This window comes from Neisseria benedictiae (genome assembly GCF_958267435.1).
Taxonomy (GTDB): Bacteria; Pseudomonadota; Gammaproteobacteria; order Burkholderiales; family Neisseriaceae; genus Neisseria; species Neisseria bergeri.
In genome coordinates this window covers 1-57,338 of sequence record NZ_CATQFV010000052.1, presented here as the reverse complement: position 1 = coordinate 57,338, position 57,338 = coordinate 1, and the positions used below count along the sequence as shown (strand labels likewise).

At 53.1% G+C, this 57,338-nt stretch carries 51 protein-coding genes, 7 tRNA genes and 3 pseudogenes; 28 read left to right on the top strand and 33 right to left on the bottom strand.

The genetic code is table 11. The features are described 5' to 3' along the window. Window positions 1-11: 11 nt before the first annotated feature. The 9 genes from Q3O12_RS05420 to Q3O12_RS05380 form a co-directional block, all read right to left on the bottom strand. The gene (locus Q3O12_RS05420; protein WP_301669664.1) at window positions 12-785 is read right to left on the bottom strand and encodes a DeoR/GlpR family DNA-binding transcription regulator; all 774 of its coding nucleotides are present in this window, start codon (window positions 783-785) and stop codon (window positions 12-14) included. Between the two features lie 42 nt (window positions 786-827). Further along, window positions 828-1,730: a LysO family transporter gene (locus tag Q3O12_RS05415; RefSeq protein WP_301669663.1), complete on the bottom strand. Its 903-nt coding sequence runs from the start codon at window positions 1,728-1,730 to the stop codon at window positions 828-830. A gap of 155 nt (window positions 1,731-1,885) precedes the next feature. Beyond that, entirely contained in the window at window positions 1,886-2,602 is a 717-nt protein-coding gene (locus Q3O12_RS05410; protein WP_002212831.1) for a GntR family transcriptional regulator, read from the bottom strand. Between the two features lie 569 nt (window positions 2,603-3,171). Continuing rightward, entirely contained in the window at window positions 3,172-3,594 is a 423-nt protein-coding gene (locus tag Q3O12_RS05405; RefSeq protein WP_301669662.1) for an OsmC family protein, read from the bottom strand. Between the two features lie 117 nt (window positions 3,595-3,711). Then, window positions 3,712-4,383, bottom strand: coding sequence for a DUF3108 domain-containing protein (locus tag Q3O12_RS05400; protein WP_115437202.1), 672 nt, complete (start codon window positions 4,381-4,383; stop codon window positions 3,712-3,714). A 15-nt stretch (window positions 4,384-4,398) separates the two neighbouring features. After that, window positions 4,399-5,025, bottom strand: a complete 627-nt coding sequence (gene purN / locus Q3O12_RS05395; RefSeq protein ID WP_301669717.1) for a phosphoribosylglycinamide formyltransferase — start codon at window positions 5,023-5,025, stop codon at window positions 4,399-4,401. 106 nt (window positions 5,026-5,131) lie between these two features. Next, complete coding sequence (locus Q3O12_RS05390; protein ID WP_250314217.1) at window positions 5,132-5,953, bottom strand: FKBP-type peptidyl-prolyl cis-trans isomerase; 822 nt, start codon at window positions 5,951-5,953, stop codon at window positions 5,132-5,134. Window positions 5,954-6,212: 259 nt separating this feature from the next. Next, window positions 6,213-6,653 (bottom strand): DNA polymerase III subunit chi, encoded by a 441-nt coding sequence (locus tag Q3O12_RS05385; RefSeq protein ID WP_301669661.1) that lies wholly within the window; start codon window positions 6,651-6,653, stop codon window positions 6,213-6,215. Between the two features lie 62 nt (window positions 6,654-6,715). Then, window positions 6,716-8,122: a leucyl aminopeptidase gene (locus tag Q3O12_RS05380; protein ID WP_301669660.1), complete on the bottom strand. Its 1,407-nt coding sequence runs from the start codon at window positions 8,120-8,122 to the stop codon at window positions 6,716-6,718. 151 nt (window positions 8,123-8,273) lie between these two features. On the opposite strand from Q3O12_RS05380, the gene lptF reads away from it, so the two are divergent. The 4 genes from lptF to argF all read left to right on the top strand — a co-directional run bounded on the left by lptF (window position 8,274) and on the right by argF (window position 14,388). Next, window positions 8,274-9,389: an LPS export ABC transporter permease LptF gene (lptF, locus tag Q3O12_RS05375; protein WP_301669659.1), complete on the top strand. Its 1,116-nt coding sequence runs from the start codon at window positions 8,274-8,276 to the stop codon at window positions 9,387-9,389. Beyond that, complete coding sequence (gene lptG, locus Q3O12_RS05370; protein WP_301669658.1) at window positions 9,386-10,456, top strand: LPS export ABC transporter permease LptG; 1,071 nt, start codon at window positions 9,386-9,388, stop codon at window positions 10,454-10,456. Before lptF ends, lptG begins: the two co-directional genes overlap by 4 nt. Window positions 10,457-10,665: 209 nt before the next feature. Next, on the top strand, window positions 10,666-13,251 hold the full coding sequence (acnB, locus tag Q3O12_RS05365; protein WP_301669657.1) for a bifunctional aconitate hydratase 2/2-methylisocitrate dehydratase: 2,586 nt from the start codon (window positions 10,666-10,668) through the stop codon (window positions 13,249-13,251). Window positions 13,252-13,392: 141 nt separating this feature from the next. Continuing rightward, window positions 13,393-14,388 (top strand): ornithine carbamoyltransferase, encoded by a 996-nt coding sequence (gene argF / locus Q3O12_RS05360; protein WP_301669656.1) that lies wholly within the window; start codon window positions 13,393-13,395, stop codon window positions 14,386-14,388. Between the two features lie 118 nt (window positions 14,389-14,506). Here the strand turns inward: argF and ilvC are convergent, their stop codons facing one another. The 5 genes from ilvC to Q3O12_RS05335 form a co-directional block, all read right to left on the bottom strand. After that, complete coding sequence (ilvC, locus tag Q3O12_RS05355) at window positions 14,507-15,520, bottom strand: ketol-acid reductoisomerase (RefSeq protein WP_301669655.1); 1,014 nt, start codon at window positions 15,518-15,520, stop codon at window positions 14,507-14,509. A gap of 79 nt (window positions 15,521-15,599) precedes the next feature. Then, a complete protein-coding gene (locus tag Q3O12_RS05350; RefSeq protein ID WP_002230746.1) occupies window positions 15,600-15,893 on the bottom strand; it encodes a putative quinol monooxygenase in 294 nt (97 codons plus the stop codon). A 66-nt stretch (window positions 15,894-15,959) separates the two neighbouring features. Further along, window positions 15,960-16,451, bottom strand: coding sequence for an acetolactate synthase small subunit (ilvN, locus tag Q3O12_RS05345; protein ID WP_301669654.1), 492 nt, complete (start codon window positions 16,449-16,451; stop codon window positions 15,960-15,962). A gap of 10 nt (window positions 16,452-16,461) precedes the next feature. Next, a complete protein-coding gene (gene ilvB, locus Q3O12_RS05340) occupies window positions 16,462-18,189 on the bottom strand; it encodes a biosynthetic-type acetolactate synthase large subunit (protein WP_301669653.1) in 1,728 nt (575 codons plus the stop codon). A 596-nt stretch (window positions 18,190-18,785) separates the two neighbouring features. Continuing rightward, window positions 18,786-18,870: transfer RNA gene (locus tag Q3O12_RS05335), tRNA-Leu, on the bottom strand. Between the two features lie 276 nt (window positions 18,871-19,146). Between Q3O12_RS05335 and Q3O12_RS05330 the strand changes: the two genes are divergently transcribed. The 9 genes and pseudogenes from Q3O12_RS05330 to Q3O12_RS05290 all read left to right on the top strand — a co-directional run bounded on the left by Q3O12_RS05330 (window position 19,147) and on the right by Q3O12_RS05290 (window position 27,243). Next, a complete protein-coding gene (locus Q3O12_RS05330; protein ID WP_301669652.1) occupies window positions 19,147-19,800 on the top strand; it encodes an SCO family protein in 654 nt (217 codons plus the stop codon). Window positions 19,801-19,878: 78 nt separating this feature from the next. Then, window positions 19,879-20,532 (top strand): ATP phosphoribosyltransferase, encoded by a 654-nt coding sequence (gene hisG, locus Q3O12_RS05325; RefSeq protein WP_301669716.1) that lies wholly within the window; start codon window positions 19,879-19,881, stop codon window positions 20,530-20,532. Between the two features lie 103 nt (window positions 20,533-20,635). Then, a pseudogene (locus Q3O12_RS05320) lies at window positions 20,636-21,531 on the top strand (LEM-3-like GIY-YIG domain-containing protein). Beyond that, a complete protein-coding gene (hisD, locus tag Q3O12_RS05315) occupies window positions 21,528-22,817 on the top strand; it encodes a histidinol dehydrogenase (protein WP_301669650.1) in 1,290 nt (429 codons plus the stop codon). Before Q3O12_RS05320 ends, hisD begins: the two are co-directional and overlap by 4 nt. Window positions 22,818-22,862: 45 nt before the next feature. Next, the gene (hisC, locus tag Q3O12_RS05310) at window positions 22,863-23,960 is read left to right on the top strand and encodes a histidinol-phosphate transaminase (RefSeq protein WP_301669649.1); all 1,098 of its coding nucleotides are present in this window, start codon (window positions 22,863-22,865) and stop codon (window positions 23,958-23,960) included. Continuing rightward, window positions 23,957-24,874, top strand: a complete 918-nt coding sequence (gene hisB, locus Q3O12_RS05305) for an imidazoleglycerol-phosphate dehydratase HisB (RefSeq protein WP_301669648.1) — start codon at window positions 23,957-23,959, stop codon at window positions 24,872-24,874. Before hisC ends, hisB begins: the two co-directional genes overlap by 4 nt. Window positions 24,875-24,949: 75 nt before the next feature. Next, entirely contained in the window at window positions 24,950-25,819 is an 870-nt protein-coding gene (locus Q3O12_RS05300) for an NAD(P)-dependent oxidoreductase (RefSeq protein WP_301669647.1), read from the top strand. A 124-nt stretch (window positions 25,820-25,943) separates the two neighbouring features. Further along, window positions 25,944-26,375 carry a MarR family winged helix-turn-helix transcriptional regulator gene (locus Q3O12_RS05295; RefSeq protein WP_301669646.1) on the top strand — a complete coding sequence of 144 codons (432 nt, stop codon included), beginning with the start codon at window positions 25,944-25,946 and terminating at the stop codon, window positions 26,373-26,375. Between the two features lie 10 nt (window positions 26,376-26,385). Beyond that, a complete protein-coding gene (locus Q3O12_RS05290) occupies window positions 26,386-27,243 on the top strand; it encodes an ABC transporter six-transmembrane domain-containing protein (RefSeq protein ID WP_301669645.1) in 858 nt (285 codons plus the stop codon). A 50-nt stretch (window positions 27,244-27,293) separates the two neighbouring features. On the opposite strand, the gene sohB is transcribed toward Q3O12_RS05290, so the two are convergent. From sohB to Q3O12_RS05235, 11 genes and pseudogenes are all read right to left on the bottom strand, one after another. Continuing rightward, entirely contained in the window at window positions 27,294-28,346 is a 1,053-nt protein-coding gene (gene sohB / locus Q3O12_RS05285; RefSeq protein WP_301669644.1) for a protease SohB, read from the bottom strand. A 103-nt stretch (window positions 28,347-28,449) separates the two neighbouring features. Then, window positions 28,450-28,539: transfer RNA gene (locus Q3O12_RS05280), tRNA-Leu, on the bottom strand. 102 nt (window positions 28,540-28,641) lie between these two features. After that, window positions 28,642-28,715, bottom strand: a tRNA-Cys gene (locus Q3O12_RS05275). Window positions 28,716-28,739: 24 nt separating this feature from the next. Next, window positions 28,740-28,815 (bottom strand) — tRNA-Gly (locus Q3O12_RS05270). A gap of 23 nt (window positions 28,816-28,838) precedes the next feature. After that, a tRNA-Gly gene (locus Q3O12_RS05265) sits at window positions 28,839-28,914 on the bottom strand. A 21-nt stretch (window positions 28,915-28,935) separates the two neighbouring features. Then, window positions 28,936-29,011, bottom strand: a tRNA-Gly gene (locus tag Q3O12_RS05260). 25 nt (window positions 29,012-29,036) lie between these two features. After that, window positions 29,037-29,112 (bottom strand) — tRNA-Gly (locus tag Q3O12_RS05255). 80 nt (window positions 29,113-29,192) lie between these two features. Further along, window positions 29,193-29,756: a CDP-diacylglycerol--glycerol-3-phosphate 3-phosphatidyltransferase gene (gene pgsA, locus Q3O12_RS05250; protein WP_301669643.1), complete on the bottom strand. Its 564-nt coding sequence runs from the start codon at window positions 29,754-29,756 to the stop codon at window positions 29,193-29,195. 105 nt (window positions 29,757-29,861) lie between these two features. Beyond that, window positions 29,862-30,284, bottom strand: a complete 423-nt coding sequence (locus Q3O12_RS05245) for a hypothetical protein (protein WP_301669715.1) — start codon at window positions 30,282-30,284, stop codon at window positions 29,862-29,864. A gap of 39 nt (window positions 30,285-30,323) precedes the next feature. Next, a pseudogene (locus tag Q3O12_RS05240) lies at window positions 30,324-30,434 on the bottom strand (IS5/IS1182 family transposase); the annotation flags it as partial. A gap of 132 nt (window positions 30,435-30,566) precedes the next feature. Beyond that, entirely contained in the window at window positions 30,567-30,902 is a 336-nt protein-coding gene (locus Q3O12_RS05235; RefSeq protein WP_002212800.1) for a carboxymuconolactone decarboxylase family protein, read from the bottom strand. Between the two features lie 128 nt (window positions 30,903-31,030). Here Q3O12_RS05235 and mtrA point away from each other — a divergent pair, with 128 nt between their 5' ends. Next, window positions 31,031-31,936: an efflux transporter MtrCDE transcriptional activator MtrA gene (gene mtrA / locus Q3O12_RS05230; RefSeq protein WP_301669642.1), complete on the top strand. Its 906-nt coding sequence runs from the start codon at window positions 31,031-31,033 to the stop codon at window positions 31,934-31,936. A gap of 61 nt (window positions 31,937-31,997) precedes the next feature. Here mtrA and Q3O12_RS05225 read toward each other — a convergent pair whose 3' ends face one another. Further along, complete coding sequence (locus Q3O12_RS05225) at window positions 31,998-32,486, bottom strand: prokaryotic membrane lipolipid attachment site family protein (RefSeq protein WP_373323061.1); 489 nt, start codon at window positions 32,484-32,486, stop codon at window positions 31,998-32,000. 146 nt (window positions 32,487-32,632) lie between these two features. On the opposite strand from Q3O12_RS05225, the gene Q3O12_RS05220 reads away from it, so the two are divergent. Further along, the gene (locus Q3O12_RS05220; RefSeq protein ID WP_196428883.1) at window positions 32,633-33,535 is read left to right on the top strand and encodes a DMT family transporter; all 903 of its coding nucleotides are present in this window, start codon (window positions 32,633-32,635) and stop codon (window positions 33,533-33,535) included. A 40-nt stretch (window positions 33,536-33,575) separates the two neighbouring features. On the opposite strand, the gene Q3O12_RS05215 is transcribed toward Q3O12_RS05220, so the two are convergent. After that, window positions 33,576-34,706 (bottom strand): polyamine ABC transporter substrate-binding protein, encoded by a 1,131-nt coding sequence (locus tag Q3O12_RS05215; RefSeq protein WP_301669640.1) that lies wholly within the window; start codon window positions 34,704-34,706, stop codon window positions 33,576-33,578. A 203-nt stretch (window positions 34,707-34,909) separates the two neighbouring features. On the opposite strand from Q3O12_RS05215, the gene alaS reads away from it, so the two are divergent. The 5 genes and pseudogenes from alaS to tehA all read left to right on the top strand — a co-directional run bounded on the left by alaS (window position 34,910) and on the right by tehA (window position 42,545). Next, window positions 34,910-37,534: an alanine--tRNA ligase gene (alaS, locus tag Q3O12_RS05210; RefSeq protein WP_301669639.1), complete on the top strand. Its 2,625-nt coding sequence runs from the start codon at window positions 34,910-34,912 to the stop codon at window positions 37,532-37,534. Window positions 37,535-37,553: 19 nt separating this feature from the next. Next, on the top strand, window positions 37,554-37,970 hold the full coding sequence (locus tag Q3O12_RS05205) for a hypothetical protein (RefSeq protein ID WP_301669638.1): 417 nt from the start codon (window positions 37,554-37,556) through the stop codon (window positions 37,968-37,970). A 326-nt stretch (window positions 37,971-38,296) separates the two neighbouring features. Continuing rightward, window positions 38,297-38,404, top strand: a pseudogene (locus tag Q3O12_RS05200) (IS5/IS1182 family transposase); the annotation flags it as partial. A gap of 94 nt (window positions 38,405-38,498) precedes the next feature. Continuing rightward, a complete protein-coding gene (locus Q3O12_RS05195; RefSeq protein ID WP_301669637.1) occupies window positions 38,499-41,312 on the top strand; it encodes a class I SAM-dependent DNA methyltransferase in 2,814 nt (937 codons plus the stop codon). 288 nt (window positions 41,313-41,600) lie between these two features. Beyond that, the gene (tehA, locus tag Q3O12_RS05190; protein WP_301669636.1) at window positions 41,601-42,545 is read left to right on the top strand and encodes a dicarboxylate transporter/tellurite-resistance protein TehA; all 945 of its coding nucleotides are present in this window, start codon (window positions 41,601-41,603) and stop codon (window positions 42,543-42,545) included. Window positions 42,546-42,617: 72 nt separating this feature from the next. Here the strand turns inward: tehA and Q3O12_RS05185 are convergent, their stop codons facing one another. Continuing rightward, a complete protein-coding gene (locus Q3O12_RS05185) occupies window positions 42,618-43,301 on the bottom strand; it encodes a 2,3-diphosphoglycerate-dependent phosphoglycerate mutase (RefSeq protein WP_301669635.1) in 684 nt (227 codons plus the stop codon). Window positions 43,302-43,448: 147 nt separating this feature from the next. Here Q3O12_RS05185 and parC point away from each other — a divergent pair, with 147 nt between their 5' ends. From parC to Q3O12_RS05165, 4 genes are all read left to right on the top strand, one after another. Continuing rightward, a complete protein-coding gene (gene parC, locus Q3O12_RS05180; RefSeq protein WP_301669634.1) occupies window positions 43,449-45,752 on the top strand; it encodes a DNA topoisomerase IV subunit A in 2,304 nt (767 codons plus the stop codon). Between the two features lie 19 nt (window positions 45,753-45,771). Then, window positions 45,772-47,364: a sensor histidine kinase gene (locus Q3O12_RS05175; protein WP_301669633.1), complete on the top strand. Its 1,593-nt coding sequence runs from the start codon at window positions 45,772-45,774 to the stop codon at window positions 47,362-47,364. Continuing rightward, on the top strand, window positions 47,357-48,874 hold the full coding sequence (locus tag Q3O12_RS05170) for a sigma-54-dependent transcriptional regulator (RefSeq protein ID WP_301669632.1): 1,518 nt from the start codon (window positions 47,357-47,359) through the stop codon (window positions 48,872-48,874). Before Q3O12_RS05175 ends, Q3O12_RS05170 begins: the two co-directional genes overlap by 8 nt. A 103-nt stretch (window positions 48,875-48,977) precedes the next feature. Next, a complete protein-coding gene (locus Q3O12_RS05165; RefSeq protein WP_301669631.1) occupies window positions 48,978-49,730 on the top strand; it encodes a class I SAM-dependent methyltransferase in 753 nt (250 codons plus the stop codon). A gap of 74 nt (window positions 49,731-49,804) precedes the next feature. On the opposite strand, the gene Q3O12_RS05160 is transcribed toward Q3O12_RS05165, so the two are convergent. From Q3O12_RS05160 to Q3O12_RS05150, 3 genes are all read right to left on the bottom strand, one after another. Further along, window positions 49,805-50,011, bottom strand: coding sequence for a DUF2788 domain-containing protein (locus Q3O12_RS05160; protein ID WP_002212781.1), 207 nt, complete (start codon window positions 50,009-50,011; stop codon window positions 49,805-49,807). 85 nt (window positions 50,012-50,096) lie between these two features. Further along, window positions 50,097-51,266 carry an O-succinylhomoserine sulfhydrylase gene (gene metZ, locus Q3O12_RS05155; RefSeq protein ID WP_301669630.1) on the bottom strand — a complete coding sequence of 390 codons (1,170 nt, stop codon included), beginning with the start codon at window positions 51,264-51,266 and terminating at the stop codon, window positions 50,097-50,099. Window positions 51,267-51,411: 145 nt separating this feature from the next. Next, on the bottom strand, window positions 51,412-52,182 hold the full coding sequence (locus tag Q3O12_RS05150) for a hypothetical protein (protein WP_301669629.1): 771 nt from the start codon (window positions 52,180-52,182) through the stop codon (window positions 51,412-51,414). Between the two features lie 254 nt (window positions 52,183-52,436). On the opposite strand from Q3O12_RS05150, the gene Q3O12_RS05145 reads away from it, so the two are divergent. The 4 genes from Q3O12_RS05145 to Q3O12_RS05130 all read left to right on the top strand — a co-directional run bounded on the left by Q3O12_RS05145 (window position 52,437) and on the right by Q3O12_RS05130 (window position 54,086). Further along, window positions 52,437-52,688: an NGO1151 family protein gene (locus tag Q3O12_RS05145; protein ID WP_107819397.1), complete on the top strand. Its 252-nt coding sequence runs from the start codon at window positions 52,437-52,439 to the stop codon at window positions 52,686-52,688. Window positions 52,689-52,739: 51 nt separating this feature from the next. Beyond that, the gene (locus tag Q3O12_RS05140; RefSeq protein ID WP_301669628.1) at window positions 52,740-53,546 is read left to right on the top strand and encodes a basic amino acid ABC transporter substrate-binding protein; all 807 of its coding nucleotides are present in this window, start codon (window positions 52,740-52,742) and stop codon (window positions 53,544-53,546) included. 19 nt (window positions 53,547-53,565) lie between these two features. Then, entirely contained in the window at window positions 53,566-53,799 is a 234-nt protein-coding gene (locus tag Q3O12_RS05135) for a hypothetical protein (RefSeq protein WP_301669627.1), read from the top strand. 161 nt (window positions 53,800-53,960) lie between these two features. Next, complete coding sequence (locus Q3O12_RS05130) at window positions 53,961-54,086, top strand: hypothetical protein (RefSeq protein WP_301669626.1); 126 nt, start codon at window positions 53,961-53,963, stop codon at window positions 54,084-54,086. 90 nt (window positions 54,087-54,176) lie between these two features. On the opposite strand, the gene Q3O12_RS05125 is transcribed toward Q3O12_RS05130, so the two are convergent. Continuing rightward, complete coding sequence (locus tag Q3O12_RS05125; protein WP_301669625.1) at window positions 54,177-54,314, bottom strand: hypothetical protein; 138 nt, start codon at window positions 54,312-54,314, stop codon at window positions 54,177-54,179. 223 nt (window positions 54,315-54,537) lie between these two features. Then, window positions 54,538-57,237 (bottom strand): autotransporter outer membrane beta-barrel domain-containing protein, encoded by a 2,700-nt coding sequence (locus tag Q3O12_RS05120; protein WP_301669624.1) that lies wholly within the window; start codon window positions 57,235-57,237, stop codon window positions 54,538-54,540. Window positions 57,238-57,338: the final 101 nt, after the last annotated feature.

Genomic DNA, 57,338 nt, shown 5'->3' with positions numbered 1-57,338 from the left:
TGACATAGCGTTCAGACGGCATCGGCAATCAGGCATTCCACCCCCGCCTCTTTCAGCATCTTCTGCATCGCGGTATCGGGCAGCCGGTCGGTAAATACTTTGTCAAACGCCGTAATGTCGCCAAGCCGGACCAGCGCGTTGCTGCGGAATTTGCTGTGGTCCACGCCGAGGAAGCGGACGCGCGCGTTGGCCATCATCGCCTGCATCACGCTGACTTCTTTGTAGTCGTCGTCCAAAAGCGAACCGTCGCTTTCCACGCCGTGCGTGCTCATCACGGCATAATCGACTTTGAACTGGTTGATAAAGTCGACGGTCGCCACGCCGGTAATGCCGCCGTCTAGGGGACGGACAACGCCGGATGTGATGATGACCGTGTAATCCGTCCGTGCCGAAGCAATCGAGGCGGCGTGGATATTGTTGGTAATTACCCTCAGGCTGCCGCGCCGCCTGACCAGCTCCGACACCACAGCCTCCATCGTCGTACCGATACTGACAAACAGCGACGAACCGTCGGGGATGTATTCCGCAATCAGCTGGGCAATGGCGTTTTTCTCGTTTTGACACCGGGTTTGCCGGTCGGCGGGCAGGCCCTCCGGCAAGTTTCCGCCCGAAGATGCGCCGCCGTGATGGCGTTTCAGGCTGCCGGCCTCCTCCAACTCGCGGATGTCGCGGCGTATCGTCTGCGGGGTAACGTCCAATGCGGCGGCAAGCTCGTCCACCGACATAAACTGATGCCGGCGGACAAGGCTTAAAATCTCTCCATGCCTTTGGATTTTCGGTTTCATCGTTTTCTGCTTCCTTGTATCGGGATGCCGATTTTACCGCGTTCAGCCCAGCGTGGAAAACACCACCATCAGAAACGGGGCGGCTATATTGACCACCACGCCGAAGCTGACCGCTACCGGCACGACTTCCAAACCGCCCGCACCCTGAATCACGGGCAATGTGAAATCCATACTGGTCGCGCCGCCGACCCCCACCGCCGCATCGGGAAAACGCTTCATCAGCAGCGGAATAAATGCCAGCGCGAACAGTTCTCGTGCCAAATCGTTCAAAAGCGCGATACTGCCCCATACCGCGCCGTAAGCCTCGGTCATCACCAAACCCGAGAGGGAATACCAACCGAAGCCGGAAGCCATCGCCAAACCTTTCACCCACGACACACCGTCTGCCGATGCGGCAAACAGCAGCCCGCCTGAAAGAGATGAAAGCATAAACCAGACCGACAACCGAATACCCCTGCGGTTGACCAAAACCTGCCGCAACGATACGCCGCTGCTTTTGAGCTGTACGCCGATGAGGAACACCAGCAGCATCAGACAGTACATACCCGCGTTTTCAGACGGCATCCAAATATCGCGCATCAGTTTGCCGAATGAGAATCCGAGCAGCACGCATCCGAGCTGCCCCACACTGCCCGACACGCCGACCGAAACGCCCTTCCCTTTCCCCCTTATCCGCCACGGGAATAACTTTCCCAACACTGCCAAGGCAAGCAGGTTCGCCCCGACCGTACAAACAAACAGCCACAGAACCGTCAACGCCATATTGTCCAACCGTGAACCCAAATCCTCCACGCGCGACAACGATACGCCGATCAGCAGCAACACGGCATACACCAAAACCGACAGCATCTTGTCCAAAGCGGGCAGGTAAGGCTTGGGAACACGGATAAAAAATCCGGCAAACATCGGTACCAATACCGAAAGCAACGTCATCAGGCTGTCCATCTCCTGACCTCCTTTATTGCCGCATGATATATGCGGTTTAAAAATTGCCGTCTGAAAATTGCAGATACCCGCATCCATATTTCAGACGGCATCAGGTTCGCCATTAAAAAACCGCCTGAACATCTGATTCAGATGGTTTTCTCGCCATCAGGCATTCAATCTTCCAAAGTCTTTTCCAAACGCTCCATACAGTTACCCAAATGGCGGCGCAGGATTTTGACCACGCGGTTGCGCCTGCCTGCCAGCAGCAGGTCGAGGATTTCACGGTGTTCGGAATGCGTGTGCGTATTGATGGCGTGTTTTTCCTCGCGATGCACGCCCGCCACGGCAACAATCAGGGAAGACCGCGCGCACAGCGTGTTCATAATGTCGAACAGCACATCGTTGCCCACCAGGCGCGCCAGTTCGACGTGGAAGGCATTGGACAGGCGGTTCCAGCCGACGCGGTCTCCCCTGCCGGAAGCCTCTTCTTCGCGCCTTATCATCGCATAAAGCGGCTTGAGGCGCGTTTCCAAATCCGGCAGGTCTGCGAGGATGTTCAAAATCATCGTCTCCATTTCGATGCGCGCATTGAACACATCCTGCATTTCTTTCAAATCGGGAACGTGGACGAACGCGCCCCTGTTGGGTTGCAAATCAACAATCTTGTCGTGCGCCAAAAGCGACAGCGCACCGCGGACGGTGTTGCGCGAACACACCATCTGGCGGCAAAGTTCGGATTCGGTCAGCTTTTTGCCGGGCAGCAGCACCTGATCGGTAATGCCGTCCAAAATCAGGGCGTAAACACGGAACAGCTCAGAATCGTGCCGCTCTTCGAGAATCAGGGAAGACGTAGTCGGCGCATGGATAATGTCGTCGTTTTCAAAGTTCATGATGTTTTCCGTATTTTTACGCTTTCAAATTTTTTAAGATGTTTTAAGACGGCTGTGTTTCAAATCGTGTCGGAGAAATTAAAGTATTACACAAATTTATTTTATAGTGGATTAACAAAAATCAGGACAAGGCGACGAAGCCGCAGACAGTACAAATAGTACGGAACCGATTCACTTGGTGCTTCAGCACCTTAGAGAATCGTTCTCTTTGAGCCAAGGCGAGGCAACGCCGTACTGGTTTTTGTTAATCCACTATAATTCAATAAATTAATATATGGCTTAAAATAACGGGATTCCCGCCTTCCGCCCGCCCGCAGAAGCAGGCGGGCATCATTTTAAAACGCGGCATTTAAAATTTGACCGAAAATTGTTGACAATCCGGAATCAAGCCTGCACAATACCCCGACAAGTCCAAGTATTATAAAGGCTGAATAAAGAGGAAACAGCAGGCAGATATATTCGGGAGGTGCAGTCCGAATATATCTGCTTTTTTATGCGCCTCCGGATTGCCTGCCGCACCTTTCCCCTTCAGACGGCATCGGCCGTTTCCCCATAATGCCGTCTGATGCTTATTTCTCCGCCCCGGCAATTTCAAAACTATGGGTAATCTTTGCTGCTTTGCCCAACATAATCGAAGCCGAACAGTATTTTTCGGCAGACATCTGAACGGCGCGTTCAATGGCCGATTCTTTCAAATCATGCCCGATTACCTTGAAATGGATGTGGATTTCGGTAAACACGCGCGGCGCATCGTCCGCCCGTTTCGCCGTAACCGTCGCACGGCAGTCAGTTACTTTCTGACGCTGTTTTTCGGCAATCATCACCACATCGATGCTCGAACAGCCCGCCACGCCCAACAGCAGCATTTCCATCGGGCTGGGCCCGCGCTTGGCCGCACCTTCTGCCGCCGATCCCTCCATAACGACGCTGTGCCCGCCTTCCGTCGTGCCGACAAAGCACATTCCGTCTATCCATTTTGATGTAACCTGCATGGTGTCATTCCCGAAAATAGCGTTAAAACCGCTTTGCATATGGCGTTATTGTAAACAATTTCAAGCGGCTTATGCAGAAATATGGACAAAACGGCAAAAAAACACTTGAAAACCGATTTACGGTTTGGCTGCCTGGCCGTTGATCTGCACCGATTTGAGTTTCAGCGTATAGGTTTTGCCGTCGTCGGTATAGCCGATTTGTGCCGGAATATTGTTCAGGGACGGTGCGAAGAAATACATTACCGTATCGTCGCCGCGCCGCACCCGATATTTGACGACTTCGGTTTCCACGCCGCCTATGCTGTATTTTCCTGTACCCGCCTTATTCAAACCGCCGACGGAATAAAGTTTTTTGCCGTTGGTGATTTTCAGCCCCGGGGGGAGTTTCGCGTCATTTGCCGCCAACTGCCAGGCAAGCGTAAACAAATCCATAGCCTTGGGGCTTTGCTCGGTTTTGCTCTCGCCCGCTTTGCCGTAGGTTACGCTGCCATCGGCGAATTTGGCTTCCGCATACAGTTTGCCCCTGCGTATGTCTCTATAGTAGGTAGGGTGCAGGGTATTGCCGACAACCGTACCGCCGGACTCGAAACGGATATTGTATAGCGGCACTTTAATCGTCGAAACGATTTTGTAAGCATTGCCGCTGCGTTCAAATGTCATCGTGGCGGGAATGCCGTAGCTGCCGGAATAGTGCAGCACGGCGGATTGGGGCAGCCCTGCCGCATACGCGCACGGCAGGGCGGCGGACAAAATGGCGGCGGAAAATATATTTTTAAAAGTCTTCATCATTTGCTCCCGCCCTGTTTACGCCGTCAGGAAACGGGCGGCATCAGCGTTTTCCGAATTTCTGACGCGGTTTCCCTCGATACTCAGGCGGCCGGCGGCAAAATCGGCAACGGCTTTCGGATAAAGTTTATGCTCGACAGCTAAAACCCGTGCGGCAATATCGTCTGCCGTATCACCATCAAGTATCGGCACAATCCCTTGCGATACAATCGGGCCGCAATCCAGCTCGGCCGTAACGAAATGAATCGTACAGCCAGCAACGCGGCAACCTGCCTCCAAAGCGCGTTCGTGCGTATGAAGTCCGGTAAATGAAGGCAGGATGGATGGATGGATGTTCATCAGCCTGCCTTCGTAATGGGCGCAAAACTCGGGGGTCAGAATCCGCATAAAACCTGCCAAAACCACCAAATCGGGTTGATATGCGTCGATTTTTTCCATCATGGCCGTATCGAAGGCAAGTCGTGATTCAAAGTTTTTATGATTCAGGCTATCGGTCGGAATACCGCGTTCGGCCGCCCATTTCAGTCCTTCCGCCGTTTCGCTGTTGCTTAACACGGCAGCAATACGGACATTTGGAACGGCAGCATTGACGATAGCTTGCATGTTGCTGCCGCGTCCGGAAATCAGGATGACGATGTTTTTCATAATGGTGCGCTTTTGAAAGGGATGCCGTCTGAACCGCTGTTTGGTGGTTTCAGACGGCATTTGCCGTAAAAATGCCCGAAAACCTGTTTCGGGCAAGGGTTCGGACTTAATTTACTTTTTTGATGTCGACTTGAGCCGGCTGTTGGGCAGACGCATTTCCGGGTGCACCAACCTTAACCAGTTTCACATCAAATACCAAAGTAGAGTTCGGACCGATTTTTTCGCCCGCACCCTGTTCGCGGTAGGCAAGGTTGGACGGGATGTAGAACGTGGCTTCGCCGCCTTCTTTCAGGAGTTGGACGCCTTCGGTCCAACCCGGAATCACTTGGCTTAACGGGAAGGTTGCCGGACCGCCGTTGGCTTTACTGCTGTCGAATACGGTACCGTCAATCAGGCGGCCTTCGTATTCCACGGTAACGATGTCGTCTTTGGTCGGCTGTTTGCCTTCACCCTGTTTGGTGATTTTGTACTGCAAACCGGAAGCAGTAGTCTTCACGCCGTCTTTGGCGGCATTTTCCTTCAGGAAGGCTTCGCCTTTTTCTTTGTTGGCCTTCGCATCCGCCTTGTGTTTTTCTACGGCTTTAGCCTGCTGCTCCTGCAGGAATTTCATCATCACTTCCTGAGCCTGCTCTTCGGTCATTTTGATTTCTTTGCCGTCATACATTGCCTGCATGGCTTCGGTAAAGACTTTCAAATCGATTTCCGCACCCTGCTCCTTCATCTGTTTCAGGGAGCGTCCGATGTCCACACCCATAGCATAGCTTGCCTGCTGCATGGTGTTGCCGATTGAAGAAGTATCGCCCTGCGCGGCAGAAGCTGCGGCAGGCTCGGATGCGGATGATGCGGGTACGTTTTCTTTTTTGCCGCAGGCAGAAAGTGCCAAAGTGGCGGCAAGGGTTAATGCGCTGATTTTGAAAATTTTGTTCATAATAGCTCTTCGCTGTTAATAAGGTCGGAAAAATGGGATTATAGCCGAGTTTGAATGTTTCAACACACAGGATGACACATAAAGCGTCAATCTGTGTGTTGCCCTGTTTTGGAAGGAATTGAACCTTCCCAAATAAGGTCTGATTCTACCGCCCCGAAGGACAGATGTCCAAGTGGCGGGGTTCAACCGATCAGGAAATTTTAATCAAATAGAATCAAGCCTGTTTAAATTTTGTAAATGCGGCATTTCAGACGGCATTTCATGCCTTGCCCTCCATACTGTGATGTTCGATGGCAAAACCGCTTCGGCGGTAGGCGGCAAAGCGTTCGCGCGCGTCGGCGAGATCTTCCAGGCTGTTACCGACGATTTCCAAAACGCGCGCGGGCAAGACCGGAGCGGTGTTCCAAAAACTGTCGGATAGGTTCAAAACGGCCATGCTTTCGGGAATTCGGGGCAGATTGCCGCCGCAGGCAAGCAGGACGGATGTTTCAGACGGCATGGCTTCTTCCGTTTCCCAAATTTCGTGCGGAATGAAACTCTCGGCCTCGTATTGCCAAAGCATTTTGTCCAATTCCTGAAGCCGCCCGAACGAATCGGACCACACCAGTATCCTGCCGCCGTCCCGAATCGCACGGGCAATCAGGCGGCAGGTGAAAATCGGAACTTGGGCAACATGCGTGTAAAAGGTGGCTTTCGGCATATCGTTTGAACATTTGACAGGATGATGCCGTCTGAAAGGCTTCAGACGGCATTGGGGCAAAATTAAAGATTCCGCAGATAGTTCAGCAGCAAGGGAACGGGGCGGCCGGTCGCGCCTTTTTCCGCACCGGATTTCCACGCCGTACCCGCGATGTCGAGATGCGCCCACGGGTAGTCTTCGGTAAAGTAAGACAGGAATGTTGCGGCGGTAATCGTGCCTGCACCCGGCGTGCCGATGTTGGGGATGTCGGCGAAGTTGGATTTGAGCTGGTCTTTGTAGGTCTCGAAAAGCGGCAGTTGCCATACTTTGTCGTCCACGTTGTAGGAAGCGGCAAGCAGGCTGTCGATCAAATCCTGATTGTTGCCCATCACGCCGCTGACATCGTGCCCCAAAGCGACAATACACGCCCCCGTTAAAGTCGCCACATCAATCACGGCTTTGGGTTTGAACTGTTCGGCGTAAGTGAGCGCGTCGCACAAAATCAGACGGCCTTCAGCATCGGTGTTCAACACTTCGATGGTCAGCCCTTTCATACTTTTCACAACGTCGCCCGGTTTGTTGGCCGCGCCGGAAGGCATATTTTCACAAGTGGCGACGATGGCGATGAGGTTAATCGGCAGTTGCAGTTTGACGGCGGCGCAGAAGGTGCTGATGACGGTTGCCGCGCCGCACATGTCAAACTTCATTTCATCCATGTTCAGGCCGGGCTTAAGGGAGATGCCGCCGGTGTCGAAGGTAATGCCTTTGCCGACTAGGACGACGGGGGCGGCTTCTTTGTCGGCTGCACCGAAGTAACTCAATTCAATCAGATAGGGGTCTTCCACGCTGCCTTTGGCGACCGACCAGAACGAACCCATGTTTTCTTTGATGTAGTCTTTTTCGATGATTTTGGCGTGTGCGCCCAGTTTTTCGGCTTCGGCTTTGGCGGTACGCGCGAGGAATTCAGGCGTACATTCGTTGGGCGCGGCATTGCCCAAGTCGCGGCAGAGGCTTTGTCCGTAAACTTGCGCTTCGGCAACGCGCAGGGCTTCTTTGACGGCGGCTTCGTATGCGGTGTGAAACACGGCTTGTGCGAATTTGGCAGGCTTGGCTTCTTTTTTGTAGCGGTCGAAACGATAGGCAGCATTGCCGAACGCAATCGCAAACGCTTCGGCTACGGCGGCGGCTTGAGCTTCATCGAAGGCATGGATGTCCGCATTGACCGTTTCCTGATTTTGCGCCCATTTCGCGGCTTCGGCTGCGGCTTTGTTCAATGCGGCGCGGTCGGTGCTTTTCAGACGGCATACGGCAACAGCCTGCAAACCGTTATCCGTCGGGATTTTGGTGTCGACAAAAGTTTGACCTTCTTCAAGCGAAGACAAAAGGGCAAGGGCGGTCGGGTGGTTTAATTGCGCCTCTTCGGCGCAGACAAACAGCAGCGCACCTGCCTGCCGTTCCTGCAAGATTTCGGTTTTTGTGCTAAATTCCACGTTTATTCTCCTGATTGAGACGGTTTATCGGGAAATTCAGACGGCATCCGCTCAAATGCCGTCTGAAAAGACGGTCTGATTGTACTCCATTTGAAAGCCTGTCCGAAACCTTACCGATACCACCGCCTGTTGCCAGCCGAAGCCGGAACCCATGATTTACCAAAGAAACCTGATTAAAGAACTTTCCTTTACCGCCGTCGGCATTTTCGTCGTCCTCTTGGCGGTATTGGTGTCGACGCAGGCCATCAACCTGCTCGGCCGTGCCGCCGACGGGCGCGTCGCCATCGATGCCGTGTTGGCATTGGTCGGCTTCTGGGTCATCGGTATGACGCCGCTGTTGCTGGTTTTGACTGCGTTCATCAGCACGCTGACCGTGTTGACCCGCTACTGGCGCGACAGCGAGATGTCGGTTTGGCTTTCCTGCGGATTGGCATTGAAACAATGGATACGCCCGGTCATGCAGTTTGCCGTGCCGTTTGCCATTTTGATTGCCGTCATGCAGCTTTGGGTGATGCCGTGGGCGGAACTGCGCAGCCGCGAATACGCCGAAATCCTGAAGCAGAAGCAGGAATTGTCTTTAGTGGAGGCAGGCGAGTTCAACAGTTTGGGCAAACGCAACGGCAGGGTTTACTTCGTCGAAACCTTCGACACCGAATCCGGCATCATGAAAAACCTGTTCCTGCGCGAACAGGACAAAAACGGCAACGACAACATTATCTTCGCCAAAGAAGGCAATTTCTCGCTGAACGACAACAAACGCACGCTTGAATTACGCGACGGCTACCGTTACAGTGGCACGCCCGGCAAAGCCGACTACAACCGCGTTTCTTTCCGGCACCTCAGCCTGATCATCAGCACCACGCCCAAACTCATCGACCCCGTTTCCCACCGCCGTACCATTCCGACCGCCCAACTGATTGGCAGCAGCAATCCGCAACATCAGGCGGAATTGATGTGGCGCATCTCGCTGACCGTCAGCGTTTTGCTGCTGTGCCTGCTCGCCGTGCCGCTTTCCTATTTCAACCCGCGCGGCGGACACACCTACAATATCTTGATTGCCATCGGTTTGTTTCTAATTTACCAAAACGGGCTGACCCTGCTTTTTGAAGCCGTTGAAAATGGAAAAATCCATTTCTGGCTCGGACTTCTGCCTATGCACATCATTATGTCCGCCACCGCCGTCATCCTGTTGCGCGTCCGCAGTATGCCCGCGCAGCCATTTTGGCGGGCGGTTGCCGAAAGCCTGACACCGAAAGGCAGAAAATGAACCTGATTTCACGCTACATCATCCGCCAAATGACGGCGATGACCGTTTACACCCTCCTCGCCTTCCTCGCTTTGTACAGCTTTTTTGAAATCCTGTACGAAACCGGCAACCTCGGCAAAGGCAGTTACGGCATATGGGAAATGCTGGGCTACACCGCCCTCAAAATGCCCGCCCGCGCCTACGAACTGATGCCCCTCGCCACCCTGATAGGCGGACTGCTTTCCCTCGGCAGGCTGGCTGCCGACAGCGAACTGACCGTCATCAAGGCAGGCGGCGTAAGCACCAGGAAACTATTATCGGTCCTGTCGCAGTTCGGGCTGATTTTCGCCCTCGCCACCGCCGCGCTCGGCGAATGGATTGCACCCGCGCTGAACCAAAAAGCCGAAAACATCAAAGCCGCCGCTATCAACGGCAAAATCAGTACCGGCAATACCGGCCTTTGGCTCAAAGAACAAAACAGCATCATCAACATACGCGAAATGCTGCCCGACCATACCCTGCTGGGCATCAAAATTTGGGAGCGCAACGATAAAAACGAACTGGTGCAGGCAACGGAAGCCGAGTCCGCCGTTTTAAACGACGACGGAAGCTGGCAGTTAAAAAACATCCGCCGCAGCACGCTTGGCGAAGAAAAAGTCGAAACCTCAACCGCCGCCGAAGAAAACCTGCCGATTTCCGTCAAGCGCAACCTCATGGAAGTGTTGCTCGTCAAACCCGATCAAATGTCCGTCGGCGAACTGACCGCCTACATCAGCCACCTCGAAAACAACAGGCAAAACACCCAAATCTACGCCATCGCCTGGTGGCGCAAATTGGTTTACCCCGTCGCAGCCTGGGTGATGGCACTCGTCGCCTTCGCCTTCACCCCGCAAACCACCCGCCACGGCAATATGGGTTTGAAGCTCTTCGGCGGCATCTGCCTCGGCTTGCTGTTCCACTTCGCCGGCAGGCTCTTCGGGTTTACCGCCCGGCTCTACGGCATCCCACCCTTCCTCGCCGGTGCACTGCCTACCATAGCCTTCGCCCTGCTCGCTGTTTGGCTGATACGCAAACAGGAAAAACGTTGAACAAATGCCGTCTGAACCTCTCTTCAGACGGCATTTGTTTTCATTGACACATTCCCGCAGACAGATAGCCGTTCCCTATTACATTGCCTGTCATAACAGTTCCATTTTTGTTAAAACTAGTCTATGATAGCGGTGCAAATATTGTTTACAATATTTAACGGAAATCATTTGCAACCCGACAAAAGAAAAACAGAAAAAGGAACAAAGAGATGTTAGAAGCCTATCGTAAAGCCGCCGCCGAGCGCGCCGCCCTTGGTATTCCCGCCCTTCCTCTGACTGCTCAGCAAACCGCCGATTTGGTTGAGCTGCTGAAAAACCCGCCCGCAGGCGAAGGGGAGTTCTTGGTCGAACTGCTTGCCCACCGTGTTCCGCCCGGTGTGGACGATGCCGCAAAAGTCAAAGCCTCATTCCTGGCTGCCGTTGCCGAAGGCAGCGCGTCCAGCCCGCTGGTTTCCCCCGAATATGCGACCGAACTCTTAGGTACGATGCTTGGCGGTTACAATATTCACGCCTTAATCGAACTCTTGGACGAGGACAAACTCGCGCCAATCGCTGCCAAAGGCTTGAAACATACGCTTCTGATGTTCGATTCTTTCCACGACGTTCAGGAAAAAGCCGAAAAAGGCAACAAATACGCGCAAGAAGTTTTGCAATCTTGGGCGGATGCCGAATGGTTTACCTCACGCGCCAAAGTTCCCGAAAAAATCACCGTTACCGTCTTCAAAGTTGACGGCGAAACCAATACAGACGACCTCTCTCCCGCGCCCGACGCATGGAGCCGTCCTGATATCCCTCTGCACGCGCTGGCTATGTTGAAAAACCCGCGCGACGGCATTAATCCTGACAAGCCTGGCGAAGTCGGTCCGATTAAATTGTTGGAAGAACTCAAAGCCAAAGGCCATCCGGTTGCTTACGTCGGCGACGTGGTCGGTACCGGTTCTTCACGCAAATCCGCGACCAACTCCGTCATTTGGCATACAGGCGAAGATATTCCGTTCGTACCGAACAAACGCTTCGGCGGCGTATGCCTGGGTGGCAAAATTGCGCCGATTTTCTTCAATACTCAAGAAGACTCCGGCGCGTTACCGATTGAAGTCGATGTTTCCGCGCTGAAAATGGGCGATATCGTCGATATTCTGCCTTATGAAGGCAAAATCGTGAAAAACGGCGAAACCGTTGCCGAGTTCAGCCTGAAATCGCAAGTATTGCTGGACGAAGTGCAAGCCGGTGGCCGTATCAACCTGATTATCGGTCGCGGTCTGACCGCCAAAGCGCGCGAAGCCCTGAAACTGCCTGCTTCTACCGAATTCCGTCTGCCTCAAGCGCCTGCTGAAAGCAAAGCCGGTTTCACCTTGGCCCAAAAAATGGTTGGTCGCGCCTGCGGTTTGCCGGAAGGCAAAGGCGTGCGTCCGGGTACTTACTGCGAACCACGCATGACTACTGTCGGCTCGCAAGACACTACCGGCCCGATGACCCGCGACGAGTTGAAAGACTTGGCTTGCTTGGGCTTCTCTGCCGATATGGTGATGCAGTCTTTCTGCCACACCGCCGCCTATCCGAAACCTGTCGATGTAAAAACCCATAAAGAACTGCCCGCCTTTATTTCTACCCGTGGCGGCGTGGCTCTGCGTCCGGGCGACGGCGTGATCCACTCATGGCTCAACCGCCTGCTGCTGCCTGATACAGTGGGTACCGGCGGCGACAGCCACACCCGTTTCCCTATCGGTATTTCCTTCCCCGCAGGCTCCGGCTTGGTTGCTTTCGCAGCAGCCACAGGCGTGATGCCGCTCGATATGCCTGAGTCTGTATTGGTACGCTTTAGCGGCAAGTTGCAACCGGGCGTAACCCTGCGCGATTTGGTGAACGCCATTCCGCTGTACGCGATTAAACAAGGTCTGCTGACTGTTGCCAAAGCCGGTAAGAAAAACATCTTCTCCGGCCGCATCCTCGAAATCGAAGGCCTGCCTGATTTGAAAGTGGAACAAGCCTTTGAGTTGACCGACGCATCCGCCGAACGCTCCGCCGCCGGCTGTACCGTGAAGCTCAACAAAGAGCCGATTATCGAGTACATGAAATCCAATGTCGTATTGATGAAAAACATGATTGCCAACGGCTATCAAGATCCGCGCACTTTGGAACGCCGCATCAAAGCCATGGAAAAATGGCTGGCAAATCCCGAGTTGCTCGAAGCGGATAAAGATGCAGAATACGCCGCCGTGATTGAAATCAACATGGACGACATTAAAGAGCCGATTATCGCCTGCCCGAACGACCCGGACGACGTATGCTTCATGTCTGAACGTTCCGGCACCAAAATCGACGAAGTGTTCATCGGTTCGTGCATGACCAACATCGGCCACTTCCGCGCCGCTTCCAAACTCTTGGAAGGCAAGAGCGATATTCCCGTCCGCTTGTGGGTAGCACCGCCGACCAAAATGGACGCGAAAGAGTTGTCCGACGAAGGCCACTACGGCGTACTCGGACGTGCCGGCGCGCGTATGGAAATGCCGGGTTGCTCCTTATGTATGGGTAATCAGGCGCAAGTACGCGAAGGTGCGACCGTTATGTCCACCTCCACCCGCAACTTCCCGAACCGCTTGGGCAAAAACACCTTTGTTTACCTCGGTTCGGCGGAATTGGCGGCAATCTGCTCCAAACTGGGTAAAATCCCGACCGTTGAAGAATATCAAGCCAATATCGGCATCATCAACGAACAGGGCGATAAAATCTACCGCTATATGAACTTCAACGAAATCGACAGCTACAACGAAGTAGCCGAGACCGTGAATGTTTGATCCCTGTCATCCGTATGAAGTAAGGGATTGACCGCAATGCCGTCTGAACAACCTTCAGACGGCATTGCAACATTCCGCTAACCCTTCTTTCCGCAAACGCTGCAAATACGGCGTTCACTCCCCCACATAAAGGAAACGACAGTGAACCTGAAAAACCGCCATTTTCTGAAACTTTTAGACTTCACGCCGGAAGAAATCACCGCCTACCTCGACCTTGCCGCCGAATTGAAAGCCGCCAAAAAAGCAGGGTGCGAAGTGCAGCGGATGAAAGGGAAAAACATCGCCCTGATTTTTGAAAAAACCTCTACTCGGACACGCTGCGCGTTTGAAGTCGCCGCACGCGACCAAGGCGCAGGCGCAACCTATCTGGAACCGTCCGCCAGCCAAATCGGGCACAAAGAAAGCATCAAAGACACGGCGCGCGTCTTGGGCAGGATGTACGATGCCATCGAATATCGCGGCTTCGGTCAGGAAGTTGTTGAAGAATTGGCGAAATATGCAGGCGTACCCGTATTCAACGGGCTGACCAACGAGTTCCACCCCACTCAAATGCTCGCCGACGCGCTGACCATGCGCGAACACAGCGGCAAACCTTTGAACCAAACCGCGTTTGCCTATGTCGGCGACGCGCGTTACAACATGGGCAATTCCCTGCTGATTTTGGGTGCGAAACTCGGCATGGACGTGCGTATCGGCGCACCGCAAAGCCTGTGGCCGTCTGAAGGCATTATTGCCGCCGCACACGCCGCCGCCAAAGAAACCGGCGCAAAAATTACCCTGACCGAAAACCCGCAAGAGGCCGTCAAAGGTGTCGGTTTCATTCATACCGACGTATGGGTCAGCATGGGCGAGCCAAAAGAGGTCTGGCAGGAGCGCATTGATTTATTGAAAGATTACCGCGTTACGCCCGAGCTGATGACGGCATCGGGCAATCCGCAGGTCAAATTCATGCACTGCCTGCCCGCCTTCCACAACCGAGAAACCAGAGTCGGCGAATGGATTTACGAAACCTTCGGGCTGAACGGTGTGGAAGTTACAGAAGAAGTATTCGAAAGCCCCACCAGCATCGTGTTCGATCAGGCGGAAAACCGTATGCACACGATTAAAGCGGTAATGGTCGCGGCTCTGGGCGACTGACAGAACTGTGCCTGTTTAAATTCATCCGCAACACAGATGCCGTCTGAACACGATGTTCAGACGGCATCCATATAACAAACTGCCTACACGATGTGTAGGCAGTTCCGTTTGAAAACAATCAGTTTTTGTCTTGATCAACCAATTTGTTAGCAGTAATCCAAGGCATCATGGCACGCAGTTGTGCGCCAACTTTTTCAACTTGGTGGTCGGCATTCAGACGGCGGCGGGCAGTCATAGACGCGTAGTTGACATTACCCTCTTGGATAAACATTTTCGCGTATTCGCCGGTTTGAATGCGTTTCAGGGCATTGCGCATGGCTTCTTTGCTGGAAGCATTGACCACTTCAGGACCGGTAACGTATTCGCCGTACTCCGCATTGTTGGAAATGGAGTAGTTCATGTTGGCAATACCGCCTTCGAAAATCAAATCAACGATGAGCTTCATTTCGTGCAGACATTCGAAGTAAGCCATTTCAGGCGCGTAACCGGCTTCGGTCAGGGTTTCAAAACCTGCTTTGATCAACTCGACCACGCCGCCGCACAATACGGCTTGTTCGCCGAACAGATCGGTTTCGGTTTCTTCGCGGAAAGTGGTTTCAATCACACCGCCTTTGGTGCCGCCGTTGGCAGCCGCATAAGACAGGGCAATATCTTTGGCTTTGCCGGAATTGTCTTGGTAAACGGCAATCAGAGAAGGCACACCGCCGCCGCGTTTATATTCACTGCGTACGGTATGGCCCGGACCTTTGGGGGCAACCATAATCACGTCCAAGTCGGCACGCGGAACGATTTGGTTGTAGTGCACGTTGAAGCCGTGTGCAAATGCCAGCGTTGCGCCTTCTTTCAGATTGGCTGCAACTTCTGCGTGATAGACGGCAGGCATGGTTTCGTCAGGCAGCAGCAACATAACCACATCGGCTTCTTTAGTCGCATCCGCAACGGTTCTGACGACATGACCGGCTGCTTCGGCTTTTTTCCAAGAAGAACCTTGGCGCAGACCGATCACCACGTTGACACCCGAATCTTTCAGGTTGGCGGCATGGGCATGACCTTGCGAACCGTAACCGATGATGGCAACGGTTTTGCCTTTAATCAGAGACAGGTCGGCATCTTTATCGTAATAAACTTGCATTTGATTTCCTTTAAGGTAAATGGTTGTCGAAGCCTTAAAATGTTGAGCGGCTTCGGACGGGTTAAACAGAGTGTGCCGCTTAAGCGGCAACTTCATTCATCAATACGATTTCCAATGCTTCGGTTTTACCGTCGACGGACTGGACGAAGGCTTGGAAATGCGCGCTGGCGTTATGTTCGTCAATAGCTGCTTGGGATTTCCAATTTTCCACGAAAACGAAACGGTTCGGTTTGCCGATTTCCTGATGGAGATCGTAGCTGATGTTGCCCTCTTCTGCACGGCTGGCTTTGACCAGTTCTTTAAACTGTGCTGCCAGTGTTTCCGTGTATTCCGGTTTGACGGTAACCAGTGCGACAATTTTAATGTTCGACATAAATCTCTCCTGCCGTTCGTTTTTCAGACGGCATTCAAATACCATGCCGTCTGAAAGGTTACGGCGTTAAATTTTCAAAATACGCTCACCGCGACCGATGCCGGCCGCGCCTGTACGTACGGTTTCCAAAATTTGGGCGCATCCGACCGTTTCCAAAAAGGAATCCAGCTTGTCTGTCGAGCCGGTAATTTCAATCGTATAGCTGCGGTCGGTTACGTCGATGATGCTGCCCCGGTAGATTTCGGTCAAGCGTAAAAATTCGTCGCGGTCTTTGCCGGCGGCACGGACTTTTACCAACATCAGTTCGCGTTCGACAAAACGGCTTTCGTTCAAATCGACCACTTTAATCACTTCAATCAATTTATTGAGTTGCTTGGTGATTTGTTCGATGACTTGCTCGTCGCCGTGGGTAACGATGGTCATACGGGACAGGGTTTTGTCTTCGGTCGGCGCAACCGCCAAAGAATCGATATTGTAATCGCGTGCAGAGAACAAACCGACCACGCGGCTCATCGCACCTGATTCGTTTTCAATCAGAACAGATAAGATATGTCGCATTTGCCTCTCCTTACGCCTTTCCGTCCGCACGCATATGCGGCGGAAGTACCATTTCGTCCAAACCTTTGCCGTTGCCGACCATGGGCATCACATTCTGTTTCTGGTCGGTCAGGAAGTCGATAAATACCAGCCTGTCTTTTTGGTTCAATGCTTCCAACAACGCACCTTCCACATCAGACTTCTTGTCCACGCGGATACCGATATGACCGTATGCCTCGGCAAGTTTGACGAAATCGGGCAAAGAATCGAAATAGGTTTCCGACTCTCGGCCGCCGTAATATATTTCCTGCCACTGGCGTACCATACCGAGATAACCGTTGTTCAGCGTAATGACGTTAACCGGAATCCGATATTGGAAACAGGTGGACAACTCTTGGATGTTCATCTGGATCGAGCCGTCGCCGGTAATACAGAATACGTCTTGATCCGGGGCGGCAAGTTTTGCACCAATCGCATAAGGCAGACCCACGCCCATCGTACCCAAACCGCCGGAATTGAGCCATTGGCGCGGACGTTCGAAGGGATAATATTGAGCCGCAAACATTTGATGCTGCCCTACATCCGATGTGATGATTGCCGAATTGCCGGTAATCTCGGCAAGTTTCTGAATCACATATTGGGGCTTGATAATTTCGCTGCCGTTGTCAAACCACAAGCAATCGCGGGAACGCCATTCCTCTATGGTTTTCCACCATTTGCCCAAAGCATCTTCAGACGGCATGGACTCTTGCTTTTGCCACAGTTCAACCATCTCGGACAAAACGTTTTTCACGTCGCCGACAATCGGAATGTCCACCTTCACGCGTTTGGCGATGCTGGAAGGATCGACATCGATATGGATAACCTTCTTCGCCTTCTCGAAAAATTTGGACGGTACGGAAACCACACGGTCGTCAAAACGCGCACCTACGGCAAGAACGACATCCGCATTCTGCATGGCAAGGTTTGCCTCGTAAGTACCGTGCATACCGAGCATACCGAGGAATTGGCGGTCGCTGGAAGGATAAGCACCCAAGCCCATCAGCGTACCCGTGCACGGAGCACCCGTCATTCGGACAAATCGGGTCAGCTCTTCAGAAGCATTACCCAACACCACGCCGCCGCCAAAATAGACGACTGGACGTTTGGCAGATGCCAACATCTGCACGGCCTTTTTAATCTGACCGATATGCCCTTGAACAACTGGTTGGTAAGAGCGGATAAAGATATCTTCCTGCGGATAGCTGAATTTCGCCATCGCCTGAGTTACATCTTTGGGAACATCAACCACAACCGGACCGGGACGGCCGCTGGCGGCAATTTGGAATGCTTTCTTGATGGTCTCGGAAAGCTCGTTGACATCGGTTACCAAAAAATTATGTTTGACGCACGGACGGGTAATACCGACCGTATCCACCTCTTGAAACGCATCCGTACCGATAAGCGAATTGCCGACTTGTCCGCTGATGACCACCATCGGAATCGAATCCGTATAGGCAGTAGCAATACCGGTCAGTGCATTGGTAACGCCCGGGCCGGATGTAACCAATGCCACACCCACCTTACCGCTGACGCGCGCATATGCATCTGCCGCGTGTACTGCCGCCTGCTCATGTCGGGTAAGAATGTGTTTGAATTTATTGAGTTGGAACAGTGCATCGTAGATTTCGATAACCGCACCGCCGGGATAACCGAAAACGTACTCGACGCCTTCGGCTTTGAGACTCTGCACTATGATTTGTGCGCCTGATAACTGCATAACGACCTCTTTTATACGGTTTCAAACCAATAGGGACAAACCGCTTTGCCACAGCACCTGTAATGCAATTCCACCAAGCAGCGATTTAGGGTACGCGCATTGGAAGAACACAGCAACAGACGGATTATCCAATCAATTGGAAAGAAACACAGAGTTTGTGAAAAAGAGTAGAAACGATAACGCAAACCGACAGTTCAATCAAGAAAAATCTTTCATCTTTTAATATTTTTTGAAGATGGAGAGATTATTGATTGATTTTAAAAGAATAAAATCAGGAGTACCTTTTTTTGAAAGATGGGAATTGTTGACAGTTTGTGCAGGAGGGGCAGATGTGAAAAATCCTTCTTCGGTATCAAGAATTTTAAAATTTACAGGGTTTCATCCCAATAAAGACTCGGGATATTGATTGAACTTGATTTTATTTTTGATATATCAAAAATATTCCCAACCATACTTCCTGAAAATGGCTCATTGCACCGGACTGTATTGGGCGGCATTGACAGAACCAAGAGGGCTAACAACGACTTAATATATTGATTGTATTTAGTCTTATTAAACAGCAATAGACAAAAAAATAACCGCTAAAAAAGCGGTTGTGGTGCCCAGGGTCGGACTCGAACCGACACACCTTGCGGCGGGGGATTTTGAGTCCCCTGCGTCTACCAATTTCGCCACCTGGGCTGGTGAAGAAGTCGCCATTATAATGGCTTTTGAGATTCTGTAAACTTTTTTTTTGAAATTATTTTATCTGTTTTTATTTTGTTTCTGATTTTAAATAGAATTTTTATTATTTTAATTTTACTGTGCTTTCCGCTCAAAAGCATTCTGTATGATTCGGCAATTCCTGCCGTACGGACAATGTAAAAAATACTACATTAAATCTGCCAAACGCGTTAAGATGGAAATATTCAAATTCCGTACGAATCAGGTTTTTCTATTTATTCTTGGGAGATTGTCATGTTTTCTGTACCGCGTTCCTTTTTGCTGGGCGTTTTCGCACTTGCCTCGCTTGCCGCCTGCAAACCTCAAGACAACAGTGCGGCGCAAGCCGCTTCTTCAAGTGCATCCGCGCCGGCTGCGGAAAATGCGGCAAAACCGCAAACACGCGGTACGGATATGCGTAAGGAAGACATCGGCGGCGATTTCACGCTGACCGACGGCGAAGGCAAGCCTTTCAGCCTGAGCGATTTGAAAGGCAAGATCGTGATTCTGTCTTTCGGTTATACGCACTGTCCCGATGTCTGCCCCACCGAGCTGCTGACTTATAGCGACACGTTGAAGCAGTTGGGCGATCGGGCTAAAGATGTGAAAGTGGTGTTCGTCAGCATCGACCCCGAGCGCGATACGCCCGAAATCATCGGTAAATATGCCAAGCAGTTCAATCCGGACTTTATCGGTCTGACGGCAACGGGCGGTCAAAGCCTGCCGGTCATCAAGCAGCAATACCGCGTAGTTTCTGCCAAAGTCAATCAAAAAGAAGACGGCGAAAACTATTTGGTCGACCACTCTTCCGGTGCGTATCTCATCGACAAAAACGGTGAGGTTGCCATTTTCTCGCCTTACGGAAGCGAGCCGGAAACGATTGCCGCCGATGTAAGGACCCTGCTCTGATAAAACCGTATGCCGTCTGAACCGCCGATGCCTGTTCAGACGGCATTATTGTTTCAACTGACAAAGGACATCCACACCATGCAGGATAATGCTTTGACCATCGCCTTATCCAAAGGGCGCATTTTTGAGGAGACGCTGCCGCTGCTTGCCGCTGCCGACATTGTTCCGACTGAAGAGCCCGAAAAATCGCGCAAGCTGATTATCGGGACGAACCATGAAAACATCCGCCTTGTCATTGTCCGCGCAACCGATGTGCCGACTTATGTCCGCTACGGCGCAGCGGACTTCGGCATTGCGGGCAAAGACGTGCTGATCGAACACGGCGGCTCCGGGCTTTACCGGCCTTTGGATTTGGAGATTGCCAAGTGCCGCATGATGGTTGCTGTGCGTAAAGGGTTTGATTACGAAGCCGCTTCGCAACCCGGATGCCGTCTGAAGATTGCCACGAAGTATCCTGAAATCACGGCATCTCATTTTGCCGGCAAGGGTGTCCATGTGGACATTATCAAACTGTACGGCTCGATGGAACTTGCGCCGCTGGTCGGCTTGAGCGATGCGATTGTGGACTTGGTTTCGACGGGCAACACCTTGAAGGCAAACGGCTTGGAAGCAGTCGAACACATCGTCGACATTTCCAGCTACCTGGTAGTCAACAAGGCTGCTTTAAAAACGAAATACGCGCTGCTGGAGCCGATTATTCAGGCGTTCAGCGGCGCAGTGAAGGCGAAGTGAGCATTCATTTGAATAAAGATGCGTTTTCAGACGACCCTATCCGTTCCCGCCGACAGGTCGTCTGAAAATATCACCGGCAGTAAACTGTATAGGAGAAGTTAAAATGGTTGCAAAAATAAAAAAATTCTCAGATTCAACCCTTTCCGTTTTGAATAACGGCGAGCGTCGATTTTATGTCTATTGTCTGACCGACCTGAAAAAAGACAAAATCCTCTACATCGGAAAAGGCTGCGGTAATCGTATCTTCGAGCATGAATGGGTTGCTAGTCGTTCACAAGATCCAGTCTCCGGCGAGATTATCGATCGGAAACTCAAAGCCATCTCCAAATGCAAGAAACTCGGTCGCTATATCATCAGCTATCATCTGACTGAAGTCGAAGCGCTCGCCGCCGAATCTGCCTTAATTCATTTTGTTAAATCTGTCTTGGGTAAAAAACTCAAAAATAAAATTACCGGGCATGGTCCGGGTGGTATTAGCGTAGAAGAGCTAGATCGCCGCTTTGGATTCTCTTCTCTCCCACTTAACGAGATTAACCCCGACGGGCTGATTCTCGCCGTCAAAATCCATGATGCTTTCGATTTAGATACTGACGAAGAATTAGACTACCATTTTAACAACCGAGACGATGCAAACCTTAAATCGCGTACCTTAGGCAACTGGTGGCTCAATAAAGATGCCGCCTCCAAAGTGAAATACGTTATCGGCGTTCACACCGGTCTGCAAAACGCTGTTGTTAGCGCATACGAAGTGGACGGTTTTGAAACAATGATTGGTGAAAGCAAAAACGGCAGACCACAAACCCGTTACCGCTTCCATACCATCTCGCACAGCGAAGAGGTATTAGCCAAACTCGGCCTGCAACAAAAATGCCTACCCGAATTGAAGTTTGCCAGCAGGGGAGAAAAGGCTTACATCAGACCCAAAACAGAGGCAGAAACTGAACAAGAGAATATTCAGACGACCCCAGTCCAAAAATAAAAAAGGAGAACAAATCATGAAAAAACTCAACACCCAATCACCCGATTTCCAAACCGGACTCAAAGCCCTGCTGGCTTTTGAAACCGCGCAAAACCCCGAAACCGAACGCATCGTCGCCGACATTTGCGCCGACGTGCAAAAGCGCGGCGATGCGGCTCTGATTGAATACACCAACAAATTCGATCAGACAAACGCTAAAAGCATCGATGATTTAATACTCACGCAAGCCGATTTGAACGCGGCGTTCGAGCGCATTCCGAACGACATTCAGACGGCATTGCAGACCGCCGCCCGCCGTGTCGAAAGCTACCACCAACGCCAAAAAATGGAATCGTGGAGCTACACCGATGAAGACGGCACGCTGTTGGGACAACAAATCACACCGCTTGACCGCGTCGGCATTTACGTCCCCGGCGGCAAGGCGGCGTATCCGAGTTCCGTCATCATGAACGCCATGCCCGCCCACGTCGCAGGCGTGAAAGAAATCATCATGGTCGTCCCCACGCCCAAAGGCGAACGCAACGACATCGTGCTTGCCGCCGCCTTCGTCGCGGGCGTCACCAAAGTCTTCACCGTCGGCGGCGCGCAGGCGGTTGCCGCCCTCGCCTACGGCACCGAGTCCGTACCGCAGGTCGATAAAATCACCGGCCCGGGCAACGCCTTCGTCGCCGCCGCCAAACGCCGCGTGTTCGGCGTGGTCGGCATCGACATGGTGGCGGGGCCGTCTGAAATCCTGGTCATCGCCGACGGCACGACACCTGCCGATTGGGTGGCGATGGATTTGTTCAGCCAGGCCGAACACGACGAAATTGCCCAAGCCATCTTAATCGGCACGTCGCAAGCGTATCTCGACGAAATAGAAGCCGCCATGAACCGCCTGATTGAAACTATGCCGCGCCGCGACATCATCGAAGCCTCGCTCGGCAACAGGGGCGCGATGATACTCGCCAAAGACTTGGACGAAGCCTGCAAAATCGCCAACTACATTTCCCCCGAACACTTGGAATTGTCAGTCGAAAACCCGCAGGAATGGGCGAAAAAAATCCGCCACGCAGGCGCGATTTTCATGGGACGCTACACCGGCGAAAGCCTCGGCGACTACTGCGCCGGCCCAAACCATGTGCTGCCCACCAGCCGCACCGCCCGCTTTTCCTCGCCGCTGGGTACTTACGACTTCCAAAAACGCTCCAGCCTGATTCAGGTTTCGGAACAGGGCGCGCAAAAATTAGGCGAAACCGCCAGCGTGCTGGCACACGGCGAAAGCCTGACCGCCCACGCCCGCGCGGCAGAGTTCCGTATGAAATAATGCCGGAACGGCGTACAGGCATATTCCAACCATTAAGGAAACACGATGAAATCCGTCCGCCCCTTCATCCGCGACGACATCCTCGCCATGTCCGCATACAAAATCACCGATGTCCCGTCGGATTTTGCCAAACTCGATTCGATGGAAAGTCCCGTCCACCCTTTTGCCGGACATGAAACGCTGTTGCAGGAATGGCAGGCACGGCTTGCCGCCGCGCCCATCCATCTTTACCCCAATCCCTCCGGCAACGGTTTACAGGAAGCATTGCGTTCGGCGTTCGACATTCCCGAGTCCGCCGACATTGCGCTGGGCAACGGTTCGGACGAACTGATACAGTTCATCACGATGCTGACCGCCAAACCGGGCGCGGCAATGTTGGCAGCCGAACCCAGTTTCGTCATGTACCGCCACAACGCCGCGCTGTACGGCATGGATTATGTCGGCGTTCCACTGAACGGAGATTTCACCCTCAACCTGCCCGCCGTCATCGAAGCCATCAGGAAGCACTGCCCTGCCCTGACCTTTATCGCCTACCCCAACAACCCCACCGGCGTATGTTTCACGCGTGCCGAAATCGAAGCCGTCATCGAAGCTTCAGACGGCATCGTCGTCGTCGATGAAGCCTACGGCGCATTCAACGGCGACAGCTTCCTGCCGCAGGCGGGCAGCATTCCCAACCTGATAGTCTTACGCACCCTCAGCAAAATCGGTTTTGCCGGACTGCGTATCGGCTATGCGGCAGGCTGTCCCGAAGTCATCGGCGAACTGCAAAAAATCCTGCCGCCCTACAATATGAACCAACTGAGCCTGACCACCGCCAAACTCGCCCTGCAACACTACGGCATCATCTCTGCCAACATCGACAGCCTGAAAAACGAACGCGAACGGATGTTCGCCGAATTGGGCAAAATATGCCGTCTGAACGCCTTTCCAAGTCAGGCAAACTTCATTACCATACGCGTACCCGATGCCGATTTGTTGTTTGACACGTTCAAACAAAACCGCATCCTGGTCAAAAAACTGCACGGCGCACACCCGCTTTTGAAACACTGCCTGCGTATTACCGTAGGCAGCCCTGCACAAAACGATGCCGTTCTCAACATCATCCGCCAACTTTACTGCCAACCAACGGATTTCCTATGAATTTGACTAAAACACAACGCCACCTGAACAACTTCCTGACCCTCGCCCAAGAAGCAGGTTCGCTGTCCAAGCTCGCCAAACTCTGCGGCTACCGCACCCCCGTCTCACTTTACAAACTCAAACAACGCCTTGAAAAGCAGGCAGAAGACCCCGACGCGCGCGGCATCCGTCCCAGCCTGATGGCAAAACTCGAAAAACACACCGGCAAACCCAAAGGCTGGCTCGACAGAAAACACCGCGAACGCACTGTCCCCGAAACCGCCGCAGAAAGCACCGGAACTGCCGAAACCCAAATTGCCGAAACCGCATCCGCTGCCGGCTGCCGCAGCGTTACCGTCAACCGCCATACCTGCGAAACCCAAATTACCGTCTCCATCAACCTCGACGGCAGCGGCAAAAGCAGGCTGGATACCGGCGTACCCTTCCTCGAACACATGATCGACCAAATCGCCCGCCACGGCATGATCGACATCGACATCAGCTGCAAAGGCGACCTGCACATCGACGACCACCACACCGTCGAAGACATCGGCATCACACTCGGACAGGCACTCCGGCAGGCACTCGACGACAAAAAAGGCATCCGCCGTTACGGACATTCCTACATCCCGCTCGACGAAGCCCTCAGCCGCGTCGTCATCGACCTTTCCGGCCGCCCCGGACTCGTGTACAACATCGAATTTACCCGCGCCCTGATTGGAAAATTCGATGTCGATTTGTTTGAAGAATTTTTCCACGGCATCGTCAACCACAGTATGATGACCCTGCACATCGACAACCTCAGCGGCAAAAACGCCCACCATCAGGCGGAAACCGTATTCAAAGCCTTCGGGCGCGCCCTGCGTATGGCAGTCGAACACGACCCGCGCATGGCAGGGCAGACTCCGTCGACCAAAGGCACGCTGACCGCATAATATCCCCAAACAGGCCGTCTGAAGCGCAGGAAGCCTTCAGACGGCATTACAGCACCCCAACAAAGGAGAAACACTATGTCCGCAGAAACATACACAAAAATTGGCTGGATAGGCTTAGGGCAAATGGGCCTGCCTATGGTAACGCGCCTTTTGGACGGCGGCATCCGGGTCGGCATATACAACCGCTCGCCCGGGAAAACTGATTCCCTTGCCGCCAAAGGTGCAAAGGTCTATGGCAGCACCATCGAACTTGTCCGCGACTATCCCGTTATTTTCCTAATGGTCTCCGACTATGCCGCCGTGTGCGACATCCTGAACGGAGTCCGCGACGGATTGGCCGGCAAAATCATCGTCAACATGAGCACCATCTCCCCGACCGAAAACCTCGCCGTCAAAGCACTTGTCGAAGCCGCAGGCGGACAATTTGCCGAAGCACCCGTTTCCGGATCGGTCGGACCAGCCACCAACGGCACGCTGCTGATTCTGTTCGGCGGCAGCGAAGCCGTTTTAAACCCGCTGCAAAAAATATTTTCCCTCGTCGGCAAAAAAACCTTCCATTTCGGCGATGTCGGCAAAGGTTCGGGCGCGAAACTCGTCTTGAACTCGCTCTTGGGCATTTTCGGCGAAGCGTACAGCGAAGCCATGCTGATGGCTCGGCAGTTCGGCATCGATACCGACGCCATTATTGAGGCCATCGGCGGCTCGGCAATGGACTCGCCTATGTTTCAAACAAAAAAATCACTATGGGCAAACCGTGAGTTCCCCCCTGCCTTTGCACTCAAACACGCTTCCAAAGACCTTAACCTTGCTGTCAAAGAACTGGAACAGTCGTACAATACCCTGCCCGCCCTCGAAGCAACCGCTGCCAGCTACCGCAAAGCATTCGAAGCGGGTTACGGTGATCAGGACGTTTCCGGCATTTACCTGAAACTGGCAAAACACTGACTTCCCTTTCCAAACAATATGCCGTCTGAAATATTTTCAGACGGCATTTTTATTGCCCAACGCTTGAAATTAGTCTTGATTATGACCATAATCCGCGCAAATTTAATCAATATCGAGACCAATTATGAACCAACTCGACCAACTTGGAACCCGTATCAACCTGATTTGCAATGTCTTCGACAAATGGATCGGGCAGCAGGATTTGAATTACAACCTCTTTGCCGTACTTTATACCCTGGCAACCGAAGGCAGCCGCACACAAAAGCATATCGGCGAAGAGTGGAGTCTGCCCAAACAGACCGTTTCAGGCGTATGCAAAACCCTTGCCGGACAAGGGTTGATCGAATGGCAGGAAGGCGAACAGGACCGGCGCGAACGGTTGCTGTCGCTGACCGAAAAAGGCAAAGCCCATGCCGCACCTTTAACAGAAAGTGCGCAAAAATTCAGCGACAAAGTATTTGCCACATTCGGCGACAAGCGCACAACCCGGCTGTTTGCCGATTTGGATGCACTGGCGGAAGTGATGGAAAGAACAATCTCGGAAAATAAAAAATAGGGGGACAAATATGTGGAAAATGTTGAAACACATAGCCAAAACCCACCGCAAGCGTCTGCTCGGCACGTTTTCCCTGGTCGGACTGGAAAACCTTTTGATGCTGGTGTATCCGGTGTTTGGCGGCTGGGCAATTAATGCCGTAATTGCGGGGAAGGCGTTGCTGTACGCTTTGGTTGTGCTTTTGATGTGGCTGGTCGGTGCGGCGCGGCGGATTGCCGATACGCGCACGTTTACGCGGATTTATACCGAAATCGCCGTGCCGGTCGTGTTGGAACAGCGGCAGCGGCAAGTCCCGCATTCGGCGGTAACTGCGCGGGTTGCCCTGTCGCGTGAGTTTGTCAGCTTTTTTGAAGAACACCTGCCGATTGCCGCAACATCCGTCGTATCCATATTCGGCGCGTGCATCATGCTGCTGGTGCTGGAATTTTGGGTCGGCATGTCGGCGGTGGGCATACTTGCGTTGTTTTTATGGCTTTTGCCACGTTTTGCCGCCATCAGCGAAAACCTGTATTTCCGCCTGAACAACAGCTTGGAACGCGACAACCACTTTATCCGAAAAGGCGACCGGCGGCAGCTCTACCGCCATTATGGTCTGGTTGCGCGCCTGCGTGTGCTGATTTCCAACCGCGAAGCCTTCGGCTATCTCTGCGTCGGCGCAGCGATGGGTATTTTATTCGGCTTTGCTTTTGTGATGATGACGCTTAAAGGCTACGGCAGCGCGGGGCATATTTATTCGGTCAGCACTTATCTGTGGATGTTTGCCATGAGTTTGGACGACGTGCCGCGATTGGTCGAACAATATTCCAATTTGAAAGACATCGGACAACGGATAGAGTGGTCGGAACGGAACATCAAAGCCGGAACTTGAAAAATGCCGTCTGAACACGCTTCAGACGGCATTTCCATCCGTTCGGCAAACTACATCACATCCGCCCGCCGGTTGACAAGTTTGGCAAACAACTTTTCAACAGAAGCTTCTGCCTGCAAACCAATGCGCTGGATCAGACTTTGCTTCTCCTGATATTTCACTTCGATAACCTGTTTGTTTTCAAACGCTTTCAACAACAAATCATCACTGGTCGAAATCTCGTCAATCAAGTTCAACGCCAACGCCTGCCGGCCGAACCAATGTTCGCCCGTCGCCACTTTCTCAATATCCAATTGGGGACGGTTCTCACTGACAAACTGCTTGAACAACTGATGCGTTTCCTCCAGTTCCTGCCGGAATTTCTGTTTGCCCTTTTCCGTATTTTCACCCATAAAGGTAACCGTACGCTTAAATTCGCCCGCCGTCATCACATCCACATCGATATCATGTTTTTTCAACAGGCGGTGGATATTCGGCACTTCCGCCACCACACCCACCGAACCGACAATCGCAAACGGAGCGGAAACAATTTTATCCGCCACACACGCCATCATATAACCGCCGCTCGCCGCGACCTTATCGACGGCGACGGTCAGCGGAATATTGCGTTCGCGCAAACGCCTAAGCTGCGAAGCCGCCAAACCGTAACCGTGAACCACGCCGCCCGGACTTTCCAATCTGAGCAGAACTTCATCTTCAGGCTTGGCAATCAAAAGCACCGCCGTAATCTCATGACGCAAGGATTCTACGGCGTGTGCATACAAATCACCGTCAAAATCCAACACAAAAAGGCGGGATTTTTGCGTTTCGGCAGATTTCTCCCCACCCTCCTTCAAACGCTTTTTCTCTGCTTTGGCTTCCGCCTTTTCCTTTTTCTTTTCTTCTTTTTCCTGATGTTTTGCCTCTTCCCCGCTTAAAAAGAATGCTTCAAACGATTGCCGCTGTTTTTTATAATTTTCCGAAAAATCTGTCAGTACGACACTACCGCTTTCCGACTGTTTCTTACTCTGTACGATAGCCAACACAATCAGCGCAATTGCGCCGAACACGGTAAGCAGTTCGAGCAGGAAAATACCGTAATTCAGTAAAATTTCTTTCCACATTGATTGGATTTCCTCTTGTTCAGGCATGAACATGTCAATATTGTCCATCCCCGTCCGACAGATAAAAAAATAACCGCTTGGAGCGGTATTGTTATTTTCAGCTTGGTGCCCGGAGCCGGAATCGAACCGGCACGGGATGTTTAGTCCCGACGGATTTTAAGTCCGTTGTGTCTACCTATTTCACCACCCGGGCATTTGTGAAAGGTGGAGGCGGGGGCACGGATTTTAACCGGCCTATATGAAGATTGCACTCCTCATAGCATAAACACTCTGCCACCCCGCCATGGTACGATAATGGAGGCGAGAGTCGGAATCGAACCGGCGTAGACGGATTTGCAATCCGCTGCATAACCACTTTGCTATCTCGCCTAAAACTGGCTTAATCTAAAAACTTGGAGCGGGAAACGAGTCTCGAACTCGCGACCTCAACCTTGGCAAGGTTGCGCTCTACCAACTGAGCTATTCCCGCGTTGATACGTTTGAAATAAAACTTGGAGCGGGAAACGAGTCTCGAACTCGCGACCTCAACCTTGGCAAGGTTGCGCTCTACCAACTGAGCTATTCCCGCGCGTTCAAACATATCGGTTTTTGGAGCGGGAAACGAGTCTCGAACTCGCGACCTCAACCTTGGCAAGGTTGCGCTCTACCAACTGAGCTATTCCCGCAATGATTGTGGGAGAATGAAATTTTTGGAGCGGGAAACGAGTCTCGAACTCGCGACCTCAACCTTGGCAAGGTTGCGCTCTACCAACTGAGCTATTCCCGCCCTATATCATTCTCCGACATCGAAGAAGACGCAATTATTATGGATTCTGTTTTTACCGTCAAGCTATTTTTATGTTTTTTTCAGGCGATTTCTTTCCACGCCATTTTCAGGTAATACAGCATCGACCAAACCGTCAGCAAAGATGCGATAAACATCAATATGTTGCCGATAACAACAAGATTAAATCCATAAAAATCGGGAAAATTCAGCAGCAGCAGGAAGATTGCCAGCATTTGCGCGGCGGTTTTGAACTTGCCGACAGTGGCGACGGCAACGCTGCTTCTCTTGCCCATTTGCGCCATCCATTCGCGCAATGCGGAAATAGTGATTTCCCTACCGATGATGATCATGGCAAACAAAACATAGGTCCGATCGAGTTTGACCAGTAAAAGCAGCGATACGGCAACCATCAGCTTGTCGGCGACGGGATCGAGGAATGCGCCGAAATCCGAGGTCTGTTTCCACAACCTTGCCAAAAATCCGTCAAACCAGTCGGTCAAGGCGGCAACGGCAAAAATGACGGCGGCGGCAACATTGACTGCTTCTTCCGAAAACCATGAGAAAGGCAGGTAAAAAAGGGCTGTCAGGACAGGAATGAGCAAGACCCTCAACCATGTGAGGAAGATGGGGAGATTCCAAGGCATCGGTTTTCTCTGTGCAGACTGTAAAGTTGTGATTATAGCGGTTATCCTCATAACCCAAAACGTAAAATTGCCGCATGGGCATTCCCCCGCCCCGCCAATCTGTTTTCACATTCTTTTCAAACGCAGGAAAATGGCGGGCAATAAAAGCAAAATACCCAGTTTCAGGCTGAAAATGGCAGGTTGTGCCAACACTTCGATAAGGCGGTCTTCCGGATGTGCGAACTCCTTATTGGTATGGATACTGCCACTGTTGCGGTATTCCAACAGAACGCCGTTTAAAAAACCTTTGCCGACGGTGTCGCTTAAAACAATCTTAACCTGCCGCGCCCTGATGACTCTGCCGATATTGTCGCCTGTGCACAAATCGTCGAACCCGTAGCAGGAAAGTCGGTAATGTTGCCTGTCTGAATTCAGTTCGATTGCCCGTCCGCTGCGGTTGGGTGCGGTAACGGTCAATTCTGCATATTCGAATATTTTTTCTTGTTCGTGAAATGCCGTCAGATAAGGTGCAATAAAAACGGCGGACAACAGCAGGCAGCTTATGGCGGCAAACCATACCCAGCGATAATATAGTGGATTAAATTTAAACCAGTACAGCGTTGCCTCGCCTTGCCGTACTATCTGTACTGTCTGCGGCTTCGTCGCCTTGTCCTGATTTAAATTTAATCCACTATATTTCACGCTTACCCCTTGTTTCTCAAATGCCGTCTGAAAAAACGGCTGCATATGTTGTCTGCAAAATATCGGGAAGCATAACAGACAAAATGCCGTCTGAAATATTTTCAGACGGCATTTCTTATCCAAAACGGATTATTTTTGCGTTTCAACCGCTTCCAATGCACGCAGGGCATAAGTGTAAGCGGCACCCGCATTCAGGGCAATGGCAGTTGCCAATGCACCTGCGATTTCGCTGTCGGTCGCACCGGCTTTGGCGGCGGCGGCAGCGTGAACACTGATGCAGCTCTCACAACGTGTGGTAATGGCAACGGCGATGGCAATCAGTTCGCGCGTTTTGGCATCTAATGCTTCGGCGGCGGCGGCCTGTTCCAATGCGCCGTAGGCCTGCAGCATTTTAGGATGCGCCTTACCCAGCTCGCCGAACGATTTTTTAACCAATGCGGTATGTTCTTTCCAATCTTTAAACATTTTCTTTTCCTTTCTCTTGCGTTTAACCCTGATACGCGCTTGCGTATCTGTTTTCGATGTGCGTATTATTGCAATTATTCAGTTGTGTTTCTCGTTTAATCATCTCATTTTATGGTTCAAAAAGATTTATGGACATTCTGGACAAACTGGTCGATCTCGCCCAATTAACGGGCAGTGTGGATGTGCAGTGCCTTTTGGGCGGACAATGGTCGGTACGGCATGAAACCTTGCAACGCGAAGGACTGGTACACATTGTTACATCGGGCAGCGGCTATCTCTGCATCGACGGCGAAACTTCCCCGCGTCCGGTCAGTACGGGGGATATTGTATTTTTCCCGCGCGGCTTGGGACACCTGTTGAGCCACGACGGAAAATACGGAGAAAGTTTACAACCAGATATACGACAAAATGGCGCATTCACGGTCAAACAGTGCGGCAACGGACTGGATATGAGCCTGTTTTGCGCCCGTTTCCGCTACGACACCCACGCCGATTTGATGAACGGGCTGCCGGAAACCGTTTTTCTGAACATTGCCCATCCGAGTTTGCAGTATGTGGTTTCAATGCTGCAACTGGAAAGCGAAAAACCTTTGACGGGGACGGTTTCCGTGGTCAACGCATTGTCGTCCGTCCTGCTGGTGCTTATCCTGCGCGCCTATCTTGAACAGGAAAAAGATGCCCAACTCTCGGGCGTGTTGAAAGGTTGGCAGGACAAACGTTTGGGACATTTGATCCAAAAGGTGATAGACAAACCGGAAGACGAATGGAATGTCGACAAAATGGTGGCGGCTGCCAATATGTCGCGCGCTCAGCTGATGCGCCGTTTCAAAAGCCGGGTCGGACTCAGCCCGCACGCCTTTGTGAACCATATCCGCCTGCAAAAAGGTGCGTTGCTGCTGAAGAAAACCCCGGATTCGGTTTTGTCGGTCGCGCTGTCGGTGGGCTTTCAGTCGGAAACGCATTTCGGCAAGGCGTTCAAACGGCAATATCACGTTTCGCCGGGTCAATACCGGAAAGAAGGCAGGCAAAAATAAATCGGGGCTTCAAACGCAAATGCCGTCTGAAAAGGCTTTCAGACGGCATTTGCGTACCGCGTCATTTCAATGGGTGCATCTCCATCACTTCCATCAAAAAGTTGGTAAATGCGGGATTATCGGGTTTGGCATCCATATTTTTCCAACGCTGCTGCCAGCCGCGCAAGGCATTCTGGATATACAGCTTGGACTGTTCGGTATTGATTTCGCCGCGCTGGCTGTCCACCGCCGAACGCAGGTAGATTTCATACATACTGTCATCGACGGCATTGCGCCCGACCAGGCGTTTTCTGAAGTTGTTCAGATATTGCGCCGCCTGAACCTTAGTCATTTTACCGATGTTCACCTGATAGCCCAGGCGCGTCGCCTCGTCGCGGATTTTGGAAACGTCCGTCCAATGCGAAGGGGCGAGGCGGAAACTTTTTACAGACGCTTCCGCCGGAACGGTATTAATCGGCCTGACAGGGATTTCGGTCAGGGTGGGCACATAAACAGTTCCGCAGCCGGACAGGGCGGCCGCGATGGGGATGAGGGCAAGATATTTTTTCATACCCGCCATTATAAGCAGGTTTGCCCTGAAAAAACAAATTGTTCCGAAAAAACGCGGGTTCGGCGGGATTGCGCGCGCCCGAATCCGCCGCCGCAAACCCCACCGCAAGGTTTACAATTTGACCTTTTTATCGCGACAAATATTATATGGATACCGCAAAAAAAGACGTTTTGGGTTCCGGCTGGATGCTGGTGGCGGCGGTCTGCTTCACCATTATGAACGTATTGATTAAAGAGGCATCGGCAAAATTTGCCCTCGGCAGCGGCGAATTGGTCTTTTGGCGTATGCTGTTTTCAACCGTTGCGCTCGGGGCTGCCGCCGTATTGCGTCGGGATACCTTCCGCACGCCCCATTGGAAAAACCACTTAAACCGCAGTATGGTCGGGACTGGGGCGATGCTGCTGCTGTTCTACGCGGTAACGCATCTGCCTTTGGCAACCGGCGTAACCCTAAGCTACACCTCGTCGATTTTTTTGGCGGTATTTTCCTTCCTGATTTTGAAAGAACGGATTTCCGTTTACACGCAGGCGGTGCTGCTCCTTGGTTTTGCCGGCGTGGTATTGCTGCTCAACCCCTCGTTCCGCAGCGGTCAGGAAACGGCGGCACTCGCCGGTCTTGCTGGCGGCGCGATGTCCGGCTGGGCGTATTTGAAAGTGCGCGAACTGTCTTTGGCGGGCGAACCCGGCTGGCGCGTCGTGTTTTACCTTTCCGCGACAGGTGTGGCGATGTCGTTGGTTTGGGCGACGCTGACCGGCTGGCATATGCTGTCTTGGCAGTCGGCGGTTTATCTGTCGGGCATCGGCGTGTCCGCGCTGATTGCCCAACTGTCGATGACGCGCGCCTATAAAGTCGGCGACAAATTCACGGTTGCCTCGCTTTCCTATATGACCGTCGTTTTTTCCGCGCTTTCGGCGGCGTTCTTTTTGGGCGAACAGCTTTTTTGGCAGGAAATACTCGGTATGTGCATCATCATCCTCAGCGGCATTTTGAGCAGCATCCGCCCCATTGCCTTCAAACAGCGGCTGCAATCCCTCTTCCTCCGAAAATAAAAAATGCCGTCCGAACATCCTTCAGACGGCATATCGGGCTTTATTTCCCCGCCTTCACATCCTGCCACTGGCGCACCATAAACTTCAATGCCGCCGGCCGGATGGGAACCATAATAAAGCTGTTTTTCAAATCTTCCCCGCTTGGGAAAATCGTATTGTCGTTTTTAAATTCGTCTTCCATCAGCTCACGCGCAGGCTTGCTCGAAGGCGCGTAGGTAACGAAATTGCCGTTTTTCGCCGACACTTCCGGGTCGAGGAAGTCGTTGATGTATTTGTGCGCGTTGGCGACGTTTTTCGCATCTTTCGGAATCACGAAAGAATCCACCCAAATCCCCACGCCCTCTTTGGGCATCATCACGCGGATTTTTTCCTTGCCGCCCGCTTCTTCGGCACGCCGTCTAGCGATGTTCAAATCGCCGCCGAAACCGATTGTTACGCAGGTATCGCCGCGCGCCAAATCATCGATAAAGCCGGACGAAGTAAAGCGTTTGATATTGGGGCGGTTTTTCTTGAGCAGGGCGGTTGCCTCCCTGATGTCTTCCGTATTGCTGCTGTTCGGGTTTTTACCCAAATAGTTCAACACCATAGGATAAATTTCCGCCGCGCTGTCTAAATAACTGATACCGCATTGTTTGAGTTTGGACGTGTATTCGGGGTCGAACACCAAATCCCACTGGTTGTCCGGCAGCTTATCCGTACCCAAAGCCTTTTTCACGCGTTCGGTATTGATGGCGAAGGTATTTGTCCCCCAATAAAACGGCACGGCGTATTCGTGGCCGGGATCGACCCCGTCCATCAGCCTCATCATTTCAGGGTTGAGGTGTTTATAATTGGGAATCAGCGACTTATCGATTTTCTGATACGCACCTGCCTTAATCTGCCTGCCGACAAACGCATTGGACGGCGCGACAATGTCGTAACCGGATTTTCCGGTCAGCACCTTGCTTTCCAGCGTTTCATCGCTGTCGTACACATCATAAGTAACCTTGATGCCGTTTTTCTTTTCAAAATCGGCAACGGTTTCCGGATCGACGTATTCCGACCAGTTGTAAATTTTCAATACGTTTTGGTTTTCCGCCGGTGCCGGTTTTTCGGCAGGCGGTTTGTCCGAACCGCCGCACGCTGCAAGCAGCAAAGCAGTCAGGACGGCGAGTGGCAGATGTTTGGCCATTATCATTCCTTGCATATCGGGTTGGAGAAAGCGGCCATTATAGCCGATATTGGCAACAGGGCTTCAGACGGCATTCAAAATCCCGCAATGCCGTCTGAAAGCCGCCGCTTCCATAGCTAGAAACAGGGATTTGCGGTAAGATACCGCCGTTCGTTTTCCCTGCTTTTACCATGACAAGACATTTGAGAGACATTGAAAAAATTATGAAAACCTCCGAACTGCGCCAAAAATTCCTAAAATTTTTTGAAACCAAAGGCCACACCGCCGTCCGCTCTTCCAGCCTCGTGCCGCACGACGACCCGACCCTGCTGTTTACCAACGCGGGCATGAACCAGTTTAAAGACGTATTTTTAGGTTTCGACAAACGCCCGTACAGCCGTGCCACCACCGCGCAAAAATGCGTACGCGCAGGCGGCAAGCACAACGACTTGGAAAACGTCGGCTACACCGCCCGCCACCACACCTTCTTTGAAATGATGGGCAACTTCTCCTTCGGCGACTACTTCAAACGCGACGCGATTCATTTCGCTTGGGAGTTTCTCACTTCCCCCGAATGGCTGAACATCCCCAAAGACAAACTCTTGGCGACCGTTTACGCAGAAGACGACGAAGCCTACAACATCTGGTTAAACGAAATCGGTATGCCGTCTGAACGCATCGTCCGCATCGGCGACAACAAAGGCGCGAAATACGCATCCGACAACTTCTGGCAAATGGGCGACACCGGCCCTTGCGGCCCCTGCTCCGAAATTTTCTACGACCACGGCGAAGAAATCTGGGGCGGCATTCCGGGCAGCCCCGAAGAAGACGGCGACCGCTGGATCGAAATTTGGAACTGCGTATTTATGCAGTTCAACCGCGACGAACAAGGCAATATGAATCCGCTGCCCAAGCCGTCCGTCGATACCGGTATGGGCTTGGAACGTATGGCGGCGGTAATGCAGCACGTCCACAGCAACTATGAAATCGACTTGTTCCAAAACCTGCTCAAAGCCGTCGCCCGCGAAACCGGCGCGCCGTTCAGTATGGAAGAACCCAGCCTGAAAGTCATCGCCGACCACATCCGCTCCTGCTCCTTCCTGATTGCAGACGGCGTATTGCCTGCCAACGAAGGACGCGGTTATGTTTTGCGCCGCATCATCCGCCGCGCCGTGCGCCACGGTTACAAACTGGGTCAAAGCAAACCGTTCTTCCACAAACTCGTTGCCGATTTGGTCAAAGAGATGGGCGATGCCTACCCCGAGTTGAAAGAAAAACAAGCACAAATCGAAGAAGCATTGAAAAACGAAGAAAGCCGTTTTGCCCAAACTCTGGAAACCGGTATGGCCTTGTTGGAAAACGCGCTGGCCAAAGGCGGCAAAACACTCGGCGGCGAAATCATCTTCAAACTCTACGATACCTACGGCTTCCCATACGACCTGACTGCCGACATCTGCCGCGAACGCAATATCGAACCGGACGAAGCAGGCTTCGAACGCGAAATGGAAGCCCAACGCGCACGCGCACGCGCCGCACAAAGCTTCAAAGCCAACGCCCAACTGCCTTACGAAGGTCAAGACACCGAGTTTAAAGGTTATAGCGAACGCCAAACCGAAGCCACCGTGTTGGCACTCTACAAAGACGGCGAGCAAGTCGACGAATTGAACGAAGGCGACAGCGGCGCAGTCGTTATCGACTTTACCCCGTTCTATGCAGAATCCGGCGGCCAAGTCGGCGACGTCGGCTATATCTTCGCAGGCGAAAACCGCTTCGAAGTACGCGATACCCAAAAAATCAAAGCAGCCGTATTCGGTCAATTCGGTGTACAAACTTCAGGCCGTCTGAAAGTCGGCGACAGCGTTACCGCCAAAGTGGATGACGAAATCCGTAATGCCAATATGCGCAACCACAGCGCCACCCACCTGATGCACAAAGCCCTGCGCGATGTATTGGGCGAACACGTCGAACAAAAAGGCTCTTTAGTTACCGCCGAATCCACCCGTTTCGACATTTCCCATCCTCAAGCGGTAACTGCCGAAGAAATCGCCGAAGTAGAACGCCGCGTCAACGAAGCCGTTTTGGCGAACGTTGCCGTCAACGCAGCCATTATGAGCATGGAAGATGCCCAAAAAACCGGCGCCATGATGCTCTTCGGCGAAAAATACGGCGACGAAGTACGCGTACTGCAAATGGGCGGTTTCTCTACCGAATTGTGCGGCGGTACACACGTTTCACGCACCGGCGACATTGGCCTCTTCAAAATTATCAGCGAAGGCGGTATTGCCGCAGGCGTGCGCCGTATCGAAGCCATCACCGGCCTGAACGCACTCAAATGGGCGCAAGAGCAAGAGCGTTTGGTGAAAGACATTATTGCCGAAACCAAAGCCCAAACCGAAAAAGACGTACTGGCGAAAATCCAAGCAGGCGCGGCACATGCCAAAACATTGGAAAAAGAATTGGCACGCGCCAAAGCCGAACTCGCCGTCCACGCAGGCGCAAAACTCTTGGACGATGCAAAAGACTTGGGCGCAGCCAAACTCGTTGCCGCCCAAATCGAAGCCGACGCAGCCGCCCTGCGCGAAATCGTAACCGACCTGACCGGAAAATCCGACAACGCCGTGATTCTTTTAGCGGCAGTAAACAACGGCAAAGTTTCCCTGTGCGCAGGCGTATCCAAAGCCCTGACCGGCAAAGTCAAAGCAGGCGATCTGGTTAAATTTGCAGCCGAACAAGTCGGCGGCAAAGGCGGCGGCCGTCCCGACTTGGCACAAGCCGGCGGTACAGATGCCGACAAATTGCCCGAAATGCTGGCAAGCGCGGAAGAATGGGTAAAAGCCAAACTCGCATAATCCCTCCGCCGCAAGCAAAATGCCGTCTGAACGCCCAAGCCTTCAGACGGCATTTTTCCGCACGCAGTTGCGTAGGATGGATTTCAACCCACCGTTTTTTCATTTTGGGTTGTTGATTGGTGGGCTGAAGCCCACCCTACGGTTACAAAAATCCCGTCATTCCCGCGCAGGCGGGAATCTAGGGCGTTCGGTTTCGGTTATGTCGGAATTTCGGGAAACTGATGAATCGTCATTCCCGTGCAGGCGGAAATCTAGGATGCGGGGCAGCGGCAATATTCAAAGGTTGTCTGAAAATTCAGAGGTTCTAGATTCCCGCTTTCGCGGGAATGACGGCGGAGAAGTTTCTGCTTTTCCGATAAATGGCCGCAACCTAAAACCCATCCTTCCCGCGAGAACAGAAAAACAAAAACCTAAAATCCCGTCATCCCCACGATAACAGTTGCGTAATTGAGTAGGGTGGGCTTCAGCCCACCAATTCCACCATCTTCATCCTAAAATCCCGTTATTCCCACAAAAGCAATTGCGTAGGATGGGCTTCAACCCTCCGTTTCTTCATTTTGGGTTGTTGATTGGTGGGCTGAAGCCCACCCTACGGTTACAAAAATCCCGTCATTCCCGCGCAGGCGGGAATCCGGATCTGTCGGTGCGGAAACTTATCGGATAAAACGGTTTCTTCAGATTTTACGTTCTAGATTCCCACTTTCGTGGGAATGACGGGATGCAGGTTTCCTTACGAACGTGTTCAGATTCCCACTTTCGCACAAATATAGTGGATTAAATTTAAATCAGGACAAGGCGACGAAGCCGCAGACAGTACAAATAGTACGGCAAGGCAAGGCAACGCCGTACTGGTTTAAATTTAATCCACTATAACAGCGCAAATAGGGCAAAGATAAGGATATAGGGGTTTTTTCTTTGAATTTACTATACAATTCACCCGTCCCCGTTATAAAAACCCAAGCCGATGAAAACCCTGCTCCAACTCCAAACCGCCGCACAAAACTTCGCCGCCTACTACAAAGACCAAACCGACGAACGCCGCGAGAAAGACACCTTCTGGAACGAATTTTTCGCCATTTTCGGCATCGACCGCAAAAACGTCGCCCACTTCGAATACCCCGTCAAAGACCCTGCCGACAACACCCAATTCGTCGATATATTTTGGGAGGGCATCTTCCTTGCCGAACACAAATCCGCCAACAAAAACCTGACCAAGGCCAAAGAGCAGGCGGAGCGTTATTTGCAGGAAATCGGGCGCACCAAGCCCTCTGCGCTGCCCGAATATTACGCCGTCAGCGATTTTGCCCATTTCCACCTTTACCGCCGCGTACCTGAAGAAGGCGCAGAAAACCAATGGCAGTTCCCTTTGGAAGAACTACCCGAGTACATCACGCGCGGCGTTTTCGACTTCATGTTCGGCATCGAAGCCAAAGTCCGCCAAATTCAAGAAGAAGCCAATATTCAGGCGGCGGCAGCCATCGGCAGGCTGCACGACACGCTCAAAGAAGAAGGCATTTACGAAGAACACGAGCTGCGCCTCTTCATCACGCGCCTGCTTTTTCTCTTTTTTGCCGACGACAGCGCCGTTTTCCAGCGCAACTATCTCTTTCAAGACTTTTTAGAAAGCTGCAAAGAAGCCGACACGCTCGGCGACAAGCTCAACCAACTCTTTGAATTTCTCAACACACCCGACCAAAAGCGCAGCAAGACCCAAAGCGAAAAATTTAAAGGTTTCGAATACGTCAACGGCGGCCTTTTCAAAGAACGCCTGCGCACCTTCGACTTCACCGCCAAGCAGCACCGCGCCTTAATCGACTGCGGCAATTTCGACTGGCGCAACATCAGCCCCGAAATCTTCGGCACGCTCTTCCAATCCGTCATGAACGCGCAAGAGCGGCGCGAAGCGGGCGCACACTACACCGAAGCCGCCAACATCGACAAAGTCATCAACGGCCTTTTTTTAGAAAACCTGCGCGCCGAATTTGAAGCCGTCAAATCCCTCAAACGCGACAAAGCCAAAAAACTCGCCGCCTTCTACCAAAAAATCCAAAACCTGCAATTCCTCGACCCTGCCTGCGGCTGCGGCAACTTCCTTATCATCGCCTACGACCGCATCCGCGCCCTTGAAGACGACATCATCGCCGAAGCCCTCAAAGACAAAACAGGCGGCCTGTTCGACAGCCCGTCCGTCCAATGCCGTCTGAAACAGTTTCACGGCATCGAAATAGACGAATTTGCCGTCCTCATCGCCCGCACCGCCATGTGGCTCAAAAACCACCAATGCAACATCCGCACGCAAATCCGCTTCGACGGCGAAGTCGCCTGCCATACGCTGCCGCTCGAAGACGCCGCCGAAATCATCCACGCCAACAGCCTCCGTACACCTTGGCAGGCGGCGGACTACATCTTCGGCAATCCGCCCTTTATCGGCTCGACCTACCAAACTAAAGAACAGAAAAACGACCTCGAAAGCATCTGCGGCCATATCAAAGGCTACGGTCTGCTGGATTACGTCTGCAACTGGTATGTCAAAGCCGCCGGCATCATGGCGCAGCATCCCCAAGTTCAGACGGCATTTGTTTCCACCAATTCCATCTGCCAAGGCCAGCAGGTCGAAATCCTTTGGGGCAGCCTTTTGAAGCAAGGCATCGAAATCCACTTTGCCCACCGCACCTTCCAATGGACGAGCCAAGCCGCAGGCAAAGCCGCCGTCCACTGCATCATCGTCGGCTTCCGCCAAAAGCCGCAAATGCCGTCTGAAAAAACCCTCTACGACTATCCCGACATCAAAGGCGAACCCCAAAAACACGCCGCAGCCAACATCAATCCGTATCTGATTGACGCGCCCGATGTGATTATTGCCAAGCGCAGCCGTCCCATACATTGCGAACCTGATATGGTCAACGGCAGCAAACCGACCGAAGGCGGCAACCTTATCCTCTCAACCGATGAAAAAGAAGCCCTGATTGCCACCGAACCCTTGGCGGAGCAATACATCCGCCCCTTTATCGGTGCGGATGAGTTCCTCAACGGCAAAACCCGTTGGTGCCTGTGGTTTCAAGGCATATCCGACGTTAAACGCAACCACGACCTGAAACAGATGCCCAAAGTTCAAGCCCGTATTCAGGCAGTCAAAACCATGCGCGAAGCCAGCAGCGACAAACAAACTCAAAAAGATGCAGCAACCCCGTGGCTTTTTCAAAAAATCCGCCAGCCTTCAGACGGCAATTTTCTGATTATCCCACGCGTCTCATCCGAAAGCCGCCGTTTCATCCCCATCGGTTATCTGTCATATGAAACAGTTGTCAGCGATTTGGTATTTACCCTTCCAAACGCCACCCTCTACCACTTCGGCATCCTCAGCTCCACCATGCACAACGCCTTTATGCGTACCGTTGCAGGCCGTCTGAAAAGCGATTACCGCTATTCCAATACCGTCGTGTACAACAACTTCCCCTTCCCCGAAAGCTGCCGGATGCCGTCTGAAAACGACCGACCCGACCCGCGCCGCACCGCCGTCGAAACCGCCGCCCAAGCCGTCCTCGACGCGCGCGGACAATACCGCCGAGAAGCTCGGGAAGCCGGTTTGCCCGAGCCGACCCTCGCCGAACTCTATGCGCCCGACGCAGGCTATACCGCCCTCGACAAAGCCCACGCCGCCCTCGACAAAGCCGTAGATAAAGCCTACGACTACAAAACAGGCAAAAACACCGACGACGAAGCCGAACGCACCGCCTTCCTGTTCGAGCTGTACCGCAAGGCGACGGCAGTTGCATAGTTGCGTAGGGCGGGCTTCAGCCCACCGTTTCTTCATTTTCGGTTGTCGATTGGTGGGCTTCAGCCCACCCTACGATTAATACGGTTACTGATTCGTTTTCCCATGCATCCGAATCACGCCGCACCGCAAAAAACGCGCGCCCGATGCGGCAACCGCTTCCGACATCGGGCGCAATGAGACAAAACGGCAATATGCCGATACGGATACGTCATCCCCCGCCTGCCTGTTTTTTATATCATGCTCAATTTTATCTGTGCGTTACGACGGCATGCCGTCTGAAGGGTGTTTATGTCTGAATCTAAGAAATTTCCGATTCCTTTGAGCTATTTCAGCATCGCGCTGGGCTTGTTTGCCTTGGGGCTGTCGTGGCGTTACGGCGCGTCTGTCGGGCTGCTGCCCGCCTTGGCCGCCGAATCGCTGCTTGCGGCGGCTTCGGTTGTCTGGCTCTTGCTGGTGGCGGCATACCTGATCAAAATATTTGCGTACCGAAACGATTTTTTGTCTGATTTGCGGGACTTGGTGCAATGCTGCTTCATCAGCGCGATTCCGATTACCGCTATGCTGGAGGGACTCGCGCTGAAGCCCTATCAGGCAGGCGCGGCGGCAGTCTTGATTTATGCCGGCGTTGCCGGACAGTTGGCGTTTTCAATGTATCGGGCGGCCGGTCTGTGGCGCGGTCTGCATTCCTTGGAGGCAACGACGCCGATTATTTACCTGCCTACGGTGGCGACAAACTTTGTCAGTGCGTCATCTCTGGCGGCGTTGGGGCATCATGATTATGCGGCTTTATTTTTCGGCGCGGGTATGTTTTCCTGGCTGAGCTTGGAAGCCTCCATCTTGGGCAGGCTGCGCACGGCGGCACCGGTCGGCACGGCGGCGCGCGGCGTGGTCGGCATCCAGCTTGCACCCGCCTTTGTCGGCTGCGGCGCGTATTTTGCCGTCGGCGGTAAAATCGACGGTTTTGCATTGGCATTAATCGGCTACGGCTGCCTGCAGCTTTTGTTCTTGCTGCGCCTGACCCGCTGGTTTTGGGAAGGCGGTTTTACGATGAGCTTTTGGGGATTTTCATTCGGTTTCGCGGCAATGGCGGGATGCGGCCTACATCTGGCGGCTTCCGGCGTATTGTCGGGCTTGGGGCTGACGCTTGCCGCCGCCGGATCGGCAGGCGTGGCGCTGCTGCTTGCCGGTACGCTGCACCGGATAGCGACGGGGCGTTTCTTGATACGCGGCTGATGCGTTTTGCCGCCTTGTCAAAAATGCCGTCTGAAACGCTGGGCTTCAGACGGCATTTTTTATTTCAAACCCTTACAGGTAGAATTTTTCGATGACTTTCAGGTTGTCGTCTAATTTGTACACCAGCGGCTGACCGGTCGGGATTTCCAAGCCCATGATGTCTTCGTCGGAAATGCCCTCGATGTGTTTTGCCAGCGCGCGCAGGGAGTTGCCGTGCGCCGCTACCAAGACGCGTTTGCCGCTCAACAGCGCGGGGGCGATTTGGTCTTCCCAAAACGGTAATACGCGCTCCAGCGTTACTTTCAGGTTTTCGCCGTCGGGGATAACATCGGCAGGCAGATGGGCATAGCGGCGGTCTTTGTGTGCGGAAAACGCGTCGTCTTTGTCCAAAAGCGGCGGCAGGGTGTCGTAGCTGCGCCGCCAGATGCGGACTTGCTCGTCGCCGTATTTTTCGGCGGTTTGTTTTTTGTCCAAACCTTGCAGTCGGCCGTAGTGGCGTTCGTTCAGCCGCCACGTTTTGATTTGCGGTACGAACAGTTGGTCGGATTCTTCCAAAACGATGTTGCAGGTCTTAATCGCGCGGGTCAGGACGGATGTGAAGGCGATGTCGAACTCATAGCCGTTTTCTTTCAGTTTTTTACCGGCGGCAGCAGCCTCGGCAAGCCCCTGCTCGCTCAGCTTCACGTCGCGCCAGCCTGTAAACAGGTTTTTCGCGTTCCATTCGCTTTGCCCGTGGCGGATAAATACCAGTTCCATATCGTCTCCAATGTGTGAAAGTGGGAAAACGGTATTTATAACATATTTTCACATTCCCGTATTTGATTCAGATTCAGACACGGCGCCCACTATGGTTTGCCGTTTTGATTTACAATAATGTCCTTTGCTTTACATTCCGCATACACAATGAATACGCAAGCGCACGCCCCACATACCGATTCCAACACGCTGATGCTCGGCCGATACGCCGAACGCGCCTATCTCGAATACGCCATGAGCGTGGTCAAAGGCCGCGCGCTGCCTGAAGTTTCAGACGGTCAGAAGCCCGTGCAGCGGCGCATTTTGTTTGCGATGCGCGATATGGGTTTGACGGCGGGCGCGAAGCCGGTGAAGTCGGCACGCGTGGTCGGCGAAATTTTGGGCAAATACCATCCGCACGGCGACAGTTCCGCCTATGAGGCGATGGTGCGGATGGCGCAGGATTTTACCTTGCGCTATCCCTTAATCGACGGCATCGGCAACTTCGGTTCGCGCGACGGCGACGGAGCGGCAGCGATGCGTTACACCGAAGCGCGGCTGACACCGATTGCGGAATTGCTGTTGTCCGAAATCAATCAGGGGACGGTGGATTTCGTGCCGAACTACGACGGCGCGTTTGACGAACCGCTGCACCTGCCTGCCCGTCTGCCTATGGTGCTGCTCAACGGTGCATCGGGCATCGCGGTAGGCATGGCAACCGAAATTCCGTCGCACAATTTGAACGAAGTCACGCAGGCAGCGATTGCGCTGTTGAAAAAGCCGACGCTGGAAACTGCCGACCTGATGCAATATATCCCCGCGCCCGATTTTGCCGGCGGCGGTCAAATCATCACTCCGGCGGACGAATTGCGCCGCATTTACGAAACCGGCAAGGGCAGCGTGCGCGTGCGTGCACGTTATGAAATCGAGAAGCTGGCGCGCGGACAGTGGCGCGTCATCGTTACCGAGCTGCCGCCGAACGCCAATTCCGCCAAAATCCTTGCTGAAATCGAAGAACAGACCAACCCGAAACCGAAAGCGGGCAAAAAGCAGCTCAACCAAGACCAGCTCAATACTAAAAAGCTGATGCTGGATTTAATCGACCGCGTGCGCGACGAGTCCGACGGCGAACATCCCGTGCGACTGGTGTTCGAGCCGAAATCTAGCCGCATCGATACCGATACCTTCATCAACACGCTGATGGCGCAAACTTCGCTGGAAGGCAATGTGTCCATGAACTTGGTGATGATGGGCTTGGACAACCGCCCCGCGCAGAAAAACCTGAAAACGATTTTGCAGGAATGGCTGGATTTCCGCGTCGTAACCGTAACACGCCGTCTGAAATTCCGTTTGAACCAAGTGGAAAAACGGCTGCACATCCTCGAAGGCCGTCTGAAAGTCTTTCTGCATATCGACGAAGTGATTAGAGTCATCCGCGAATCAGACGACCCGAAAGCCGATTTGATGGCGGCGTTCGGGCTGACCGAAATCCAAGCCGAAGACATTTTGGAAATCCGCTTGCGTCAGTTGGCGCGTTTGGAAGGTTTCAAACTCGAAAAAGAATTGAACGAATTGCGCGAAGAACAAGGCCGTCTGAATATCCTTTTGGGCGACGAAAACGAAAAACGCAAGCTGATTGTCAAAGAAATGCAGGCGGACATGAAGCAGTTTGGCGACGCGCGCCGCACGCTGGTGGAAGAGGCAGGGCGCGCGGTGCTGACGCAAACCACCGCCGACGAACCCATCACGCTGATTCTGTCGGAAAAAGGCTGGATACGCAGCCGTGCCGGACACAACCTCGATTTGAGCCAAACCGCGTTCAAAGAAGGCGACTGCCTCAAACAAACCCTCGAAGGCAGAACGGTTTTGCCCGTCGTCATTCTCGATTCATTAGGCAGAACCTACACGCTCGATGCCGCCGAAATCCCCGGCGGACGCGGCGACGGCGTGCCGGTTTCCTCCTTAATCGAGCTGCAAAACGGCGCGAAACCCGTTGCGATGTTGACAGGATTGCCGGAACAACATTATTTATTATCAAGCAGCGGCGGCTACGGCTTCATCGCCAAACTGGGCGATATGGTCGGACGCGTGAAAGCGGGTAAAGTGGTCATGACCGTGGACAGCGGCGAAACCGTCCTGCCGCCGGTTGCCGTCTATGCCTCCTCGTTCATCAACCCCGACTGCAAAATCATTGCCGCCACCAGTCAAAACCGCGCCCTCGCCTTCCCCATCGGCGAATTGAAAATTATGGCGAAAGGCAAAGGGCTGCAAATCATCGGATTAAACGCCGGCGAATCGCTGACGCATACCGCCGTTTCTTCCGAGCCGGAAATCCTGATTGAAAGCGAAGGCAGGCGCGGCGCGGCGCACAAAGACCGCATCCCCGTCTCCCTGCTTGAGGCAAAACGCGGCAAAAAAGGCAGACTATTGCCCATATCGGGCAGCCTGAAACAGCTTTCTTCCCCCAAATAAACCCGGTTCCGCACATATTATGGTGATTTCCAACCCCCGCGAACTTGAAAAACTCAAAGACCGAATTCCCAATCTGATCAACATCATCCGCGTCGCCATCGTTTTTCCGCTGATGATTATGCACATCCTCGGGCTGGAAACCGGCAGCCGTGCGAACCTGCACGCTTCGTGGACGGCGTGGGCGTTTTATGTTTGGCTCGCCATTGCCTGCTGGCTGATTTTCTTTTCCATCATCCATCCGCATTGGCAATGGCAGTCGCTGAAAATGCCGCGTTTCAGCGCGGTGGCGGACATCACGATGATCGGCGTGCTGACCTACCTGTTCGGCGGCATCGACTCCGGCTTCGGCATCCTGATCCTGCCCTTCGTCGTCTGCTCCTGCCTGCTCAGCTACGGGCGTTACCCCCTGCTCTATTCCAGCTACGCCGCCATCCTGCTGATATTCAACGCCATTGCCGACGGCAATATCGGCAAATACCCGCTCATATCGGATACCCGTACCGCCTCGGCAACCTTCATCCTTGTCGCCGCCTCCTATCTTTCCGCCATCTTCACCTCACTGTCGGTCAAATACATCGACCGTGCCGGAAAACTCGCCTACGACAGCCATATCGCCTACCACCGCATCAAAGGCTTGAGCCAAACCGTACTCGAACGCGTTCAGGAAGCAGTCGTCGTCATCAATACCGAAGGGCTGGCGGTGCTGTTCAACCGGAAGGCGAAAGACCTTTTCCCCGCGCTCGAAATCGGACGGCGCGCCGATCTGTCCGATTCTGCCGCCGAACTGTGGGATCAAGCCGCTCCGCACACTTTCGAATACGTCCTCGGCACACCCTGCCTGAACGCCGGCATCCGCGCCGTTCCAGTCAACAAAGGGCCGGACAAGCTGCTCATCCTCTACATCCGCCCGCAAAGCGAAATTCAGGCAGAAGCCCTGTCCGTCAAACTTGCCGCGCTCGGACAACTGACCGCCAACCTCGCCCACGAAATCCGCAACCCGATGTCCGCCATCCGCCACGCCAACGACCTGCTGCGCGAAAATATGGAAGCGGGGGCGGCAGATCCGTTCAACGCCAAATTGTGCAAAATCATCGACGGCAACGTCTGCCGTATCGACAAAATGCTCGAAGACATTTCCTCGCTCAACAAGCGCAACAAAACCGAACGCGAAACCATCGACCTGATACCGTTTTGGGAAGAATTCAAACAAGAGTTCCTGCTCGGCCATCCCGATGCCGCCGGCTGCATCCGTCCGGACATTCAAGGCGGCAGCCCGACCGCCTATTTCGATCCCGCCCACCTGCGGCAAATTATGTGGAACCTCGCCAACAACGCGTGGCGGCACAGCCGCAAACAGCCCGGCTCGATTTCCGTCACCATCCGCCCCGCGCAAAAAAACACCGTCTGCATCCTCTTTGCCGACGACGGCGGCGGCGTTCCGCCCGAAGTGCAGGAACACCTGTTCGAACCCTTTTACACCACGGCGGAAAACGGCACCGGCCTCGGGCTGTATGTCGCCCGCGAACTGGCGCACGCCAACTTCGGCGATTTGACCTACCTGCCCGAAGCCAAATGCTTCGAACTCACATTACCGGAAAAAAACAATGACTGAACTGCAACATCCCGTCCTCGTCGTTGATGACGAAACCGATATTCTCGACCTGATGGAAATGACCCTGATGAAAATGGGGCTGCGCGTCCATACCGCGTCAGGCGTTACTGAAGCAAAAAACAAGCTCGACAACCAACGCTATTCGCTCGTCCTGACCGATATGCGTATGCCCGACGGCTCGGGGCTGGAGGTTGTCCAACACATCAACAGCCGTGCACTCGACATCCCGATTGCCGTCATCACCGCCTTCGGCAATGCCGATCAGGCACAGGAAGCGTTGCGTTGCGGCGCGTTCGACTACATCCAAAAACCCATCACCCTCGCCCGGCTGCGTTCCCTCGTCAAATCGGCAATTTCCGTTTCCGAAAACCAAAACAAAATCCCCGAACCGCCCGTTCAGACGGCATCCCCCGTTTCTTCCCCCATGCCGTCTGAAGCCCAGAAACCTGCAAACGCGATACCGACGGCACCGCCCGTTTCCGCCGCCCTTCCCTATGCAGAACCCGATATGCCCCGCCTGCTCGGCAGCTCTCCGCAGATGGTCGAAGTCCGCCACCTCATCCGCCGCCTCGCGCCCGGCAAGGTACCCGTCTATATTTCCGGCGAATCCGGTACAGGTAAAGAACAGGCGGCGCGCACCATACACGAACTGTCCGACCGCGCGGACAAACCCTTCGTCGCCGTCAACTGCGGCGCGATTCCCGAAAACCTGATGGAAAGCGAATTTTTCGGCTACCGCAAAGGCAGCTTTACCGGCGCCGACAAAGACCACGACGGCTTCTTCCGCCACGCCGACGGCGGCACTTTATTTTTGGACGAAGTCGCCGACCTGCCCCTTTCCATGCAGGTCAAACTCCTGCGCGCGATTCAAGAAAAAGCCGTGCGCCGCATCGGCGATACCGCCGAGCAGCCCGTCGATGTCCGCATCGTCTGCGCCACCCACAAAAACCTCGAAGCCCTTGTCGAAAGCGGCGCATTCCGCCAAGACCTGTATTACCGACTCAACGTCGTCAGCCTCAATATGCCGTCCCTGCGTGAAATGCGCGAAGACTTGAAGCTGCTCATCCCCTACCTCCTTTACAAACACAGCCACAACAACTGGCCTTACACACTCGCCCCCGCCGCGCAACAGATGCTCCTGAATTACAGTTATCCAGGCAATTTCCGCGAACTGGAAAACATCCTCGAACGCGCCGTCGCCCTGTGCGTCGGACATACCGTGCAAATCGACGACCTGCAAATCCAAGATGTGCGCCACAAACCCGTTCAGTCCGAAACCACCGCCCGCGCCGCCGATACCTTGCCGTCTGAAACAGCCGCCGCACCGTCCCGCCTCCTGCCGTTCGACCCCGATACCATGCAGATACAGGACTACCTCGACCAAATCGAACGCGACATCATCGAACAAGTCCTCAAACAAACCAAAGGCAACCGCACGCAGGCCGCCAAACTTTTGGGCATCAGCTTCCGTTCCATGCGCTACCGTATGGAACGCCTCAACATAGACTGACGGCAAAACAGCATCCGCACCATCTCCGCCCACCCGAAAAAATGCCGTCTGAAACGGCACGGGAAAGCGGGTTTGCCCCACGCCCGAACGGACACAAAACACCATGACCGACATCCTTATTGACAACACCGCCACCGAAACCGTCCGCGCCCTGATATGGGCATTCCCCCTCGTACCCGTTTCCCAACCGCCCGAACAAGGCAGTTACCTCCTTGCCGAACACGATACCGTCAGCCTCAAGCTTGTCGGGAAAAAAAGCAGCGTCATCGTCGATTTTGCCTCCGGCGCAGCACAATACCGGCGCACAAAAGGCGGGGGCGAACTTATCGCCAAAGCCGTCAACCACACCGCGCACCCCACCGTTTGGGACGCGACCGCAGGATTGGGGCGCGACAGCTTCGTCCTCGCCTCGCTCGGTCTGACCGTTACCGCCTTCGAGCAACATCCCGTCGTCGCCTGCCTGCTTTCAGACGGCATCCGCCGCGCCCTCCTCAATCCCGAAACGCAAGACACCGCCGCACGCATCAACCTCCATTTCGGCAACGCCGCCGAACAAATGCCCGCACTTGTTCAAACACAGGGCAAACCCGACATCGTCTATCTCGACCCGATGTATCCCGAACGCCGCAAAAGTGCCGCCGTCAAAAAAGAAATGGCCTACTTCCACCGGCTCGTCGGCGAGGCGCAAGATGAGGCCGTCCTCCTCCATACCGCCCGACAGACTGCAAAAAAACGCGTCGTCGTCAAACGCCCGCGCCTCGGCGAACACCTTGCCGGACAAGCTCCTGCCTACCAATACACCGGCAAAAGCACCCGCTTCGACGTTTACCTGCCCTACGAACCGGACAACGGATAACACCCCTTCAAGCCCCGATAAAAAATGCCGTCTGAAACCCTGCGTTTCAGACGGCATTTTGACAAGCGGCAAACCTATTTCGGCAATACCAAAAACTTAATCAATAACTCTTTGAACACAAAACCGAACACGCCCAAGCCCAAGACCAAAAACAAAATGGCGATGCCGAATTTGCCCGCTTTAGACTCCTTGCCCAAATTCCAAACGATAAAACCCAAAAAAATAATCAAACCGGTCAGACAGATTTTCAACGCCCAATCGGCAAAAACCGCTTCATCCATATTTCTTCCTATTGTTGATGTGTATGCCATATAAGATAAGGGTTTCAGACGGCATCTGCTGTCCAATGCCGTCTGAAACACGCAATCAGCGTGCGAGTGCCTGTTTCAAATCGTCAATCAAATCGCCAACATATTCCAAACCGACCGACAGGCGCACCAATCCGGGGCGGATGTTGGCGGCGAGTTTTTCTTCGGGCTGCATCCTGCCGTGCGTGGTTGTCCACGGATGGGTAATGGTCGAGCGCACGTCGCCGAGGTTGGCGGTTCGGGAAAAGAGTTCCACGCCGTCCACGACTTTCCACGCCGCTTCTTGGTCGGTGACTTCAAAGCCGATGACGATACCGCCGCCGTTTTGCTGTTTGCGGATAAGCTCCGCCTGCGGATGGTCGGGCAATCCGGTGTAGTAAACGGCTTGAACCTGCGGCTGCGCTTGCAGCCATTGCGCGATTTTCAGGGCGTTGTCGAACTGTTTTTCCATACGCAGCGACAGGGTTTCTACGCCGCCCAACAACTGCCACGCATTAAACGGCGACATTGCCAGCCCGCAAGAGTTGCAGTAAACGGCGACCTGCGCCATCAGTTCTTCCGAACCCGCCAACACGCCGCCCATCACGCGTCCCTGTCCGTCTATGGCTTTGGTCGCGGAGGAAACGGAAATATCCGCGCCGTGTTTCAAAGGCTGCGAGCCGACTGGCGACAGCAGGCTGTTGTCCACCACCAAGAGCGCGCCGATGCTGTGCGCCAATTCCGCCAATGCTTCCAAGTCGGCCACTTCGCCCAAGGGGTTGGACGGCGTTTCCAAAAACAGCAGCTTGGTGTTGGCTTTGACGGCGGCTTTCCATTCGTTTATATCGGTCGGCGAAACGTGGCTCACTTCGATGCCGAATTTGGTAACGATGTTATTGATAAAGCCGACGGTCGTGCCGAACAGGCTGCGGCTGGAAACCACGTGGTCGCCCGCCTGCAGGAAGGTGAAAAACGCCGCCTGAATCGCGGACATGCCGGTCGAAGTGGCGACCGCGCGTTCCGCACCTTCCAAAGCGGCGATGCGTTTTTCAAAGGCGGCTGTAGTCGGGTTGGCGGTACGGGTATAAGTGAAGCCTTTGATTTTTTTTGAAAACAAATCGGCAGCGTGTTGGGCGTTGTCCCACATGAAGCTGCTGGTCAGAAACAAGGCCTGATTGTGTTCGCGATATCCCGTTTGTTCTTTGCCGCCGCGTATGGCGAGCGTTTGCGGATGGAGTTTTTTGCTCATCGGTAATTCCTCGGTTTTGTCCGTTCAAAAACGGGGTGCGCGCCCGTTGTTTAATTTATTAATATTTTGCGCCTGTTCCATAAGGCTTTCAAGTCGGATGAGAATGCAAATGCCGTCTGAACACGGCTTTCAGACGGCATTACAGTCAGCGTTTGTATTTTAATTCGTACTTGATGTCGTTGAGGATTTTGCGGACATCGTGTTCCAACACGTCTTCGACCACCGCGCCAGCCTGTTCGTGCAGCATCTGCTGGAGCTGATAGGTAAAAACCGCCATCTGCTTTTGCACCGCCGTTCGGATGATGCCGTTGACGGTATCGGTCAGATGCGGGCGCAGGCGTTTGATCAGCCGTTCGGTCAGCTCCTGTTCGGACAGGCAGAACACTTCGCGCCGGTTGACGGCTTTCGGGTTCAGAATATTGATTTGGACGGGCATCAACGCCTCTTCCGCACCGCCTTCGCCGTTTTCCGCAACCCCGTCTGCCGCCGTACCGGATTCTGCCGCATCGGCGTTTTCCCCGCCTTCAATCTGTCCGGTTTCAAATTCGGCACTGTCTTTTTTGGCATCGAACCGGATTCTCCGCCGCGATTCGATGTGTTTTTCCGAAACCGACATTTGCAGGGAAGCCTGCGCGTTGAGCCAGTTTTCCTGAAGGACGATCATCGGGTCGGTTTCGACTTCCTCGCCGCATTCGGCAACGGCGGCATTGTGTTCCTCCTGCCATTTTTTCAGATACGCCTTCAACACGCGCTCGCGGCTCCCATCGTCCAGTTTCGGCATCGGCGCGTCCGTTCCGGTTTCAGAGGGGCGGGACAGCGGCGCGTAAGTCGGCACTGCCTTCATACGGCGCGTCTGACGCAGGTTTTCCAAACGTTTTTCCCAATTCGGCTCTTTATCCTGATTGTTTGTATCCATTTTTTCGGCTTCCGGTTCTTATAGTGGATTAACAAAAATCAGGACAAGGCGACGAAGCCGCAGACAGTACAGATAGTACGGAACCGATTCACTTGGTGCTTCAGCACCTTAGAGAATCGTTCTCTTTGAGCTAAGGCGAGGCAACGCCGTACTGGTTTTTGTTAATCCACTATAATCTTTGCAGGCAGACAAACCCGCGCATAAAGCGCGGTTTGATATAATGACGCATTTTAACAGATTTGCGAGGATACATCATGGGCAGCATCGAACAGCGTTTGGAATATCTGGAGGAGGCGAACGACGTGCTGCGTATGCAGAACCACGTCCTGTCCACCGCCTTCAAAGCCTTAATCCGCGCCCTTCCCGCCGACACCGCCGAAATCGCGGTCGAATCCATCCAGCTTGCATTTGAAGACGCACTGGCGGAATTGAACTATGAGGACAGTCCGCATACCGATTTGTTTCACGATGTTACTTATGCGTTTTTCCGTGAAAAAGAACGTTAATTTTATGTTAAACTGATTTTTTAGGCTTTTTGATTACCGAAAGGAATGTTGATGAATATGAAAAAATGGATTGCCGCCGCCCTTGCCTGTTCCGCGCTCGCGCTGTCTGCCTGCGGCGGTCAGGGCAAAGATGCCGCCGCGCCTGCCACCAACCCCGACAAAGTGTACCGCGTGGCTTCCAACGCCGAGTTTGCCCCCTTTGAATCTTTAGACTCGAAAGGCGATGTCGAAGGTTTCGATGTGGATTTGATGAATGCGATGGCGAAGGCGGGCAATTTTAAAATCGAATTCAAACACCAGCCTTGGGACAGCCTCTTTCCCGCTTTGAACAACGGCGATGCGGACGTCGTCATGTCGGGCGTTACCATTACCGACGACCGCAAACAGTCTATGGACTTCAGCGATCCGTATTTTGAAATCACCCAAGTCGTCCTCGTTCCGAAAGGCAAAAAAGTATCTTCTTCCGAAGATTTGAAAAAGATGAACAAAGTCGGCGTGGTTACCGGCTACACGGGCGATTTCTCCGTTTCCAAACTCTTGGGCAACGACAATCCGAAAATCGCGCGCTTTGAAAACGTCCCCCTGATTATCAAAGAACTGGAAAACGGCGGCCTGGATTCCGTGGTCAGCGACAGCGCGGTCATCGCCAATTATGTGAAAAACAACCCGGCCAAAGGAATGGACTTCGTTACCCTGCCCGACTTCACCACCGAACACTACGGCATCGCGGTACGCAAAGGCGACGGGGAAACCTTAAAAGTAATGAACGATGCGTTGAAAAAAGTACGCGAAAGCGGCGAATACGACAAAATCTACGCCAAATATTTTGCAAAAGAAGGCGAACAGGCCGCAAAATAAGCCCACCCGTCCGAACAAAATGCCGTCTGAAGCCCTTTCAGACGGCATTTCTTATTGTCTGTGCCGTTTTGTGTCGGGATGGCAATGTCTAGCAGTGCGGCATTGTTGTGCCGCCATTTGGGTTTTCAGACGGCATCGGGGGCTTCAGACGGCATCGGGGGCTTCAGACGGCATCGCCCCCTCCGCCGTCATTCCCGCGAAAGCGGGAATCCGGTGTGTTCGGTTTCGGTTGTTTTTTTGGGTTTTCGGGTAATTTCCAAATCGTCATTCCCGCGCAGGCGGGAATCCAGACCTTGGGATAGCGGCAATATTCAAAGGTTAGCTGAAGCTTTAGAGGTTCTAGATTCCCGCTTTCGCGGGAATGACGAAATGTTGCGGACGTCAGGGGAATGACGGGGTTTCAGACGGCATCAAATGCTTCGACGGGTTTCAGACGGCATCAAATGCTTCGACGGGTTTCAGACGGCATCAAATGCTTCGACGGGCTTCAGACGGCATCGCCCACCCTCCGCCGTCATTCCCATAAAAACAGAAACCTAAAATTCCGTCATTCCCGCGCAGGTGGGAATCCAGTATGTTCGGTTTCAGTTGTTTTTTGGTTTCGGGTAATTTCCAAATCGTCATTCCCGCTCAGGCGGGAATCCAGACCTTGGGATAGCGGCAATATTCAAAGATTATCTGAAAATTCAGAGGTTCTAGATTCCCGCTTTCGCGGGAATGACGAAAAGTTGCGAACAGCAGGGGGAATGACGAGGTTTCAGACGGCATTGTCCACCTGTTTTGATATGGCGGCAAATTCATCCACGCCGAACAGCGATCCCGAATAGGCGGAAACGGCAAACAAACCGCCGAACCTTTAAACAAACCCACGCCCCAATCAACAAACCGCCCCGACAAACCAAACCGCCGCACCTTAAACAAACCGCCCCGACAAAAAAACAATCCGGAACGCGTCTGACCGTTCCGGATTGTTTTCAGGCGCATCCGCGCATCAAAACATACTGCGCACGCCCATATTGACCTGCCAATTCTGCCGCATCTTGTGCATCGAAGACCTTTGCGCCTCAAAATAAAGCTGCCGTCCGTTTTCGGCATTGCGGCGCACCACGCCCAAACCGTATTCCAGCCAGCCGCCACGGTGTTTGAATTCCTCTACGGCAGAGCCGTTGAACCTGTGGCGGATCGTGCCGATAAATTCGCGTTTGTACATCAGCTTGCCGTAGATGTTCAGCCTGCCGCCGTCCAAACCGTCCACGCCCGCCCGAAAGCCGAACCGCCCCATCAGGCTGCGGAAGTTGTCCGTTTCGGCAGACAGCCCGTTTGACAGCGAAAAGCCGTAGCCGCGCGTAAACCAGTAGGACAACTGCGCTTCCGGCTGCCACCAATAGGTTTTGCCGCCGTCCTGTTTCTCCATCCGCCTGCCGGCTTCGGCGGAAAGCATATAGGCATTCAGGCGCGCTTCGTCCGATTCGACCCGTTTGCCGGAGTAATTGGTCAGCCCGTAGCTGCCCTTATATCGGGCGATGTTGGCGACCAAATCGTAATAAGCCCTGCTTTCCCGGTTGAGCCAGGTGGAATAAACGCCTGCCGTCCTGCCGTAGATTTTGCCGCTGCCGGCGTAGTCTTCGGGGGTGTAGGACGATTGGAGGTGGCGGAGCATCAGCCCTTTGTAATGAATCCATTTGTCGCCGAACCCCGTCCGGTTGAAGCCGCCGGCAAAGCCCCAATAGCGGTTGCCGTAGCCGCCCACGCGGTAATCGCTGCGGCTGCCGGCGAATTTTCCGCCGACGCGTTTGATCCAGACGTTGTTGTCTTCCTGCGGCGTTCCGTCGGCGTGGATTTCGCCCATACGCTGCACCAGCGTTTCATCGGAAACCGCGTTCAACTGATATAACGCCTCGCCGAAAAGGACGCCGCTCGATGCGCCCGTCGACAATGTGGCCGGGTAGAGGTAGAAGTCCCGCTTGCCGTCGGGGGTAATTTCGACATATTTGGAGTTTTCCGACTCGCCCAACTTGAAGCACCACGCCCCGTGTTCCGTACATTTGACGTGCAGTTTATAGGATGCCCCGCCGCCTGCCGACCCCTGATTTTCGACCAGCTTTAAAAATTCCCTGCCCGTCGTTGGTGCCTTGGCATTGTCTTCATATTCGATGATGTGTACGCCTTCGCTGCCTTCGCGCGTAATCAGCTTGTCCGACTTGCCGCTCACGATGTTGCCCTGCATCTTGAACACGCCGCCGTTTCCCTTCAGGCTGGATACGGAGACGTTTACATTCCTGCCGCCGTCCGAAAAGCTCACTTCCGCGCCGTTGCTGATGTCCAATCCGTTGATTTTTGAAGTATTCTGTACATTCCAGCGCGCGCCGTCCTTCATCGTCATATTGATGGATGACACGCTGTCTTTACGGTTTTCCTCAAACAGGGGTTGTCCGCTGGGCGGATTATCGGGATCGTCGGGATCGCCGGTATATTGTCGTTTGCCGATATGGGCTTCCCCGTTGAGATAAGAATTTTTGTTTTTCAGGTTTAAATCTATCACGCCGCCGTTGAGGACGTGGATGTCGCCGTCGATTTGCACCGTTCCGTCGCCCTTGATGTCCACGCTGCTGTTTTTACCGTCCACATTCAAAGCGTCGCCGATGGATTTTTGTTTCCCACTTTCTTCAAGCACCGGCTGCACGTCGATTTTGACATCGCTATGGAAGGTGGCACGGTTGTACGAATCTTCCGGCACATCCTCGCTGCTGCCGCTTTTTTTCGGCAGGTTTCCCACATAAACACCGTAGTTTTCGGCATCCTTCTTATCGCCGCGATCCACCTTGATGCTGACCCCGCCGTGAAAATCCATTTCGGTCTGGTTGACGACCGTTTTGCTCGTTCCCGACGTGCTGATGGTTACATCCTTATATTGCGTTATCGAGATGCCGCGCCCGCGCGTACGCCCGGATTGGACGTATATGTTCAGATTGGAACCTGCTTCCGACTCGATTTTGGTATGGTTTTTGATTTCTTTGGAATATCGCCCTTTATGATTCTTAAATAACTGTATGCCGTTCCCTTGGGTTTTGTCGCTTGTTTTGGTGCCGTCTGTATAAAGATAGTTGTTTCCCTTAAAGGTCAGGGTTGTGTCCGACATACCGTTAGGGTTTGACAACTCATCGTTTGCGAAAATAGCATTCGTTGTAGAGCTATTTTTGACCGATACGTTTTCCAAGGTAATGTCGTTGCCCTTTGCCTCATAGGTTTTGTCTGCAAACAAAATCCCGGCATTTGGAGCAGTTGACGGAAGCGTGTATCGACCGCTGCTCACCGACCCATTAGGTTTTGTCTTTTCGATGGTCCAATGCGCGGGTTCTTTCAACACTTCGCCCCTTGCATCTTTCAACAACGCTTCACCACTTACATCTGTCAAATCTTTTTCACCGAGAGTAGGGTTGCCCTTGACGGTAATGATATTTTTCGCGCCTTTGCCATTGGCGGCAATCACCAGGGAATTAATCGGCGTAACGGCAGTTTCGCCCGAATAATCTAAAGTATGTTCGTTGATCTGATTTCGGTTCGCCGCTACTGCCGCCGTATACCTGGTGTTTTCAATAATGCCGTTATTAGTGGCGGCAATGCTTTTTTCCGTACCCGCAGCCAGCAGGCAGGAAGAAAGGAGGCAGCGGGCGATTGTTTCATCTTTCATAAGTTTTCCACACTTCTTGCATATTATCCTTAATTTTATATCAACAGGGTAATCCAATCAAAAAAAAAAAAAAAAAAAAAAAAAAAAAAATTTTTTTTTTT

Excerpts from the sequence above, each read along its gene's own strand:
- ilvN (WP_301669654.1), bottom strand. The coding sequence starts at position 16,451 with ATGCGACATATCTTATCTGTTCTGATTGAAAACGAATCAGGTGCGATG.
- Q3O12_RS05295 (WP_301669646.1), top strand. The coding sequence starts at position 25,944 with ATGAACCAACTCGACCAACTTGGAACCCGTATCAACCTGATTTGCAAT.
- Q3O12_RS05290 (WP_301669645.1), top strand. The coding sequence starts at position 26,386 with ATGTGGAAAATGTTGAAACACATAGCCAAAACCCACCGCAAGCGTCTG.
- Q3O12_RS05120 (WP_301669624.1), bottom strand. The coding sequence starts at position 57,237 with ATGAAAGATGAAACAATCGCCCGCTGCCTCCTTTCTTCCTGCCTGCTG.
- Q3O12_RS05405 (WP_301669662.1), bottom strand. The coding sequence starts at position 3,594 with ATGCAGGTTACATCAAAATGGATAGACGGAATGTGCTTTGTCGGCACG.
- Q3O12_RS05170 (WP_301669632.1), top strand. The coding sequence starts at position 47,357 with ATGACTGAACTGCAACATCCCGTCCTCGTCGTTGATGACGAAACCGAT.
- sohB (WP_301669644.1), bottom strand. The coding sequence starts at position 28,346 with ATGTGGAAAGAAATTTTACTGAATTACGGTATTTTCCTGCTCGAACTG.
- Q3O12_RS05390 (WP_250314217.1), bottom strand. The coding sequence starts at position 5,953 with ATGAACAAAATTTTCAAAATCAGCGCATTAACCCTTGCCGCCACTTTG.
- hisB (WP_301669648.1), top strand. The coding sequence starts at position 23,957 with ATGAATTTGACTAAAACACAACGCCACCTGAACAACTTCCTGACCCTC.
- acnB (WP_301669657.1), top strand. The coding sequence starts at position 10,666 with ATGTTAGAAGCCTATCGTAAAGCCGCCGCCGAGCGCGCCGCCCTTGGT.
- lptF (WP_301669659.1), top strand. The coding sequence starts at position 8,274 with ATGATTTACCAAAGAAACCTGATTAAAGAACTTTCCTTTACCGCCGTC.
- Q3O12_RS05300 (WP_301669647.1), top strand. The coding sequence starts at position 24,950 with ATGTCCGCAGAAACATACACAAAAATTGGCTGGATAGGCTTAGGGCAA.
- Q3O12_RS05185 (WP_301669635.1), bottom strand. The coding sequence starts at position 43,301 with ATGGAACTGGTATTTATCCGCCACGGGCAAAGCGAATGGAACGCGAAA.
- hisD (WP_301669650.1), top strand. The coding sequence starts at position 21,528 with ATGAAAAAACTCAACACCCAATCACCCGATTTCCAAACCGGACTCAAA.
- Q3O12_RS05410 (WP_002212831.1), bottom strand. The coding sequence starts at position 2,602 with ATGAACTTTGAAAACGACGACATTATCCATGCGCCGACTACGTCTTCC.
- Q3O12_RS05150 (WP_301669629.1), bottom strand. The coding sequence starts at position 52,182 with ATGGATACAAACAATCAGGATAAAGAGCCGAATTGGGAAAAACGTTTG.
- Q3O12_RS05350 (WP_002230746.1), bottom strand. The coding sequence starts at position 15,893 with ATGTCGAACATTAAAATTGTCGCACTGGTTACCGTCAAACCGGAATAC.
- Q3O12_RS05400 (WP_115437202.1), bottom strand. The coding sequence starts at position 4,383 with ATGATGAAGACTTTTAAAAATATATTTTCCGCCGCCATTTTGTCCGCC.
- ilvB (WP_301669653.1), bottom strand. The coding sequence starts at position 18,189 with ATGCAGTTATCAGGCGCACAAATCATAGTGCAGAGTCTCAAAGCCGAA.
- Q3O12_RS05330 (WP_301669652.1), top strand. The coding sequence starts at position 19,147 with ATGTTTTCTGTACCGCGTTCCTTTTTGCTGGGCGTTTTCGCACTTGCC.
- Q3O12_RS05195 (WP_301669637.1), top strand. The coding sequence starts at position 38,499 with ATGAAAACCCTGCTCCAACTCCAAACCGCCGCACAAAACTTCGCCGCC.
- hisG (WP_301669716.1), top strand. The coding sequence starts at position 19,879 with ATGCAGGATAATGCTTTGACCATCGCCTTATCCAAAGGGCGCATTTTT.
- Q3O12_RS05420 (WP_301669664.1), bottom strand. The coding sequence starts at position 785 with ATGAAACCGAAAATCCAAAGGCATGGAGAGATTTTAAGCCTTGTCCGC.
- parC (WP_301669634.1), top strand. The coding sequence starts at position 43,449 with ATGAATACGCAAGCGCACGCCCCACATACCGATTCCAACACGCTGATG.
- Q3O12_RS05215 (WP_301669640.1), bottom strand. The coding sequence starts at position 34,706 with ATGGCCAAACATCTGCCACTCGCCGTCCTGACTGCTTTGCTGCTTGCA.
- pgsA (WP_301669643.1), bottom strand. The coding sequence starts at position 29,756 with ATGCCTTGGAATCTCCCCATCTTCCTCACATGGTTGAGGGTCTTGCTC.
- alaS (WP_301669639.1), top strand. The coding sequence starts at position 34,910 with ATGAAAACCTCCGAACTGCGCCAAAAATTCCTAAAATTTTTTGAAACC.
- Q3O12_RS05165 (WP_301669631.1), top strand. The coding sequence starts at position 48,978 with ATGACCGACATCCTTATTGACAACACCGCCACCGAAACCGTCCGCGCC.
- tehA (WP_301669636.1), top strand. The coding sequence starts at position 41,601 with ATGTCTGAATCTAAGAAATTTCCGATTCCTTTGAGCTATTTCAGCATC.
- Q3O12_RS05135 (WP_301669627.1), top strand. The coding sequence starts at position 53,566 with ATGCCGTCTGAAGCCCTTTCAGACGGCATTTCTTATTGTCTGTGCCGT.
- metZ (WP_301669630.1), bottom strand. The coding sequence starts at position 51,266 with ATGAGCAAAAAACTCCATCCGCAAACGCTCGCCATACGCGGCGGCAAA.
- ilvC (WP_301669655.1), bottom strand. The coding sequence starts at position 15,520 with ATGCAAGTTTATTACGATAAAGATGCCGACCTGTCTCTGATTAAAGGC.
- Q3O12_RS05415 (WP_301669663.1), bottom strand. The coding sequence starts at position 1,730 with ATGGACAGCCTGATGACGTTGCTTTCGGTATTGGTACCGATGTTTGCC.
- Q3O12_RS05385 (WP_301669661.1), bottom strand. The coding sequence starts at position 6,653 with ATGCCGAAAGCCACCTTTTACACGCATGTTGCCCAAGTTCCGATTTTC.
- hisC (WP_301669649.1), top strand. The coding sequence starts at position 22,863 with ATGAAATCCGTCCGCCCCTTCATCCGCGACGACATCCTCGCCATGTCC.
- Q3O12_RS05235 (WP_002212800.1), bottom strand. The coding sequence starts at position 30,902 with ATGTTTAAAGATTGGAAAGAACATACCGCATTGGTTAAAAAATCGTTC.
- Q3O12_RS05225 (WP_373323061.1), bottom strand. The coding sequence starts at position 32,486 with ATGAAAAAATATCTTGCCCTCATCCCCATCGCGGCCGCCCTGTCCGGC.
- Q3O12_RS05125 (WP_301669625.1), bottom strand. The coding sequence starts at position 54,314 with ATGCCGTCTGAAACCTCGTCATTCCCCCTGCTGTTCGCAACTTTTCGT.
- purN (WP_301669717.1), bottom strand. The coding sequence starts at position 5,025 with ATGAAAAACATCGTCATCCTGATTTCCGGACGCGGCAGCAACATGCAA.
- Q3O12_RS05140 (WP_301669628.1), top strand. The coding sequence starts at position 52,740 with ATGAATATGAAAAAATGGATTGCCGCCGCCCTTGCCTGTTCCGCGCTC.
- Q3O12_RS05205 (WP_301669638.1), top strand. The coding sequence starts at position 37,554 with ATGCCGTCTGAACGCCCAAGCCTTCAGACGGCATTTTTCCGCACGCAG.
- Q3O12_RS05145 (WP_107819397.1), top strand. The coding sequence starts at position 52,437 with ATGGGCAGCATCGAACAGCGTTTGGAATATCTGGAGGAGGCGAACGAC.
- Q3O12_RS05175 (WP_301669633.1), top strand. The coding sequence starts at position 45,772 with ATGGTGATTTCCAACCCCCGCGAACTTGAAAAACTCAAAGACCGAATT.
- lptG (WP_301669658.1), top strand. The coding sequence starts at position 9,386 with ATGAACCTGATTTCACGCTACATCATCCGCCAAATGACGGCGATGACC.
- mtrA (WP_301669642.1), top strand. The coding sequence starts at position 31,031 with ATGGACATTCTGGACAAACTGGTCGATCTCGCCCAATTAACGGGCAGT.
- Q3O12_RS05130 (WP_301669626.1), top strand. The coding sequence starts at position 53,961 with ATGCTTCGACGGGTTTCAGACGGCATCAAATGCTTCGACGGGTTTCAG.
- Q3O12_RS05220 (WP_196428883.1), top strand. The coding sequence starts at position 32,633 with ATGGATACCGCAAAAAAAGACGTTTTGGGTTCCGGCTGGATGCTGGTG.
- Q3O12_RS05160 (WP_002212781.1), bottom strand. The coding sequence starts at position 50,011 with ATGGATGAAGCGGTTTTTGCCGATTGGGCGTTGAAAATCTGTCTGACC.